This is a genomic window from Yoonia sp. TsM2_T14_4, assembly GCF_049602355.1.
Lineage (GTDB): Bacteria > Pseudomonadota > Alphaproteobacteria > Rhodobacterales > Rhodobacteraceae > Yoonia > Yoonia vestfoldensis_A.
This window is the reverse complement of the sequence record NZ_CP187137.1, coordinates 508,060-565,730: the sequence shown is the minus strand read 5'-3', so window position 1 is coordinate 565,730 and position 57,671 is coordinate 508,060. Positions and strand designations below refer to the sequence as shown.

Here is a 57,671-nt window from a genome sequence, read left to right as displayed (position 1 = left end):
TGATGCCCATCTGATTAATTTCATGCGGCTGGCGACCCAGTATTGATTGTCCGTCAAACGTGACAGAACCGCTATCTGGAATGAGCTTTCCAACCAAGACGTTCAAAAGTGTCGACTTTCCCGCACCGTTCGGACCGATGATTGCGTGGGTAGTATTTTCCGCGATGCTAAGATTCACGTCATCGAGCGCCTTCAAGCCACCGAACCGCTTGTTTACGCCTTTGATCTCAAGGATGCCCATGTTCAGATTTCCTTATTCGGCCGGTTTTGTTGTGCTGTCTTTTGCGACAACATTTTTCTTGCGACGAAGCCAGCTATCAATCTTCTGTCCACCTTGGATAAGGCCTCCGGGCAAAAAGATTACGACCAACATAAACATTATGCCCAGCGTCAGATGCCACCCCTTGCCAATAAAGGGATAGACAACTGCAACCATAAAATCCTGCAGTCCATCCGGCAAAAAGGCAAACCAACCTTGCAGGATTGACTCGTTGATTTTGGAAATGATGTTCTCGAAGTACTTGATAAAGCCCGCGCCGAGAACTGGCCCAAGCAGCGTCCCCGCACCACCAAGTATCACCATGATTACGATTTCACCTGATGCGGTCCAAAACATGCGTTCTGGGCCAACCTGAGTATCCATTGCCACAAGAAGGCCGCCCGCCAAACCGGCATACATGCCGGAGATTACAAACGCAGCGAGTGTATAAGGCTTTGGCGACAGACCAGCGTAATTCATGCGTTGCTGATTCGACTTGACCGCGCGCAGCATCATGCCGAAGGGCGACCGGAAAATCCTGATTGCGAAGTAGAAGGAAATCAACATCACAACGGCAGCCACATAATACCCGAGGTTAAACGTGAACTGCCACCCAGCTAATTCAAGCTGATAGCTAGAGCCCATACCATATCCAAACAGGTTTGCCCGTCCGATTTCGCCGGCCTCGAGCGCCTTATCAAGCAAAGGCGTATCCGTTGATTTGATCTGCAAGCCAGTCTCACCACCGGTGATTGGTGTTAGTACAGAATAGGCCAGCGAATAAGACATCTGCGCGAATGCAAGAGTAAGGATCGAAAAGTAGATTCCTGAACGGCGCAGTGAAATGTATCCAACGACAAGCGAGAACACGCCCGCCACGATGACCGCAAAAATGATCGACGGGATGATGTTCATCGTGACCAGTTTCATCGACCAGATCGCTGCGTAAGAACCCACACCCAAAAATGCCGCATGCCCGAAGGACAAATAGCCAGTCAATCCGAAGAGGATGTTAAACCCAATCGCAAGGATGCCGAAGATAACAAATCTCTGCATCAGGTCCGGATAGCCCGCATTAAACTGCGACATGGCCGAACCTTCGGGGAAAGGGTTCAAAATGACTGGGGCAAGCAATGCAAGCGCAGCGACGAGCAAAAGTAATTTTCCATCTTTCGATTCCAGACCAAACATCTGATTATTCCTCCATAACACCCTTGCGGCCCATCAATCCCCGTGGACGGGTCAGCAGAATGATGATGGCAACAAGGTAAATGATGATTTGGTTGATGCCTGGAAAGCTCTGAACGATCATCGGCATTGACGCAAAACTTTCTAGGATGCCGAGTAGGAATCCAGCGGCTACCGCACCAGGGAGAGAACCCATTCCCCCGACAACAACAACAACGAAGCTGAGGACAAGAAAGTCCATGCCCATGTGATAGTTGGGCGCGACGATTGGTGCGTACATTACCCCTGCGATACCAGCGACCGCGGCCGCCAATCCGAACATGAACGTAAAGCGCTTGTCGATATCGATACCAAGAAGTCCGACTGTTTCGCGGTCGGCCATACCGGCTCTGACCACCATGCCAAAGGTGGTGAATTGCAGAAAGGCAAACACACCGGCGATAATGACCACGGAAAAGAAGAAATAAATCATGCGCCAATACGGATACATGATCGTCACCGGATCAAACCCCAGCCAGATACCAAAATCGAGGCTGCCGTTGAACGCTGGCGGTGCTGGCGTCTGGATCGGGTTGGCTCCGAAGAAATACTTGATGATTTCCTGAAGCACGATCGCAAGGCCAAAGGTTACAAGTATCTGGTCCGCATGGGGACGTTTATAAAAATGCTTGATCAGACCACGCTCGATAATCAGTCCGATAGTGATCATGACTGGTATGGCGAACAGAATTGACAAAGGAACCGACCACTGGATAATCGACGCCGCCAGATCAGGACCAAGCCAATCCTGGATATATGGTACCTGTAGTTTGAGCGGGTTGCCCAAAAAGTCAGTACGCGTTTCGTCAATTACTTCATGGCTGAACGACAGCAACCGAGAGAAGGTCACGGCGCAGAACGAGCCAAGCATAAACAGCGCTCCATGAGCGAAGTTTACCACGCCCAGAGTGCCGAATATCAGCGTCAGTCCAAGCGCGATAAGCGCATAGGCAGAGCCTTTGTCTAATCCGTTGAGTACTTGTACAATGATCTGGTCCATAGATCAGGTGCCTCGCATGGTGAATAGGCTGGGCTTTTTGACAAAGATCAGGACGCGCGCAGTCAGCCCACACGCGTCCCCTTTGTTTTTTTAAGCGCCGTTGTTACAGTTTCCGAGCGCACCGCCCGCGAACTGTGGATGCTCCGGATCGTAGGTGACTTGGTCGACAGGTGTCACCTCGACGATCTCGACTAGGTCGAACTCGTTTTCTGGGTTTTCCTTGCCGCGCACGACAATAACGTCCTTGAAGCACTGATGATCGGCAGACCGGTACAGTGTTGGGCCGTTGCCCATGCCGTCGAACTCAAAATCGGCAAGTGCTTCGTCGACTGCGCATGGCGCAAAGCTTCCGGCCCGTGTGACCGCATCAGCGTACAGCAGCGTCTGGACGTAGCAGGTATGGGCGGCCTGCGACGGTGGGAAGCCATATTTGGCACCAAACGATTGTACGAAAGCATTCGTACCGCTGTACTTTGATCCGAGCTGGTCTTCGAGCTTCCAATCCCAGTTCTGCGAACCCAGAATCCCGGCAATGTTTGCACCGGCACCGCGCGCCATCAGCTCTGAGTACAACGGAACAACAATCTCAAAGTTCTTGCCGTTGGCTTGTGCATCGCGCAGACCGAATTGTACGGCATTGGTCAACGAGTTGACCATGTTTCCGCCGTAATGGTTCAGAACGAGAATATCTGCACCGGAGTTCAAAACAGGCGCGATATACGATGAAAAGTCAGTCTGCGTCAGCGGCGTCAACACCGTGTTAACAGTTTCCCAACCCATCGCTTCGGTAGAAGACCGGATTGCCTCTTCAGTCGTGTAGCCCCAGTTGTAGTCGGCAGTCAGGTGATATGCCTTGCGATCTTTGCCGTATTGAGCGGCTAGGATTGGTGCCAGTGCAGCACCCGACATATATGAGTTAAAGAAGTGACGGAAACCGTTGGCCTTGCGATCCTTGCCAGTCGTATCGTTCGCATGGGTCAAGCCCGCCATGAACACGATGCCAACCTCTTGGCACAGCGCCTGAACGGCAACAGCTGTCCCCGACGACGAACCGCCGGTGATCATGATTGCGCCGTCTTTCTGGATCATCGACTGCGCAGTCGCGCGTGCAACATCAGACTTGGTTTGGTCGTCGCCAGAAACGTATCTTACTTCCCGACCAAGTATGCCTGTTCCGTCCAGAGCTTTGGACGAAAACGTGTTGAGCATCCCGCCGTCGCCTTGGCCATTAAGATGCTCGACTGCAAGCTGAAGCGCGCGAAGCTCATCGGCCCCTTCGTCAGCATAAGCACCCGTTAGCGGCACCGAAAAACCAAGAGTTACATGGTTTGGGCCAGGCGCATTTGTGAAACCTGCTTCCTGCGCACGCAGGTACGTCGGCAACGCGAGCCCAGCACTGGCGAGAAAACCAGTCTTGAGAACGCCACGACGCGAAAATCGCGAATTGGACATTATTATCCTCCCTGTTGATCAACGCCGGTCGAGCCTCCTCGCTCTTGCGGCATACGCTCCTTAACGCTCGTCCAAGGTCATGATAATTACGCAATCTGGCAATAGATTAATTCACGAAAGATGATTGGTGAAAAAATAATTAACAAAATAAGTTTATGTATTGTCAATTATTTTACAAATTTGCAGACAACATATTGAATTGTATATGAATACAATCGTTGCGTTACCTCCGATTTAGCGACCGCTATAACCAGGCAATCCGGCATGAATGGCAGGACCAATACAGCTTCGAAAGCATCGCGGTGGCTCAGGATCAAGCCACGCAATGGCTGTCGATTTACAACAGCGCCGCCCCAACATGTGCAGCGGCGGCATCATACCTGCCATGAGACTGAAAATGGCGGCGTACGCTTTACAGGTGCGCTCTTTCAAAAATGAGGCGATTACCATCACAGTCGCACTTCAATTTCAGACATCAGCCGGTTAGCTTCTGCTTTTGGTCATGTCGCGTATTTGTGCGGCTATCAAAGACATCATCCCGCCCGGTACGATCTGTTGCAACACCGATCAAAGGCCCTAGATCTGCGTTACGAATAGAGGGCTCGGACGCATCCCAAATGCACTGGCCCTCGCAGCCCATACCCCATGCTCAGAGGAGCATACGATTCATATCAAAGCCGCAAAAAAGCTGTTTATCCTGAGCAAACTCATATGCGTGGGCATCATCGTCGCTTTTCTGGTCGTTACGGGCAGTGCCAGCATGGCACTTGACCGCGATACGCCGTTTGAATCGATCTACGGTGGCACATTAACTTTGTCACAGTGGGAGGGTCAGCCGGTGCTTGTTGTTAATACCGCGTCTTTATGCGCCTTCACCGATCAATATCGCGACCTGCAGGCGCTTTATGACCGCTATCGTGACGCAGGTCTGGTGGTTCTGGCGGTGCCATCGGACGATTTCAATCAAGAACTGGCCAGCAACGCAGAAGTGAAAGAGTTTTGTGAGCTGATCTATGGCCTGGATATGCCCATGACCATAATTACCAGCGTCAAAGGACGCGATGCCCATCCTTTTTATCAGTCGCTGCGCAAGGAGACAGGTTTCACGCCGCGCTGGAATTTCAACAAGGTATTACTTGATGGTGAAGGCAATGTTGTTGACACCTTCCCATCGCAAACAAGTCCTTTGTCAGATGAGATTACAACGCAGATTGATCGCGTTCTGGCTGATTTGTCTGGATAAAGTCAGCACCTACCGGCAGACGGAATTTTGCGGCCTTTATGATTTTCGCGCGATGAAACGAAGCAAGCTATCAAAACATAACGTGTTTGATCGCATCAATGTCGCCATTAGACGACCGCAATCACTATAAAATTTGCAAGCGATATCGCTGCATTCATTTCGCAGGCAGTTCGACCGTAATTTTAATTGATGAATACCACGCTGCAAGACTGCGAATTTCTTCATCGGTCAGCGTTTCAGCAATAATGCTCATCTGCTCGTTTTCACGGCGGCCGTCACGAAAGTCCTGCATTTGTTTAATCAAGTAAAACTCGGTTTGACCGGCAAGGTTCGGATTGTTTGGTGCTGTGCCGATGCCATTTGCGCCGTGACATACTGCGCAGCCACGAGACAAATCACGGCCAGTTGCCGCATCAGCCACTGCCTGATCGGCCAGAGCCAGAAAAACGAGTGTGCCGCAAAGAGCTGCGGAGTAGGGAAATCGCATTTTTGTGTCCTGTTAAATTAGTGGAGTGTACGGGACACCAATGATTGGTGCCCCGTATCGTGGCAGTGCTTTTTAGTTGCTGGCTGCGCCGTCACCTACGTAGGCAATCCGCCAAATTGCACCGGCAAAGTCGTCCGACACCAGCATCGAACCATCGGGCAAAAAGGCGATGTCCATTGGGCGGCCTCTGTATTCACCGGTTTCTTCATTCAACCAGCCATCGGCAAAGACCTCGGTGCCCGCGGCATTGCCGTCTGCATCAAGGCGCGTGAACATGACCGTGGCACCCACCGGATCGGTGCGGTTCCACGAACCGTGCTGCGCAGAGAAAATCCCACCGTGATATGCTTCAGGGAATGAAGACCCTTTGTAGAAGCTCATTCCAAGATCCGCAGCATGAGCCTGCATTTCGACCTGCGGTTCGACAAACTCGACACCCTCTGGCCGCGCGACATTGCGGTAATCGGGGATCTCATAGCGCGCATTTGTCCAAGGGAAGCCAAAGTGTTGACCTGCTTCGGTCTGGCGGTTCAGTTCACCGGGAGGAATATCGTCCCCCAAACCGTCAACCTGGTTGTCAGTCCACCACAAGTCGCCGTTTGCAGGGTTGAAATCATGGCCAACCGAATTGCGGACGCCCCTTGTGAAAACCTCGCGGCCAGTGCCGTCGGTCTTGATCCGGATGATACCACCGATCCCGATCTCATCATACAGCGCTAACTTTTCGACAGGCTGAACATTGTGCGGCTGCCCAAGCGAGATGTAGAGCATACCATCCGGCCCAACACGGCAAACACGGGCGGTGTGGTTAAAGCTTTCCTCTTCAACCGGGATCAGTTCACCTTGTGCTACAACTGTCGACACAGCGACATCAGGACCTTCAAAGAAGAACTCGGCAGCAGGGAATTGGAGAACGCGGTTACGTTCAGCAATGTACAGAAATCCATCAGGCGAAAAGCAAGGCCCGTTTGGAATATCAAAAGCAATTGATGGCGCAAAGTCCATGACCTGATCTGCAACCCGGTCACGGTCACGGTCCACCACCGACCAAACCTTGTCTTTCCGGGTGCCAACAAACACCACGGTTCCTTGAGGCGCCACGGCCATAGACCGCGCGTCAGGCACAACCGCGTAAAGGCTGGCTTCAAATCCGTCGGGCACGTTCACAAAAGGAACAATTTCGTTCAAGGATGCAGCCGTCGCACCACCCTGTTCGATCATTGTAAAGGCTGACGCGGTGCGCTGCATATTTTGCAGAGTGCCCAGATTGTCTTCCTGAGCAGAAGCAGGAATAGCTATTGCAGTTGTCAGCAATAATGCAGCAAAACTTTTCGTATTCATTGATCTCTCTCCCTTTTTTTCGAAATACGGTGACATCGATGCGGTGCAGAAACACGCACGCTGGTTGCTCACAACAGCAATGCATTTTTTATTGAAATCGATTCATGCATTGAAATTGCGTTTCATCCTGAGCATGCCGGGCCCTCCAACCCAAACATGTCCAAATGCATGTCTCTGCACCAATTAGGAGTAAGCTCTGTCGACTCTAGAATCGAACAGGCCCCCTATCGGTAATAAAACCTCACCAATTGCTCAAAGATCAACATATATTTTGAATTTGGTCATTTTTCTTGACCAGAGCTTCGGTAACGCATCCCTGAAAAGGCTGCGGTTCCAGTGTCGCAAAACGCAACAACATGCATCTAGATATATGATTGAACGTCATTTTTTTGCCCATCAGACAGGCAGATCAAGACACAAAATTCATTCGGATGCGGAAAAAAGAATTTGATTATCGTGATCGACAGATGGGCCATGCGATGCCCGTCATTTCCTAGATAGCTGCTTCGTTCAATCAGTGCAGCCCTGCGGCATTGCGTGTCAGGTATGTGCGTCGCGCCATCCATGCGCGTTTCAACTGCTGAAAAACGCATCCTGCGATGGCATTATCGTACAATTGCCGCACCGGTGCTGGCTTGCCGCTCTATCGGTCACGGCGGCACCGGCATAAGACCTGCGCTGACATACCAGTCAGGCAACACGATGTTGGCAACCTCATTGCGCAGATTATCGCTCAGCTTGCGCCTTGCGGTTGGATAACCTGCGCATTGCAAAACGTTTCTGATCTGAAATTAGCAAATATTTCGGTCGTCTCTTTCAGTTCTGGTTTTGATCTTATTCACTGAAAATGGCGGACGTTCCGCGTCCAATTGACGATAAGCTCTCGCGCCTCTTGCGACATCTGAACAGCATTCGGTGGCGGCATTGCATGGCTTACACCGGATTGGAGATATATCTTCTCCGCATGGCGGGCCACATCCTGAGGCGTTTCCAAAAATACGCCTTTGGGTGCCCAACGCATGTTCCCCCACACTGGCTCGCGTGCATGACACATAGAGCAATTGCCGATAACGGCGTTGTAAGCCTCGTCAAAACCGTCGGCCGAGGCAAATCGTTCTTCTTGGGCAGACATTGGCCTTGCCTCTGCATCTTCCCAGCTTTCGTCAATTTTGTAGGTCGATAGCCACGCGATGAGAACCATCAGGATGATTGTTATTGCCCATGTCCAGTGCGGCCCTTTGCCGGTCTTGTGCATGGTGTTGAAGTAATGCCGGATTGTGACCCCAGTCAGAAAAATGAGGCTGGCGATGATCCAGGCATAATGGGTCCCAAACGCAAGCGGGTAATGGTTTGACAGCATCAGGAACACGACCGGAAGGGTCAGGTAATTGTTGTGGGTCGATCGGAGTTTCGCGATTTTTCCATACTTCGCATCCGGCACGCGGCCCGCTTTGAGGTCAGCAACCACGATCCGCTGGTTTGGCATGATCTGGAAAAACACATTGGCTGTCATGATGGTCGCGGTAAAAGCGCCAAGATGTAACAGGGCTGCACGCCCAGTGAATAACTGATTATACCCCCATGACATAAGGACAAGCAGCGCAAACAGAACGAGCATCAATGAGGTTGGTCTGTCACCCAATCTTGACTTGCACATCTGGTCGTAAGCTATCCAGCCAATTGCCAATGAACCGCCCGAAATCAGAATGCCTTGCCACAATGAAAGATTGGCCTTGCTTGGGTCGAGCAGGTACAATTCGCCACCAACCCAATAGATGATCATCAGCAGACCTGCGCCTGATAGCCACGTCGTGTAGCTTTGCCATTTGTGCCAGGTCAAATGTGCAGGCAATTGGGACGGTGCAACCGAATATTTAATGGTGTGATAAAACCCGCCGCCGTGCACTTCCCATTCTTCGCCATACGCGCCGTCCGGCAAATCAGGACTTGGGCAGAGCATCAAATCGAGTGCGATAAAATAGAACGACGCCCCTATCCATGCCATCGCTGTGATGACGTGCAACCAGCGCACAGAAAAACTAATCCAGTCCCACAAGATCAAAAAATCGTACACGCTGCGTCTCCTGCAATTATAGCATGAAGCACGCTAGCCAGATCTGGTTTATTCTGGTATTCCCAGTTAATAGTAAGCAGTATCAAAAAAAACAGAACAATGTCCTACCTTGATAACATCCGCACTTTTGTCCGTGTTTATGAGTTAGGCAGTATGTCTGCCGCGGGACGAGACTTGCGCTTATCCCCTGCAGTGACGTCGTCACGTATTTCCCAATTGGAAGAACATCTTGGCGTACGCTTGTTTCAACGGACAACACGGAATCTGACGCCAACAGAGCAAGGCCAGTCGTTTTATCGCGGCGCGACCGAAATTCTGGAAGCTGTCGAAACCGCTGAGGCAAAAATTGTCAATCTTACCGAAAATCTGAAGGGCTCGCTTTATGTCGCTGCGCCTTTGGGAGTGGGCCGGCGCTTGATCGCGCCGCAGGTGCCAATTTTTCTGAAAGATTACCCCGGCGTTAGCCTGCGACTTCGCCTATCTGACCGAAAGGTTGACCTGACGACGGAAGGGCTCGATTTGGCCTTTTTCCTTGGACAGCCCGTAGACAGCAATCTGCGGATTCGCAAAATTGCTGATGTGCGGCGGATCTTATGCGCATCGCCAGAGTATATTGCACAGCGCGGGATGCCTGAAAATGGCGACGACCTTGTCTCAGGCAGGCATGAATGTCTAAATCTGCGGTTTCCTGGCGCAAAAGAGTTTCAATGGCTATTGTCCACCCCCACCGGGCCACGGCGGTTTCGCGTGTCCGGCAGGTACGAGTCGGATGACGGTGACGTCCTGACAGATTGGGCGATTGCCGGAAACGGGGTTGCAATGAAACCGGTCTTTGAAATTGCAGAGCATTTACAAGCCGGAACCTTAGTGGCGGTTGCCCAACAAAATCCGCCCGAACCCACCCAGATGGCCTGTCTATTTACACATCGCAGGATGCAGGATCCGAAAACACGCTTGTTTATGGAATTTATGATCGGCAGAATCGCGACGTCTATCAAGGCGACAGACCAGCTATATCTGGCAACCTAACTTCCGCGATAAGTGGAATACCCATAGGGCGACAGCAAAAGTGGCACGTGGTAGTGCGAATCTTCGGACATGCCAAAGCGGATTGGAACCGCGTCTAGGAACCGGGGCGCTTCTGGTGCAACGCCAGTGGCGTCAAGATATGCGCCCACGTGAAATACCAGTTCGTATATGCCCGTTGCAAAGTCAGGCGCCGGCAAGATTGGCGCGTCAGTGCGACCATCGTCATTTGTAAAAAGCGTATTGATCAAACTGCGTGTGTTCGCATCCAGGCGGAATAGTTCGATTTTCAAACCCCGTGCTGGGCGCCCAAGTGCGGTATCAAGGACATGGGTGCTAAGATATCCTGCCATCTGGCTGTCTCCTTTGGCGGCTACTGATAATTTGTATGCTGATTAGCGTCACGAACGCAAAGCGCATCAGCAAGACAGTCCTTTTTGCTTTTTTTGAAAATAAAATTTTATTTTATGACTTAGGAATAAGGCATCGATAAGGATTATCCGATGACCCGCTATCCAAGAGACTTGACTGGCTACGGCAACGATTTACCCACCGCGCACTGGCCCGGAGGCGCAAAGATTGCGGTACAGGTTGTGCTGAACTATGAAGAAGGTAGCGAAAACAATATCTTACATGGTAATGACGCATCCGAAGCATTTCTATCAGAGATGACGGGCGCCACACCGTGGCCACGGCAACGCCACTGGAACATGGAATCAATCTATGAATATGGCAGCCGCGCAGGTTTCTGGCGCGTCCATAGCTTGCTCAGGCACCTGCCAATCACGGTTTACGGCGTCGCAACAGCGCTCGCGCGCGCGCCGCAACAGCTCGCTGCCATGCAACAGGCTAGTTGGGAAATCGCAAGCCACGGATTGAAATGGGTTGAGCACAAAGACATGAGTGTCGATGACGAGCGCCTGCAAATCCGCGAAGCGATCCGCCTGCACACCGAAGTAACAGGTCAGCCGCCGCGCGGATGGTACACAGGCCGATGTTCCATGAACACCGTCGCGCTTGCCGCTGAGGAAGGGGATTTCCTCTATATCGCGGATAGTTATGCTGATGATCTGCCGTACTGGATTTCGACAGGCGGAAAAGACCAGCTGATTGTGCCTTATACGATGGATTGCAACGATATGCGTTTCGCAATTCAAGCGGGTTTCACAAATGGAGATCAGTTTGAAAGCTACCTAAAAGACAGTTTCGACATGCTATATGCCGAAGGGCAGACAGGTCAGGCAAAGATGATGTCCATTGGCCTGCATTGTCGGATCATCGGCAGGCCAGGTCGGGCGATGGCTTTGAAGCGGGCGCTTGACTACTTCAAACAACATGACGGCGTTTGGTTCGCCACGCGTGCGCAAATTGCTGATCACTGGATAAAACACCATCCTCCCAAGCGGCACCTGCAACCATCGGCAATGGACAGACAGGTCTTTGTAACAGCTTTTGGCGATGTTTTTGAACATAGTCCGTGGATTGCGGACAAGGCCTATGATCTTGAACTCGGGCCGACGCATGACAACGCTTTGGGCGTTCACAGCGCACTTGCGCGGGTTTTTCGGTCTGCCGGCGAAAAGCAACGTCTTGATGTGTTGATGGCGCACCCTGATCTGGCCGGAAAACTGGCAGCAGCGGGGTCTCTGACCCCTGATAGCACGGCTGAACAGGCTGGGGCCGGGCTTGACATGCTGACCGATGCAGAACGGGCGACTTTCACCATATTAAACGAAACCTATATGTCAAAGTTCGGCTTTCCTTTCATCATTGCCGTGCGTGATAATTCCAAAGCCTCAATCATGGCAGCCTTCCAGCGTCGGATCGACAATGACCGCGCCACTGAATTTGAAGAAGCCTGCCGTCAGGTTGAACGCATCGCCCTTCTGCGCTTGCAACAAAAGTTCGCTCAATGACGGACATCATTTACATTCAACCGTTAACGGCCGCTTCTTTCGCCCCGTTTGGCGATGTCATTGAGGCAAGTGGCCATCCTGACAGAATGATCAATGCCGGGATGTGCAGACGCTTTGATGATTGCGCACAGCTTTCCTTTGCCGATGGCAGGGCGGGTATCAGCGTTTTTGATGCCAAGGTGCGCAAATTGCCCATGACGCTAGACTTGATGGAACGGCATCCAGATGGAAGCCAGGCTTTCTTGCCCATGACCCAGAACCCTTTTCTCGTGGTCGTGGCGCCTGATGAGGATGGCATACCCGGTCGACCAGTCGCATTCGAGACGCAACCAGGACAAGGGGTGAACTATCACCGGAATGTCTGGCACGGGGTGCTTGCGCCGCTGTATGAGCCTGGGCTTTTCGCTGTCGTCGACCGTGTCGGAGCAGGCGCCAACCTCGAGGAACATAGGTTCGCGCATGATATCACAATCATGAAGTGATCAATCATGAAGTGATGATGAAAACGTCGGCGGAGGAGCCGACAGATTGAATTTAGGGGAGGAAACTAAAACAATGTCAAATTCATCCATTGGAACGCCAGAGCAGCTGCGCGATCCGAATTACATGCCACCGCTCACCAAAGCTATCCCGCTTGGCATCCAACATGTCTTGGCGATGTTTGTCGCCAATGTCACACCCGCCATTATCGTCTGCGGTGCTGCTGGGTTCGGCTTTGGGTCCAACAGCCCAGATTTTCCGCAAATGATCTACATGATCCAGATGTGCATGTTCGTTGCAGGCGTGGCCACTTTGTTTCAGACAATTGGCATAGGCCCCGTCGGTGCGCGGTTGCCCATTGTACAAGGGACGTCTTTTGCCTTCATCCCGATCATGGTTCCGCTCGTCGCAGGAAAAGGCGTTGACGCAATCGCCGTTCTGATGGGCGGTATCCTTGTTGGCGGATTGTTTCATGCAGTGCTTGGTCTGTTCATTGGCAGGTTAAGGTTTGCCTTGCCACCGTTGGTCACTGGCCTGGTTGTGACCATGATTGGTCTCGCGCTGGTCAGAGTTGGGATCCAATATGCGGCAGGTGGCGTTCCGGCAATCGGTACGCCTGCTTATGGATCCGGCATTAGCTGGCTGATGGCGGCGACGGTCATCTTCGTGACGTTGGGACTTAAGTTCTTTGCCCGTGGCATGCTATCGGTCTCTGCGGTCTTGCTCGGCCTCTTGGCCGGATATGCATTGGCCTTCGCATTGGGCCAGGTAAACCTTGGCAATATCGGGCGTGCAGCCAATTTTGCCTTCCCAAATCCTTTGCATTTCGGTCTGGAATTTACGTTCGCATCAATCATCGGTTTCTGTGCAATGGCATTCGTGTCGGCGGTTGAAACAGTGGGCGATGTTTCAGGAATTACAAAGGGCGGCGCAGGCCGTGAAGCGACGGATAAAGAAATCCAAGGCGCAACCTATGCAGACGGGCTTGGGACCGCCGTGTCAGGATTGTTTGGCGCTCTCCCCAACACCTCGTTCAGCCAGAATGTCGGCTTGATCGCTATGACAGGCGTGATGAGCCGCGGCGTTGTCACAATCGGTGCGATCTTTTTGATTGCATGCGGGTTGTTGCCAAAAGTTGGTGCGGTCATCTCGTCGATCCCAATTCAGGTTCTGGGCGGTGGCGTGATTGTCATGTTCGGGATGGTGACCGCCGCTGGCATATCGATGCTTTCGGATGTGCATTGGAACCGGCGCAATATGGTTATCTTTGCAGTCGCGATTTCATTGGGCCTTGGCTTGCAGCTAGAGCCGGGCGCTTTGCAACATCTGCCTGAGACGGTATTGGTCCTTGCGACCTCGGGCATTCTGCCTGCTGCAGTGATCGCCATTTTCCTGAACCTTGTGCTGCCACAAACACTCGCAAACGAAGCGACCGAAGAAGTCTCTGGTGGTATGGCCGGCAAAGGCACGGGATCGCTCAAGCAGGAGTGATCCGGCACCTTTCGCAAAAACGGCGTCAGCCAAGATAAGCAAAAGCGGCGTGTCCAAACACGCCGCTTTTCTATTCCAAGGCTGCATTTGACGCGCATCACAACGAGCCAGCATCAAACGCAACACCACAATCCGAAAAAATCTCGCTATCACCTAAATCGTCGCGTCCCAATTCTGTCTTCCGACAAAATCGCCGCCGAACGTCACAAGGTCATATGGCGGTTCACATCCTTGTAAAGCAGATAGCGGAACTGACCCGGCCCACCTGCATAACAGGCCTGAGGACAGAACGCGCGCAACCACATGTAATCGCCTGCCTCGACCTCGACCCAGTCACTGTTCAAACGATACACCGCCTTGCCCTCCAAGACATAAAGCCCGTGCTCCATGACATGCGTCTCAAGGAAAGGAATGACAGCGCCCGGTTCAAATGTCACGATCGTGACGTGCATATCGTGGCGCATGTCCGACGGGTCAACAAACCGCGTTGTCGCCCATTTTCCATCTGTCCCGGCCATTGGCGTTGGCACAATGTCGTTCTCGTTCAATATCAGCACATCTGGCGCATCAAGGCCGCTGACCGCCTCGTAGGCTTTTCTGATCCAATGGAACCGAAGGGTTTGCGAGTGCTGATTGTGCAGACGCCATTTGCGGCCAGCAGGTAGATATGCATAGCCACCGGGCGTTAATTCGTAGATTGCGCCATTTACCTCGAGCGTCGCAGTCCCCTCGACCACGAACAGCACAGTTTCGGCGCGCGGGTCAGTCTCTGGGTTATCTGAACCGCCTCCGTGTTGCACTTCCATGATGTACTGAGAAAACGTTTCCGCGAACCCGCTAAGGGGTCTTGAAAGCACCCACAGACGGGTTTGCGACCAGAATGGCAGAAAGCTCGTTACGATGTCGCGCATCGTCCCCTTGGGGATCACAGCATAGGCGTTTGTGAAAACGGCGCGATCTGTCAGCAGTTGATCCTGCCCAGGTTGACCACCTTGGGGCGCGTAGTATGTTGAAGTCATAATTTTTCCTGAAGGTAAGCGGATAGTGCTGAAATTATGCGCCCCACCACCATCGTAGACCATATACAAAGACGGGACAGGACTGTTCGTACTGATTTGAAAATGCGAAAATATCTTTCCGAGATCGCAGGGTTTGCGCCATTGAAACCTTGGGTTCTTGCGGCGCTGATCCGTCATTAGATGCCGTTTTGCTGCCCCTGCCAAAGTTATGAAACGACAACACTCGTTCGCGGACCAAGCAACGTGTCGCGTTTTGGCAGGCTGCAAAGGTCATGGACGAAGAAGATGATCATTTGTCCACGCAAAAGGCTACCACGATCAGACACGGACAGAGCAGTTCGACGCCTTGTACAAATTCAATCAACGACGGATAAAATGGTTCACGCGCGACCGAGAGATAATAAGGTCTGGAAAGTATGACCAACGAAGGGCCACGAGATGGTTGAACGGGTCGAGATCGCAGTGATCGGCGCAGGCATTATCGGGCTTGGTTGTGCATTCAGACTTGCCCAGGCCGGGCATGAGGTGGCCCTTGTGGACCCACAAGACCCCGGATCGGGTGCCTCTTACGGCAATGCAGGCACAATCGCCGATTACGCCGTGATGCCGGTAGGAAGCCCTGCTGTCCTGCGTGACCTGCCGCGGCTGCTGTTTGATCGCAGCTCGCCACTGGCGATCAGACACGCGGCCATCCTTTCATTGGCGCCTTGGCTGTTGCGGTTCGTCCAGCAAAGTCTGCCTGCCGCGACCGCAAGAAACGCAGCAGCGATCGCACAGCTTGTCATGGATGCCGCAGCTATGTGGCAAGACCTGGCCACCGAGATTGGCGCAGTGGATATTTTGCAGAAACGCGGCGCACTTTATGTCTACGACACCCCAAACGCATTTCGTGCCGCCACACAGGATATGATCCAACGCCGCGCCCTGGGTGTCAGCGTCGATCTTGTCGCGGCCCATGAGATGGCCAGCCTTGAACCCGGCCTGCCGGCCATGCATGGCGGCGCGTTCTTTCCCAAAGCCGTGTTCCTGTCTGATCCGAGCGCCATGGTCCGTCAACTGGCCCGCGCTGTAACCGCACTCGGCGTTGTGCATCAGCGCAGCAGCATCGCGCGGCTGGAGCCACAATCCGACGGAATAAGGCTGACCGGAACCGGCCCTGCCCTTCTCGCCTCGCGCGTGGTGATTGCAGCAGGCGCGCATTCCAAAAATCTGGCGCGGATGGCCGGAGACACTGTCCCACTTGAAACGGAACGCGGCTATCACCTTGAATGGGACATGTCCGCACCACGATTGTCTCGGCCCTGCTGTCCAACGGCACGCGGGTTCTACCTCTGCCCGATGGCAGGGCGTCTGCGGGTCGCAGGGACTGTCGAACTGGGCGGACTGACCGCGCCACCCTCGCCCCACCGCATTAAGCTGTTGGAACAGGGCGCACAGGCGATCTTTCCGGATTTGGGCGCACCCAATCGCAGCTGGATGGGGTTTCGCCCGTCGATACCGGATTCAGTGCCCGTGATCGGAACGGGGCGCGATAGTCGGGTAATCCATGCCTATGGTCATGGCCATATCGGTCTGACGCTTGCGCCTATCACCGCCCAGATGGTCACGGCCTTGGTTCAGGGCGCCCCCCCAGACGCCCGCATTGCGCCCTGCCGACCGGACCGTTTTTAGGCTGTGCATTATCCAATGTGCTGGTCTGAGGTGAAACGCTGATTTGGTTCAGTGCCACCAAACATCTTTTACAAGCGATCTTCGACAAAATGTCCAATTCAGATTGCACGCGCATGCGATCACTCTCATGCGTCACCAAAACTACCGTTTCGCAAGGCGCTGAGAAATACGACAAATGCGTTTTGGTCTGTTTTGGTTATTCTGATTGGCAGATGTGCTTTGCTTTCGGATTTTATGCCGACATGCTAATCACTAAGCCAACAAAGATATTCACGGATAGAAAGCAGATGGAGACCTGCGAATGATTTTAAAAACCACGGCCTTGGCATTCTTGTTGTTAACCCCGGTCATGGCGAACGCTGAACCTGACTTGGACTGCCGGATCAGACTTGAGTTTTCTTCCAATGACACAGGCGCAGTTGCCGATTATATCCTGACATTGCAAATCAAGAATACGCTTGGCCGCGCGATAAGTGGTGTGTCAGTAAACTACTTCGACACTGCGCTAAATCAGCTCGGCAACACTGCATTGGCCTGCCCTGGCGTTTTCGGTGAGGGCATACCGCCAAGCAGCCACGGTGAATGTTGGGCGCAGCTGCAAAAAGTAGACGGCAATCTGCTTGAGAAGTTTGGCACGGAAATGTGGACAGCCATCGTCAACACGCAATTGACCCAGCTGGAAAGCATCCGGAAATGCAAAGTACTGGGCTTCGCCTACTAACGCCGCGATGCTCAAAGCAGCCCCACAGCCTCACTGAGGTGATCCTATTTTTCAATGATCTCTCGTTTTGCAGTCAAACTGCGCGGATGCACCGCTGGCGGGCGTTGTGGGTTATCGCCGCACTGAATATACGTTTGTCCTTTAGTTATTCATTTCGGTTCGCAACCATGATGGCCGTGATGTATAATCTAAGTGGCACAATTGATATTTTGTTTTTTCCAGATAAGAATGTTGGCGCGCTGACCCTCTGTATCCATTGGTATTGCTTTATGCCAACATGATCATAATCGGTGTTTTGGGGGCGATGCGTTTCCTTCATTAGCCAAGGAAAGCGCGTTTAATTCAGGTCAGGACACTGCCACCCCTACCTTCGCATGATACGTCGAAGACCCGTTATTGCGGAAGGCATCAACCGGATCACTCCGCCACAACAGAATGAAAAATCATGGTCTGGGTCGATCAGTATCACAACCACTAGCCATTCAGGCACAGCTGATTGATCCCGACCAAAGACGCAAAAACAAAATCACATTCTCGGATTGCGTCTGACAGCGGGCCTTTGGCGGCGTCACAATCATATTGGGGGCCCCCGAAAGGGCCCCGCAAAGCAGCGCGAAGAGACACTCAGTTTAAGTCGACCGACCAGAAGAACGTTTCGCCAGAACTATCATCGACGCCATCGTTATCGGTTGATACCCAAGCGGTGCCGTCTGGAAAGATTGCCAATCCTTCGACCTTGTCCACGATGTAGCCATTGTAGGTCGCCAGATCAGGGATCAGGTCGCGGACCACCTCTTTGGTAACGACGGGCAGCGTGCCACCCAAGGCGGCGGGAACCAACTCGTTCACAGCAACGCGGGTGATCTGTTTGACTGCCGCCTGCGCACCAATCTGGTTGTCGCGTTCGATCAGGTAGACATAATCACCGTGCGCGGTGATTTCAGACAGCCCGATCCAGCCGTTTTCGGTATCATCTACCGGATAGGTGACCGCGCCCCATTCTTCGGTTTCAAGGTTGTAAGACACCAGTTTTGCGTCGTTACCCATATCATCCTTCCAATTACGCTGAAGCGCGATCCACAGCGTGTTGCCGACTTGTGTAATACCTTCGGCACCAAAACGTGTTTCAACGGCCAAAAGTTCGGCAGGAAATGCAATTTCCTTCTCGATCTCACCATCAGCTTTCACATGATAAAGCCCATGCGGGATCATCCGGTCCGTGCGCCCTTCTGAGGCCAGCCAAAACCCACCTTCGCCATCAGTTGTGATGCCTTCGATGTCCAGTTTCTGTGCCGGGACACCACCGCGTGTAATATCCAGTGCTGCGGTGATCCGTGCAGGTACCTGCGTTGTGTCGATAGTGAAAATCTGTGGCTGAAAGCCATAAAAGCTGTCGTTGACCGCATAAACGATGCCATTTTCGCCAGCGACCATACCCGAAATCGCACCCCAGCCGATCAGTTCATCCGCACCGGCAGACGTCAGCGTCGGATAGGCAGCTGGTGCCGCCTGATATTCGAAAATCATGACATGCGACCGCGCGCCACCGTCTTCGACCAAATCGAGTTCATTCGCTGTGACCAGCAAATTACGCGCAGGTATCGCAACCGCCCCTTCAGGCGAGATCCCCGAAGGCAGCAATTGTGTCAACACCGGGTTTGCAGGCTCGGTCATGTCATAAACACCGACAAGTGACGCGCGCTCTGCTAGCAGGAACATAAAAGGTGTGTCGCCGAATGTCGCGATTTCCATGCCTTCAGGCTCGACACCTTTTGCGTCCGACCTTTTGTCGGGATAGTGGCCCGCCGCGACCGCAGCATATTCGAACGATATGCCACTGTCGTAAACCAGCGTGCCATCTTTGTGGAACACTGTGAAACCGCGTGTGCCGCCGTCCATGTCGCCTTCGTTGGCGATGGCGATGTGGTTGTCATCGATCCACTGCACAGCATCGGGTTCGCGCGGCACATCTTGCACGCTTTGTGTAAATATCAGGGCAGCGCGTTCGTCAGTCGCGTCGATCCCTTCAAGATCAACTGTGCCTGCGCTGAAATGGTTCAGCAGCGTGCCATCAGCGGCGACGATGGCGATATGGTTGTTTTCCTGCAAGGTCACAGCAACCTCGCCAAGGGCGTTGATATCGGTGAATTCCGGTTCTGGATCGGCCGCGCCGATCTCGGCCAGGCCGGTCAGGTCGGTCCGGCGCAAAGTTGCGCAATCCAGCGTGCCATCGACCACATCAATCATGGTCAGAAAGCCCGCTGGCATCTGGCCAACGCGGCCATCGCCGGCGTCTTCGTCACGTTCATTTTCGATCGCAACCGCGATAAAGCTGCCGTCCTTGGCCGCGGCTGTGCTGTCAGGCTGGCCACCCAGATCGCATTCAGCGATAATCGCACCGGTCGCAAGATCCACGGCCTTGAGCACGCCAGACGGCGCAGTATAACTTTCCGAGGTGTTCACGCCAACATAGGCTGTATTGCCAATAACCGACACCGCCGTCGGCTCGCCGCCCATGTCGATATTGCCTTTGGGCTGGGGATTGGCGGGGTCGGCAATGTCGATCAAGCCAATCACGCCTAATGGGCTATCAGAATAGACAATAGTCATGCCATCGTCAGAGGCCGAAATAATCTCGGACGAACTTTCCGCCATGTTGTCGGCATTGTTCAGCATCGTCGCAAAAGAAGCGATGCGATTGAACGCCATATCTTGTGCGCTTGCTGTGCCAGCAGCCAATGCAAGGGCAGATGTGATCAATGAAAGCCTTCTAGACATCTTTATTTTCCTACCTAACAAGTAAATACCACTCAAATTACCTGATTTATGTGAACCCACCGCAACAGGCGGATCACCAATTTATGACGCAGACCATTTCGGCGCGGCGTCTGCGGCAAAAGACTGCTGGCCGTCAAAGCAGTCTTACAGCCTGACCGAGGTGATCAAGCGTCATGGTGGCACGCCGCCCAGTGAAGATGATTGATATGGATCCGGTGTTGAACAATTGCCTGGTGGATTGCACAATCCAATCCTTGCCAGGCTGATTGAAGGCCCGCATCACGCAACGATTTGCAAACACGGTTTGTGCCGGAGTTTCGTTTGCGAATACACTCTGGTGTCTTCACGATTGTTGCGCGCAAACAAATGTTGCGGCAATCACCGCACTTTTCCGTCACGCGGCTCAACGCGATGATGTCAGATCAAACGGATCAAAACAGCCGCGTCAGCAGCTTTTCGTTTCATTGTTCTGTTCTGCAAGGGTCTTTGCGTGTTCGCGCAGCATGTATTTTTGTATCTTGCCGGTCGATGTGCGGGGAATTTCCATGAAAACAACGATGCTTGGCACCTTGTAGGGCGCAAGCCAATCCTTGCACCAGGCCCGCAATGTGGCGGCATCCACGTCGGCCCCTGTCGATAGCTCTACAAAGGCGCAGGGCGTTTCACCCCATTTTTCATGCGGCATTGCAACCACGGCGGCGGTCTTGACCGCAGGATGGCGATAAAGAGCTTCTTCCACCTCGATCGAAGAAATGTTTTCACCGCCTGAAATGATGATGTCCTTGGAGCGGTCCTTGAGCTGGATATAGCCATCGGGATACCGCACGCCCAGATCACCGGAGTGAAACCAGCCGCCTGCAAAGGCTTGCTGCGTGGCTTTTGGATTGCGGAAATATCCCTTCATCACAACATTGCCGCGAAACATCACCTCACCCATAGTCTCGCCATCCCGAGGGACAGGCAGCATCGTTTCAGGGTCCAGCACGTCAAGACCTTCGAGCGGCAGATAGCGCACCCCTTGGCGCGACTTTAGCGTGGCTTGTTCCGCAAGCGGCAGATCGGACCACTCATGGTGCCAGTCGTTCACCACGGCTGGCCCATAGGTTTCTGTCAGCCCATACAGATGCGTCACATCAAAGCCCGCAGTTTTCATATCCGCCAACAGCTTTTCTGGCGGAGGCGCCGCCGCGGTAAAGAACTGCACCTGATGGTCAAATGTCCGTTTTTCCGCCTGATGGGCAGAAATAATCAAAGACATGACAATGGGGGCGCCACACAGATGTGTGACCCCCTCGTCGGCAAGCGCTGCCCAGATCGGTTCCGGCCGGACTTGACGCAGACAAACATGGGTGCCGACGATCGCTGACAGGGTCCACGGAAAGCACCACCCGTTGCAGTGGAACATAGGCAGGGTCCATAGATAGACCGCATGTTTCGCCATTGACGTGGTCAACGCATTGCCCTGCGCCAGCAAATACGCACCACGGTGATGCGACACGACGCCCTTGGGATCGCCCGTCGTGCCTGATGTATAGTTGATGGCAATCGCGTCCCATTCATCAAGCGGCATCAGCCAATCGAAATCGGGGTCACCAGTCGATAGGAAGGCGTTGTAATCCTGCGCCTCTGTCGCAGTCGCTGGTCCCGAAAATTCAGGGTCGTCGTATTGGATCACGCGTGGTGTCACATTGGCCAGCGCCAAGGCTTTTTCAATCAACGGCATAAACTCGCGATCGACGATCACCACCTTGGACATGGCATGGTCAAGCTGGAACGCGATCACTGACGCATCAAGGCGTGTGTTAACAGAATGTAGAACTCCGCCCGACATCGGCACGCCGTAATGGCATTCGAGCATCGCCGGTGTGTTGGCCAGCACAACAGACACCGTATCGCCACGCCCGATCCCATTCTGTGCCAAAGCGGATGCCAACTGCCGGGACCGCGTGTAAAATTCTGCATAATTGCGCCGCAACGCGCCATGCACAATCGCGATGTGGTCAGGGAAAACGGATGCAGCCCGATCTAAAAATGTCAGCGGCGTCAGCGGAAGATGGTTCGCCAGATTACGGTCCAGATCAATATTGTAGGGGTTTGTAGTCATAAATCAGGCGTCCTGCCATTCAGGCTTACGTTTTTCGATAAAGGCGCTAATGCCTTCATGTGCATCTTGGGCCAGCATGTTCTCAACCATCACACCAGACGCATAATCATACGCATCACCCAGCGTCATTTCACGCTGTGCATAATAGGCGCGCTTGCCGGTTGCGAGCGTCATGCTCGACTTTGACGCAATTTTGAGTGCGATCTGCATCGTCGCATCATGCAATGCATCGGGTACCACCACGCGATTGACAAGGCCGATTTCCGCCGCCCGCGTGGCTGACACCATATCACCCGTCAACAACATCTCCATCGCATGTTTGCTGGCAACAGACCGCGACAGGGCGACCATCGGGGTCGAACAGAACAGACCAATATGCACCCCCGGCGTGCTGAATTGCGCCGTGTCTGCAGCGATGGCCAAATCACAACTTGCCACCAGCTGGCATCCTGCCGCCGTGGCCACGCCTCTCACTTCGGCGATCACGGGTTTGGAACAGGTCACAATGCCTTGCATGACGCTGGCACACAGGGACATGACATGTGCAAAATAGGTTTTGCCACCGTCATCGCTTGCACGACCGGCTGTCATTTCTTTCAGATCATGCCCTGCACAAAACGCAGGGCCTGTGGCGGCCAGCACAATGACACGAACCGCTGGGTCAGCACTGGCTTGTTCGAACGCCACGCGTAATGTGGTCAACATCGCCTCGGACAAAGCATTGCGACGGCCCTGATCGTTCAAGGTCAGACGCAAAATACCATGCACGTCTAAATCGGCCAGCAGGATATCAGATGTTAACATGACGCTCATCCTTTTGGGATTTCAATGAATGTTGATTTCGACATTGTCAGCCAATGTATTGGCGATAAAACAGTAGCGATGCGCGCGGTCTTGCATCTGGGCCAAGTCCTCTGCGCTGACGGTAAAGCCGGTGTCAAACCGCACCACAGGGTTGAGGTCGATCCGCACCACGGACATCTGCCCTTTGGCGTTCTTGCCAAGATGTGCTTCGGCGTAATCGTGATAGCTTGCGACAGGCCAGTCTAGTTTTGCCGCCAGCGCCAAAAACGTCATCATGTGACAACTTGACAGCGCCGAGGCGAGGGCTTGTTCGGGGTTGGTATTTGCGGGATCGCCGCCCCAATCAGGGGCCGCGTCCACCGGAAGATCAAAGCGGCTGTTATATTGAACCGTGTGTTCGTTCGAATACACACCGGTGCGCAATACGGGACCCGCGCGGTGCCAATGCAACGTTATCGCAAGATGTGACATTTCGATGTTCTTTCTGACGATACCTTATGCCGCTGCGATCTGTTTTTTGGGGTCGTAGAATGGACGCTCGCAGATCGTTGCAATGGTAGGCCCGGAATGAGTGACGACTTCGACCACCGCCCCAATATTTGCGTGTTCCGCTGACACCATCGCCAAAGCGATGTTCTGCTTCAGACGTGGGGAATAAACGGCCGATGTAACCTTGCCGATCGTGTCGCCCCCAAGGTTGATTGCCCAAAACGTCGTATTGGGGCCGGCAAGGGGATCACCATCAATAATCAGGCCAATCTGTTTGCGGCTGACGCCTTCGTCCTTGATGCGCCGCAGAGCAGCTTTGCCGATGAAGTCAGCCTCCATGTCAAGATTGACCAGCCGATCAAAGCCCAGCTCGAACGGATTGGTCGTCATGTCAGCGTCAGCGTGATACGACAGCATTCCACCTTCGATCCGACGAATGGACGACGTGTGGCCGGGCTTAAGCCCGAATTCCATACCTGCGGCCATGATGGTTTCCCACAAAAGATCGCCCTTGGCGCCATCACGCAGGTAGATTTCATAACCCAACTCGCTCGACCAACCGGTCCGGGACACGACCAGTGGAATACCGTTCAATTCAACCTCGCGCAGCCAATAATAGCGCAGGTCCAGAATGTCTTCGCCGAACAAGGCTTTCATGATTTCACCCGACTTTGGGCCTTGCAGTTGAAGCGGCGAAACGTCTGGTTCGCGGATGGTAACGTTCAGCCCAGAGTGAATGGCAACCCCTTGTGCCCACAATAGGATGTCGCTGTCAGCGAGTGAAATCCAGAAATGGTTTTCCGCGAGGCGCAGCAGGATCGGGTCATTCAGGATGCCGCCGTCAGCGTTTGTGATCAGGATGTATTTACACTGGCCCACCGCCATCTTGGACAAGTCACGACAAGTCAGCATCTGGGTGAATTGCGCCGCATCCGGACCGGTGATTTCGACCTGACGCTCGACAGCGACATCACACAGAATTGCGTCGTTCACGAGGTTCCAAAAATTCTGCTCCGCGTCCCCGAAATCGCGGGGGATATACATGTGGTTATAGACCGAAAAGCCTTTGGCGCCCCAACGCAACGTTGCATCGAAATAGGGTGACTTGCGGATCTGTGTGCCGAAACCGAAATCGTCTGCTTGCATGTGGAACATTCTCCCTTTTTGTTCATGATCCCCCGACCACAAACGACCAAAATTCTGACGTGATCTTGTCTGAGACGCCCAATAAAAGTGGTCTGAAAACTTCAAATGCGCAGTCTGGGCAGGCCGTTTTTACATGCCAAACAGGTCCGATCGGACCGAAACGCCTATTTGCTGTTGCCAGCGGCCAGCTTTGCAATGTTCGGCATGCCGGACTTTACCTGCCGCGTGGCAAAATAGGTCATGTAGCGGTCAATGCCGAGATCTTCGGCCAGGAACTCTTCCATAAGACTTTGAAATGCCGACAGACTTGGGCTGATCACTTCCATGATATAATCGACCCCGCCACCCGTGGCGATGCAATCAATAATCTCATCGCGACTGGTTATGAACGCCTCAAAGCGATCAAAGTCGGCCTTCCTGTGGCGGCTGAGAGAAACAGTCACGATGACCTTTGCGAAATCAGCCAGCTGTCCCAGCGCAATGTCGGCATGATAGCCACGGATGTATCCCGCCGCCTTCAACCGACTTAGCCGCGCCAAGCAAGGCGTCGCCGAAAGGCTGCAAATCTCGGCCAACCGAGCCTTGCTCAATTGTCCGTGTTTTTGAAGCGCACCGAGAATGCGGATGTCTGCTGCATCAAGTGCAAGTCGTTTCATTTCAGGTGTCCATACGTTCTCGGCAAAGGGAAGATTGCGTTTCTTGCGCTATCGTAACCTTGACCATGTTGATAAAAGGCCCGTTTTACGACAAATATCAACGTTTTAACGCCCAACAGACAAGCGTCACTGGAAAATCATTATGATCCGCTGGATCCAGAGGTCAAAGGCGCGCACGGCAGCGCGCCACTAGATACTCTGCGAAGGGGCGATGGTATTATTGCGCGCTCATACTATCGTGATAACTTGTATCAAGAAACTCATCGATGATCACACTCATCAGTTCCGTCTTGGATCCAACCCCGATCTTGCGGAAAATCGAAGTCGACTGTGCCTTGATGGTCCCTTCTGCGGTATTCCGAGCGGCGGCAATGTCCGCGACGCTAAGACCGCGAATGATGAGCAAAGTGACATCACGTTCCGCCGCAGTCAGGCTCCATTCTTTGAATTTGTCGCGCAAGACTTCGTCGAAGTTTCCGCGCAGCATGTGGATCGTTTCCTTGCTCGATTCTGCCTCTCCTTGCAGAAGGCGCAAATACTGCCGGAGCGTGATCACCGCATATCCCAGCCCAAATACCGCAACGGTTTCAAAGATCAGGTGAACCAATTCTACCGATGCAAAAGACGCGCCCGCAAGGCGATGCGTTGCTACATCGGCAACCACATCAAACCCAAAGAACGCCATGCAGGACAGAAGAACTGCCATCCCCAGAAAAACCTCCCGCCGTCTTGCAGCCCGGCGGCCTGACATCGGCGATCTGGGCATTATGTCCAATTTTTTGGGCCTTTTCTGCTTTGTATGACTTTAGTTTATGTTGGCAAAGCAGGCCCAATGCAAGCCTACGTCCAATAGGAACGTATCCTAGCTTCGATCATCTTAGCCCCATCGCCAAGCCTGAGTTGACAGATAGCAGACGGTTCGGCGTGAACAATGAATCCAACATCCGACGTAAAGGGATCGAAAATGACGAAACTGAAAATGACCTCCGCCCTATTTTCATTCGCGATGATGGCAAGCCCAGCGATTGCACAAGACTTTGTGGATGCTAAGATTCAAGAATTGTTTGCCCAAGGCTATACACATTTCGAGGTGTCGCGCGGCTTTCTACGCACTGAAATTGAAGCCTATGGACCGAGTTTCAGCAAGCTGGAAGTTAGACTGTCCAACGCTGACGGTTCTGTTGTCAGCCAACGATCTGAAACTGAAAGCCAGGCCGAATATGAAGACAATATTCGCGAGATTGCTCGGCGAAACAGCAATGTCAGAGAAGATCGCGATGATAACGACGATAATAATCGTGATGATGACCGCGGCGACGACCAGAATGACGACCGCTATGATGGCCGCGATGACGATCGGAATGACGACGGGAATGATGATCATGACGATGACCGGAATGACGATTCTGATGATGACCGGAATGACGATCGTGACGATGACTGATTTCTAAACGGCCAGCGCTTTCCGGTAGCCAAAAACCTTACGGAAGGTGATCGTGGCGAACCCATCCGCGCGGTCATCGCTGCCTGAATCGCTTGCTTCGTGTTTGTCAGAGACCATCACATCAATGAAAAACGTTGGTCTCTGACAGAATACAAATTTCCAAATCACCCGTCACCTGCGATCCGTGCGTAACATGCACGGGCTTTTCACACATCAGGCCGATTGTGAAACGCAGGCGGCGGGTGCGATCATGGCCATCGCAACAGCCATGCTCGATCCAGATGTCTTGGCCCGTTCGATAATATCGGGCTGCTTCAGCTCAGTGGCCAAGACAATGCCGGCACCTGTGAAAATACCGGATGTCTCAGGTCCGAAACTTGTTATGTGGGGTAAAGCCGGATGGCGTGGCGTCACGGGGATTGCGGACCCAGACAGTGCGATGCGGGTGCAAACCCGCCCCGTTGATCGCCGGGACCGCCATATGCCGTGCGCGTTGCAACAACCGTGTGTCAGCGGCAGGCAAACTGGGGTGAAACCCGCCATTGCTTGCGACGGCATCATCCCAAGCGCGCTTGCGCGCAGCGAGAATGTCCGGGTCATTCAATGGCGTGCAGTTGATCTGATTAATATTGAGATCAACCAGAATTTCATCGCCATTCTCGACAAAAGCAATCGGTCCGCCGAGCGCGGCTTCAGGCCCCACATGGCCGATCACCAGACCAATCGAACCGCCAGAAAACCGTGCATCCGTCATCAGTGCGACAACAATACCGCGCTCGCGGCACAATGTTGTAATGCGTGCAGTCGGATCCAGCATTTCAGGCATCCCCGGTGCGCCGCTTGGGCCTTCATATCGGACAATGATCATGTCGTTGTCCTGCAACACCTCGGGGGTCTGGTCCAACAGATCCAACAGGGATTGCTGACCGTCAAACACACGAGCCTTGCCGCGGAACAGGTTGTTTTCCAGTCCACCTTCGACGCCAGCCAGCTTCAGGATAGCTGAAAAGTCAGGTGACAGGTTACCGCCAAGCATCCGTAGACCACCTGTCGGCTTGAAAGGTGCTTTTACGGAATAAATGACATCGCCATCGGCCTGTTTTGCGCCAAGACGGGCGACCTGTTCAGCCAATGTTTCGCCTGTACAGGTCATTGTTTCGCCGTTCAGCAGACCCGCTTCTAGCAATTCGCGCACGATAACCTGCACACCGCCGACCTGATCAATATCGACCATGGAATATTTGCCATAAGGCCGTGCATTGGTCAGGACCGGAACAACATGTTGCGACAGGTGATTAAACTCCTCCGGCGTCATGATGTCTTTCCAAAATTCGGCAAAGCCTGCGGCGCGGGCAATCTCTGGCGCGTGCAACAGCGCGTTCGTTGACCCGCCGATCGCCATCGCGACAATCGTTGCATTGCGCAAGGAATCTCGTCCAACGATATCGCGGGGCCTCAGATCCGTTTCGATCATCTTGGCAAGCAATGTGACCAGTTCATCAGGGAACTCTGTCAACCGGCGTGCATCATCGGACGGTGGTGCCACCATGTGCAAAGGCTGCATCCCAAGCACACCAATAAACGTTTGCATGGTGTTGTATGTGAACATACCGCCACAGCTGCCAAACCCGGGGCACGCATGACAGGCGATGTGATGGCGATATTCAGGGTCTGGATGCCCTGCTGCCTGGAAAGCGGTAACGATATCCAGCTTTTCACCGGTTTTGGGATCAACACCGGGATGAATTGGACCATCAGACATGATGATCGACGGCAGGTTATGTTCAAGCATCGCTGCAAGCGTGCCGACAGGTGGTTTATCGCATGCAACAACCGCAATGGTGCCTGCCAGTCCGGTCGCGCTGAAATGTTCGCACAAAGCGTCTTGGGTGACTTCACGTCCGATCAGCGAGTAGCGCATTTCCGGTGTGCCATTGCGCATGCCATCTGATGTCGCGATGGTGAATTCTGGCTGAACCAACCTGAACCGGAGCTGATCTGGCCCCGTTCCGATCCGTGACCGAAAGGCTTCGTGGATCGCCTCGACCTTGGCCGCAACCCCCAGATAGCATTGGCTATCGCCTTTGGTCCCAACGACGCCTACCGAAGGCTCATGAATAAGAGCTGGATCAGTGCCGATCTCTTTGGCAAGGCCAAGTGTTTGGGTGGATCGCCCGGGGTGACGATCAATCAGAACTGCGTTTGGGTTGGTCAATGCGGCCTCTTTCCAGTTTTTTATGCTGAGGGATTCAACCGTCAGCGCACAATAAGTGAATCAAAGTATAATTTATTTAAACGTAAAGCTTGAAACTGACCACCACCATCAAGTTCTGCTGCGGCATGATGCCCGCTGGCTTTGCACGACGGTCGGCATTGATGCTGCTGCTTGCCCATTGAATGCTCCGAACCTGAGATTGCCAAAGGCGTGTCGAACGGCGACCAATACCCCTGTGCTGCCAAAGTCTTTTCACTCGCTTGACCTTTGCGATGCAAAGCCGCCGATCCAGCGGCCTTGGGAAACATGCCGCATGTTCCGTTGCGCATCGGCTTCATCCTGAAATCACCAGCTCTGCCAATGCAATCCAAAGTGGGATCAACAGGATCGCGGTGGGTGTGCCCAATGCGGTCGATGTGCCGACATAAGCAGAGGAATTTGCTTCTGGTAGGGCTGCACGCAGTGTTGGTGGCCCCGATATATCAGAGCTTGATGACGCCATGACAGCAAGAAGCACAACACCACCTGCAGAAAACCCTGTTAGATGATGAGCGGCCATCCCGACCCCAAAACCGATGAACCCATGGATCAAAGGTGCGGTCAGACCGTAAAAAACATAAACATGGGCAACCTTGCGCAACGCGGACAGGCGGCTCCATGCCTCCATTCCCATGATCATCATCAGGATCGACAACAGCCCCCGGAACAGGGGTTCGTAGAAACTGTGATAGACCACATCAGGCCGCGCCAGAAACCCGATGGCCAGCCCCGCAAGCATTGCCGAAATCGCAGGGCTGCGGCAGGTATCCACAAGGATGTGACGTACCAGCGACCCCTGCTCTACGGCCACCCCGCCTTGGCCCGCGTGCAGCGCCAATGCGCCACCGCCCTGCACCGCCAGACCGCTGTTGCGCGCTGCTGCCAGACGCGCCAGCAGGATCGCCGTCACCAGTGCCGCTATGTCCATGAACGGGTAAAGCGCGCCGATATACGCCTCATATTCCTGGCCGCTGTCATCCAGCATCACCATGCCCGCCGCAAGCGTCGATGCCGATACCGCCCCGAACAACCCCGCCGTTGCAAGACCGTCAACCTGCGACACCCCACGCAACCGCGCCAGTGTCAAACCGCCCAGCCAGACGATCAGCACCCCGACAACGACCGCCCCCAAAGCAGGTACGATCAGCGTCATCGGTTCGGCCTCGCGGATCGCGATCCCCGCGCCCAGCCCAACCTTCAACAAAAGCAGGATCACGATGAACTGATAGACCGGCGCGGGTATTTCAAACTTGCTGCCAAGCGCTGCCAGCACCATCCCTGCGATCAGAAAGGACAGGGTCGGTTTTTGTAATTGTTCCAGAAAGCTGCTGATGATCGTCCAGATAACATCCATGGCGGAATCTCCTTTGTGGCGCTTGGGGCAGAGCTAAAGCCAGAGGATTTGAAATAAAAATATATCTTTGCTATGTATTCATTCTATAATACAGAATGATTAACCGCCTGAACTATCACCACCTGCGCTATTTTCACGAGGTCGCCCGCGAAGGTCACCTCGGGCAGGCTGCCGACCGTCTGAATATCGCGCAATCCGCGCTTTCGGTGCAGATCAAGCAACTTGAGGAACGGCTGGGCTTTGACCTGTTCGACCGGGTCGGCCGCAAACTGGTGCTGACAGAGGCCGGGCGCATCGCACTTGACCATGCCGAACGGATTTTCTCGACCGGCGATGAATTGCTGGCCGCCCTCGCGCAAAGTGGCCCCAGTGATCCACCGTTGCGGATCGGTGCGCTCTCGACCTTGTCGCGCAATTTCCAGCTGCAATTCCTTGCCCCTTTGCTAAAGCCAGGTGCCTGCGCATTTTCGCTCAAATCGGGCAGCTTGCGGCCTTTGCTGGCCGATTTGGAAAACCTTGCGCTTGATGTCGTACTGACAACGCAGGTTCCGCCCACGGGCGAAGGTCTGGTGCTGGCCGCGCAAAAGATTGCTGAACAACCTGTTCGCCTGCATGGTCGGCCAGATCACCTGCACCATGCCAGCCTTGCCGATCTTCTGGCCCAAGAACCGCTAATCCTGCCGACAGAGGATGTGATCCGCACAGGATTTGAAAATCTGGTCACAGCCCTTGGTGTGCAGCCGCGCATCGTTGCCCATGTCGATGATATGGCGATGGTGCGGCTGCTGGCCCGCGCAGGTTTGGGTCTTGCTATCGCCCCCACCGTGGTCGTGGCTGATGAGCTGGCCAGCGGGATGTTGGCCACCGCCCCATTTGATCTTGGCATAACAGAGCCATTTTTCGCCGTCACATTGCCGCGCAAGTTTCCGCACCCCGCGCTGGCCGGACTGTTGCGTGGCCTGGCTGGCGTGGCCTAGGCGTGATGGCTGGCACCGCTGTCAGCGACGCGTGATGCTGACGTGCCAGCTGGTCGTGACGACACTCATCCGCGTTTCGCGAATGCCATCACCAATCGCACTTCCGACTGGACGCATGTGAAACGACATCCTAAGCGTAATGCATGACCGACACTTCCTTATCAACGCCATCCACGGACCGCATCCTTGCCGGTGTCGCCCTCATGTTGGGGTTTTGCGTGACGGCGCCATTATTGGATGTCGCGGCAAAGCTGGCAGCAGATAGCGTCCCGGTCGGACAAATCACCGCTGCGCGCTTTATCGGGCAATGCGCGCTGATGGCGCCGTTTGTCTGGATCATGGGGCTATCGTTGCGGGTTGCACACGGCCTATGGCTCGCGCTGGTATTTCGCGCGGTGCTTTTGCTGGTCTCGACCTTTTGTTTCATCGCTGCCATCAGCGTGATGCCGCTGGCAGATGCGCTGGCGATCGTGTTCGTGGCACCTTTCATCGTACTGCTGGTTGGGAAATATTATTTTGGCGAAGACGTCGGGCCGCGCCGTGTCTGGGCCGCATTGGTCGGATTTATCGGCGTCTTGCTGGTCATTCAGCCAAGCTTTGCGGCATTTGGTGCGGTGGCCTTGTTTCCCCTCGGCACGGCCGTGGGATTTGCGTTCTATATCCTTGTGACGCGCGGACTGTCACGCCGGATGCATCCTGTGACGTTGCAATTCCACACTGGCCTGATCGCCAGCCTGATGTGCCTGCCGGTGATGGTGCTGGCCCAAGGAACAGGATCGTCACTGCTTGATCCGGTCTGGCCCGAAGGGATTGCATGGCTTTGGCTATTCGGGGTCGGGTTCTTTGCGACGATCAGCCATATCATGATGACCTATGCGCTGTCATTGGCACCGTCGGCCACGCTCGCCCCTTTACAATATCTGGAACTGCCGGTCGCCACTTTGCTGGGCTATCTGGTGTTCAGCGATTTCCCCAATGCTCTGACGCTGACCGGCATCACGATCATCATCGGCGCGGGCCTCTATATGATCCATCGTGAAAGGGTCACCGCCAGCCAATTGGTAAGCGCCCGCGCAGCACCACCAATCTGACAAGGCACTGGTCTGTTTGGGGCAAGGCAGGTTGTGGCGATGGGTGATGGGCGCTGTGCATGCTGAACAGCCCCATCAACAGGCAGGCGCCAATCCGTTGACCCTGCTGAAATATCACGACCTACGCGCCGGTCAAACGGAACTGGTCTGGTGATGGTGTTGCAAGTAGTCCAACATCGTTTCTGCCGACGACACTGACATCGGCACGCCGGGTGGATTGTCACGCAGCCCCGGCTCGGCGAATAGTTTTTTGATGTCACCATTTTCGACCAGCATAGAATAGCGCCAGCTGCGCATGCCCATGCCTTGCGCAGACCGATCCACCAGCATGCCCATCTTGCGTGTGAACTCTCCATTGCCATCGGGCAGCATGAACACGCGCTGGATATTCTGCGATTTGGCCCATTGGAACATGACGAAAGCATCGTTGACGGCCATGCAGACGACGCTGTCCACGCCTTGTGCCACGAATGCATCATAGAGCCGTTCATACCCTGGCAGGTGGCTTTCCGAACAGGCTGGCGTAAAGGCACCGGGCAAGGCAAAGACCACAACACGTTTTCCTGCGAACACATCGCTGGTCGAAAGCTGTTTCCATTCAAACGGATTGTCGCCCGCAAGATCGGGGTTGCGCACACGCGTATGAAGTACGGCATCTGGCACTGATTGTGGGGTCATTTTGTATTGCTCCGCATCACGTCATTTGCGCTGATTGATACCGTTGTTAAACAAATAGACAACCCCGCCGCTGCGCCATCTTCGGCCAAGACCAGGTTTGGCCCTGCGCGGTTCGGCCAGCTTTTTTTATCGCGCAAGACGCGACCAAGAAGATGGCCCTTGGCGACTGGACGGATCGTGTGCCTCAGGATCACAGCGTCAAAACAGAGCTTCCGGTTGTTGTGCGCGCCTCCATCTCGCGATGCGCCTGCGCGACGTTTTCAAATGCGAAATCTTGCCCGATGTGGATTTTGACTTTGCCGCTCTCGACCATGTCGAACAGATGCGATGCCATCGACTGACATTTCTCACGTTCCGCGATATGCACGAAAATCGTCGGCCGGGTCAGTTGCAGACAGCCCTTGGCCCCCAGAATACCCAGGTCGAACGGCGGCACCTTGCCCGAGGCATTGCCATAGCTGATCATCATGCCAACCGGCCGCAGACAATCCAACGATCCCTCAAAGGTCGACTTGCCGATTGAATCCATGACAGCGTCAACGCCGCGCCCGTCGGTGATGTCGCGCACACGGGCAACGAAATCCTCTGTCTCGTAATTGATGACCTCTGATGCGCCATATTCGCGGGCCAGTGCGCATTTTTCATCGCTGCCAGCGGTGCCGATCAGCCTGATCCCAAGCGCGCGCGCCCATTGGCAGGCGATCAGGCCAACACCCCCTGCCGCAGCGTGAAACAGGACAGTATCGCCCGCCTTCAGCGGCACGGTGCGGTGGAACAAATATTCAACCGTCAGCCCTTGTAACATCATCGCCGCGCCGGTGCGAAAATCGATACTGTCGGGCAAACGGCACACTTGTGCGGCTTTCATCACCCGCACATCGCAATAGGCACCCGGCGGGGCCGCTGCATAGGCCACGCGATCGCCCGTTGCCAGATGCGTGACGTCAGCGCCAACAGCCTCGACCACGCCGGCCCCTTCCATCCCAAGGGCGTGCGGCAGCGCAAGTGGATACACACCGGATCGCTGGTAGATATCGATAAAGTTCAAACCGCAGGCATGATGCCTGATGCGCACCTCGCCTGGTCCCGGATCGCCCACCGGACGTTCGACGATCTTCATCACCTCGGGGCCGCCGGGTGCATCAAAGATGACGGTTCTTGTGGTATTCATAACGCAGCCTCTTTGAATTTGGTTTCATATTGTTTGCGCAGCGCAGCCTTCTGGACCTTGCCCATGTTGTTGCGCGGAAGTTCAGCCACGACGATATAGGCTTTGGGTTGCTTGTATCGCGCCAATTTATTTTGCAGCGCGTTTTCGATCTCAGCAATGTCAGGTGCCTGACCGGTGGCAACGAGCACCGCAACAACCGCTTCGCCGAAATCCGCATGCGGCAGGCCGATCACGGCGCTTTCCAGCACTTGGGGCATGTCATCCAGCACCAGCTCGACTTCTTTGGGATAGATGTTATAGCCGCCCGAAATGATCAGGTCCTTGGCGCGCCCGACGATGTTGACATAGCCCTTGTCGTCGATCAGCCCAAGATCGCCTGTCATGAAGAACCCGTCAGACCGGAATTCGGCGGCGGTTTTCTCGGGCATCTGCCAATACCCCTGAAAGACATTGGGGCCGCGGACTTCGATCATGCCAGTCTCGCCCTGCGGCAAGGCTGCGCCCGTTTCGGGATCGGCAATGCGCAATTCCACCCCCGCAAGGGGCAGGCCCACGGTCCCTGCCCGCCGTTCGCCATCATAGGGGTTCGAGGTCAGCATGTTCGTTTCGGTCATGCCATACCGTTCAAGAATACGGTGGCCCGTCCGCTTTTCGAATTGCACGTGGGTTTCTGCCAAAAGCGGGGCAGAGCCAGAGATGAACAGCCGCATATGCCCGGTCAGACTGGCCGTGAAACGCGGATCATCCAACAGCCGCGTATAGAATGTCGGCACGCCCATCATTGTCGTGGCCTGCGGCATCAGCCGGATCATGTCATCCATATTCAGGCCGGGCAGAAAGATCATCGCCCCCCCCGACATCAGCGACACATTGGTGGCCACGAACAATCCATGGGTATGAAAGATCGGCAAGGCATGCAGCAGCACATCCTTGTCGGTAAACTGCCATTCACGGGTCAGCACCTGTGCATTCGACAAAAGATTGCCATGGGTCAGCATCGCGCCCTTGGATCGCCCCGTGGTGCCAGAGGTATATAAAAACGCCGCCAGATCATCGACACCGCGTGCAACAGGTGTGAAATCGGCACTTTGCGCCGCGACCAGATCGGCAAAGCTGCCGGACCCATCAACGTTCAGAACCATCAGTTGTGCATCATGGGCCTGCGCCACAGGTGTCAACGCCCCGGCACGGCGGCCATCGGCCACCAACATCTTGGGCATCGCATTGCCGACGAAATAGTCGATCTCGGCCGGTGGATACGCCGTGTTCAAGGGCAGAAAAACCACCCCCGCCGCGACCGCCCCGCCATAGATCGCCAGCGCCATAGGCGATTTTTCGATCTGGACAGCAATACGGTCTCCGGGCTGCAATCCGCAGGCCACCAATGCATTGGCAACGCGGTGGACCATATACAAGAATTCACCGCCGCTGATCTGTGCGCCATCAGGCAAGATCAAGAAGGGGCGCGAGCGCCCGGCCTGTGAGGCAAAGAATACGTCATATAGCAGGTTGCTCATCGGTCTTTTCGTCCTTTTACTTCTGGTCCTTTGCCGCGACGGCCAGCGCTTTCACACCGCGTGCCGCTGCGATGGTGTTCTTGCTCGCGAATGCCTCGTGGTTTCGTTCGACATTTGCGGGATCGTAAAGGTAATTCACCATGGCACCGCAGGATTGGTTTTGACCCTTGCTGGACAGATCGGCAGCGGCATGGATTTCATGCAATTCCGCCCCGTTGCCCAGATGAAACCGCGCCACAGGATCAAGCGGCTGTCCATCGGCGGCCTTTGCTTGCAACAAATAGCGCGCCGCGACACGCCGCAGCGCCTCGGCATCGGAGGCTACGTCTGGCAAAAGCTGCACGCTATCATGTTGGGTATCCATCCAGCGGCACAGGCCGGGGATCGGTGACAGGGTGACAAAGGTTTTCAGGCCCGGTTCTTCGCGGCCCAGCACATCCACCACCTGTTTGATCAGTGAATTGCCAAATGAAATCCCCCGCAGCCCCGCCTGACAATTTGAAATCGAATAGAACACGGCTGTATTGACGTCGGACGGGGTCAAGGCGTCGCGGTCTTCGGCCAGCAAGGGGCCGATGGCGCCCGGTATCCCTTGGGTCAGCGCCACTTCGACAAAGATCAGCGGATCATCCGGCATGGACGGATGGAAAAAGGCAAAACAGCGCCGGTCCGGTGGCTCCAGCCTGCGGCGCAGATCGTCCCAGCTGTGGATCTCGTGGACAGCTTCATAGGCGATGATCTTTTCAAGGATATTCGCCGGGCTTTCCCAGCCGATCCTGCGCAGCACGAGAAAACCACGGTTGAACCATGACGCAAACAGGTGCTGGAAATCCAGATCGACACGCGCCAGATCCGGCTGTGCCTTGATCGCCTCCATCAGATCGACCCGCATTGCCACCAGATCGGCTGTGCCGCGTGGTGCCTGGTTGAGCCTGCGCAACAACTCCTGGCGCGGCGGCTCGGCCACATCCAGCAAGGCGGCCATGGTACCGGCGTCGCCCTTGTCGGCATAGGCTTGGGCCGCGGCGATCACGGCAGCAGGGTCAAGATCCATATCATCCGCCAGAAACCGGAAGAATGCAGCCTTTTCCTCCATGCTGGCCTGACGATAGCGCATCAGCACCTCGACCGCGCATTTCATCCCCGATACTTCACCCTGCCCCGACAGCAGCGCCCAACACAATGTGGTCAGTGGTTTGCCACTGGCCGTCACATCAGCCGCCGCTCGCCGTTCGAACAGGGTGCCCAGCAGATCCCCCAATGCCCAGCTGCCAAGACCCCAGGAGCGTGCCATCAGACCGGCCCCATCACCAGGTCAGGCAGCCAGGTCACAATTCCCGGGAAAAAGCACAAGATCACAATCGCCAACACCATGCACCCGACATAGGGCAGCGATCCCATCAGGATTTTCTTCAATGGAATATCCGGCGCAATCGAATTGATGACATAAAGGTTCAGACCCACCGGCGGTGATATCAGCCCGATCTCCATGTTGATGGTCAAGATCACGGCGAACCAATAAGGATCGAAATCAGCGGCAAGGATGATCGGCAGCAAAATGGGTGCCGCCATCAAGATCACGGCAACCGGCGGCAAAAAGAAACCGGCAACCAACAAGAACAGGTTCACGATCCCCATCAAAACCCAACGGTTTACATCCAGATCGGAAATCCATGCTGCGATAGACTGGGTGATATAAAGCGATGACAACATATAGCTGAACACACCCGCGGCCCCGATGATGAACAGGATCATCACGGATTCCCGCGTGCTGTCGCTCAGGATGGTCCACAGCTTCTTGGGCGACCACAGCTTGTAGATGACCATCGCAATCACCAGACAAAGCAGCGCGCCAACCGCCGCCGTTTCAGATGGTGTCGAGATCCCACCATACATCGCATAAAGCACGCCGATAATGATGATGATAAACGGAATGACGCGCGGTAGGATCTCCAGCTTTTGCTTGAGCGTATAGCTGCGCTGCGCCAGCACCTCGGGAGAGCCAAAGCGCCATGTGTGGAAAATTGACCACGCCATGAACAGCGCGACCAGCATCAGCCCCGGCACCACACCGGCAAGAAAAAGTCGCCCGATGGATGTTTCAGTTGCGATGCCATAGACGATCATCGTCACGGATGGCGGGATTAAGATACCCAGCGTTCCGCCTGCCGCGATTGACCCGGCCGCCACCTCGTCGGGGTAGCCGCGCTTGCGCATCTCGGGGATGCCCATTTTTCCGATCGCCGCGCAGGTCGCGGGGCTGGACCCGGACATCGCCGAGAACAACGCACAAGCACCCAGGTTCGACATCACCAACCCGCCCGGCACGCGCGTCAGCCAGCGTTCAAGCGCCTCGTAAAGATCGGCACCCGCACGGGTCGACGAAATTGCAGCGCCCATGATGATGAACATCGGAATAGACAAAAGCGCAAAGGAGTTCAGCTTGCCGAAAAATATCTCGGGCATCAATTCCAGCGATCGCATCCCGTCAAAGACAAGCAGGAACCCCGCCGACACGATCAACAGCCCCGAGGCGACAGACACGCCCGAGAACAACACGACAATCGTCATGACAGCGACCAAAAGGCCTAGCGACAGCGGGTCCATTAATTGTCCTCCAGACCAAAGGGGCGATCAACACCCAGCACAAGTGCTGCGAAATCCGCCAGCAATTGCAAAAGATAAATGCCAAAGCCCAGCGGCAGCGCGAGATAGGGTATCCAAAGCGGCGGTGCCCAGACAGTTTCAGACCGCCACCCGCGTTCCCAGGCAAAATGCCAGTTTTCTATCGAGAAAAACAAAATGACACCGACCACGGACATGGTCATCAACAAGACGAAACCCGCCAGATATTTGCGCGCCCGGCCCTTGACCAAGATCGGTATCAGGTCAACGTTGACGTGTCCGCGCAGGCTCTGGACATAGGGCAGCCCCAAAAGGGTAGCACCGACCATCAGATAGATCACAGCTTCGGTCTGCCAGATCGTGGAGCTTTCCAACACGAAACGTATAAAGATCATCTGACAGGTGATCAGGACAGAGGCGAGGATCATCAGCGCCGAAATCCAGCCGCAGACCGTCGATAATTTGTGGATCAGGCGCAAAATTGTATAGTCACCCGTGTTAATGGCACGGGTATTGGGCATGGTTGCCATGGCACAGGCTCCGGTGCTTGGGGTTTGAAGGGTGTGGGTAGGCCGACCGGCATTGCGGTTGGCCCACCCGTTAGCCTTGGGGTTGCGAGATCACTCGACCGCCAGCGCCATATCAAGCAGCGCCTGCCCGTTTGGCACATTGTCGACGAAGGACTTGTAAGAACTGGTTTTAGCCAGTTCCAGCCAGGCGTTGAAATCATCCTGTGTCATTTGCGCAATCTCGACACCGGCAGCTTCGAATACGGCGACGGATGCCGCATCTTCGGCCTTGGCTTCGGCAAGATAGAATGCCTCGGCCCGCGCCGCCGCTTCTGTCAGCGCTGCTTTTTGCGCGTCATTCAACCCGTCAAAGGTCGACTTGTTCATCAGGACAGGCTGGTACATGAACCACAACGCGACATCGCCGGCGGGGGTATAACAGCTGACCTGCTCTTGCAGACGGAACGATGCAAAAGACGAAGACGACGTATTCACAGCCTGCAGAACGCCTGTCTGCATCGCATTGTAAATCTCGGACGATGCCATCGACGAAATCGACGCGCCCGCGGCAGCCAGCATCTCCTCGAATGACTTGCCCGCAGCGCGGGTGCTGAGCCCGTTGACATGTTCGGGGCGGGTAATGCATGCGCCGGTACTGGCAAAGCCACCAGCAAGATAGCCATGCACCAGAACCATGATGTCATCTTCGGCAAGCAGGTTTTCAATCTCTGCCATAAAGGGGCTTTCGTTCAGCCGCGCCGCATGGTCGTGATTTTTTACCATGCCCGGCATCAGGGTCAGGTTGTATTCGCCACGCTGGCCGCCGGAATATGACAGCGGATAAACGATCATATCCACCTGACCGCGCGAAAGAGGGTTGTACTGCTCGCGCGCTTTCAACAACGATTCGGACGGAAAAATCCTGATGTCCAGATCAACGCCGGCAGCGGCGACATCGGTCGCAATCATTTCAGCTACTTTGTGGCGTACATCGCCAACGGACCATTGATGCGACAGGCGTAGTTCCACGGCGCTAGCTGCAGAAATGCCCATCCCGAAAACGGCGATTGCCGCAGCAGCGGCATACGTTCGAATTGTCATTATATCCTCCCAGATAACTGCGCTGCGGGCTTTTTAACCGCAACAGCCACAATGCTGCGCGGCTATGCATTCAATGTCAAACGTTTTGCATACAAAAACTCATTGCCCAGACTCTGATCTAAGGATACCTATGGCGGCATGAACACCCGATTGGCCGACCACGTCCGCGAAGCGCTGGAACAGATGATCGTGACAGGCGATTTCGCCGATGGCGAACGCCTTGATGAAATACGTCTGGCAGAACGATTTAACGTGTCGCGCACCCCGCTGCGCGAAGCGTTCCAGGCGCTGGCCGCGTCAGGGCTGGTGCAATTATTACCGCGCCGCGGCGCTTTTGTGCGCCACCCTGCCTTTCACGAAATCATCGAGATGTTCGAAGTGATGGCAGAATTGGAAGCCGTCTGTGGACGCCTCGCCGCGCGCCGCGTCACGCCACAGACGCTCGAACAGATCAAGGCCACCGTGATCGCCTGTGAATGCGCCGCCCATGCAGGTGACAGCGACGGATACTACCGCGAGAATGAACATTTTCATCAGTTGGTTTACATCGCCTCGGGCAACGATTTCCTGGCGAACGAAGCGCAGCGTCTGCACAAGCGCCTGCAACCCTTCCGGCGGATGCAATTGCGGGTGCGCGGCCGCATGATACAGTCGCTTTCCGAACACCGCCTGATTTTGACAGCATTGGAAACCGGCGACAGCACAACCGCAGAAGCAGGGCTTCGCGAACATGTCGCCGTGCAGGGCAGCAAGTTCAATGACCTGATGGCAAGCTATAAACAATCAAACTTGCGCGCGCATTCTCAGCTTGTCAGCATGCGAGAGTAGTTGCCCGATCATTCCCGCCATCTGCGCAAAAACTGACTGACCGACGGCTCGTCCGTCGTGAATGATGTCTTGTCCAGCCTGATCATTGACTTACTGCTAAAGAATGTACCCCGCCGGCCGTTTCTAGCTGAACAACCAAGTCGTTCAGTTTTGTTCGCGCGTGAGGTCCAACATGCTACCCGTACAACTGCGACTGCTGCAGATACTTGAAAAGACCAAAGACGGCGATCGCCTTAGCAGGCAATGTGACATGCTGATCGTGACAATGGTCATTTTGAATATCTCGGCTGTGATCCTCGAAAGCTTTTCGGCGCTGTATGAGGCGTACAGCGCCTGGTTTCATGGATTTGAAATATTCAGCATTGCGTTCTTCAGTATTGAATATCTACTCCGCCTTTGGGCCAACGGGGCGCGGTATCCTGACAGCCCCTCGCGCGGGCGGCGCAAATATGCATTCAGCTTTTATGGGCTGGTTGATCTGCTCGCGATCCTGCCGTTTTATCTGCAACTATTGATGCCCGGGCTAGACCTGCGCATCTTGCGGGTCCTGCGTCTTTTGCGGCTCTTGAAACTATCGCATTATTCCTCTGCGGTAGAGGATCTGATGCAGGCCATCTATGACGAACGACGCGCCTTCGGGGCGGTCGGATACATTCTGGCCATCGTCATCATCGCGAGCTCGGCGCTCATGTATTATGCTGAAGGGGATGCACAGCCTGACAAGCTGTCATCCATTCCTGCCGCGATGTACTGGTCCGTGATTTCATTGACCACCGTCGGCTATGGCGATGTGTCGCCTGTAACCGCTGCGGGCAAGGTCATTTCGATGCTGACCGCATTCATGGGTGTCGCCACCGTCGCGCTTTTTACCGGGATTATGGCAAGCTCGTTCAACAAGCAGCTGGTGCGCAGGAAAGTCATCTTTGAACAAGAACTGCGCAAAGCTTTTGCAGATGGCGTGGTTACGGAACACGAAGAAGTGCTGCTGCAAGCGCTCAAAACGCGGTTTGATTTGACGGATGAACTCACCTCATCCCTGCGAGAACGGATCAAATCCGAAACAGACCGCACAAAGGCCAACATCGACTGAGCCGGGTTTGGGCAGGTCTTAGACACCGAATTGCAGACCGATAAAACCCGACAGCACATCTTGGCCCGTGATGTTGCCATCATTCCGGCTGTACATCATGCCAAGGCTCAGATCGCCAGACCTGAACACAGGGACGCGGTATTCAAAGCCAAGGTCGCGTTGACGCGCAGACGGCGCAAGACCGATGTCATAGCTCGCAAAGCCAATCTCGTTGCCCGACATCTGGACCGGCAGATCCAGCCTTGCCGAACCGTGGGTGATCGCGATCGGCTGACGAACGAAAACAGACAGCACGTCGCCCTTGGCACCGACATCGGCCCGCGCGACCGACATGCCAACGCGGTCATAGACAAGCGTGCTGATAGCGCCCAAGACCCCAGCCCCTTGCCCCGCAGCCACCCCGATTTCGGCACTAAGCCGCAGCGCGGTATCCACCGCAAGCGGGGTAGCGACATCCAGATGCAGCGCATGTGTGACAGATCTGATGTTGCCCACGCCAGGCGGCGCGCCGATGCCCAGGATCGACCCGTCGGCCTGCATTGTCATGACACCGACCTGGGCCTGCGCCTGCCCCAAATCAAAGCTCTGATGCAGCGCAACCCCAGCCATCGCGTCCCCGATCAGGACCGCGGCGCCAAAATCGCCACCGGGTGCTGTTAACGCCACGGCGTCGCCTCCCAACAGATCGACGCCGCTTGCGTCTTGCCAGCCGGTCCCGTCGCCCGCCCATGTGTCCCCGCCCCGGATCGCCGCGTGCCTTGCAAGGCGGCCCGCACCCATGTCGCTGCGCAATCCCGCCATCAATGCCGACGCGGCAGGGTCTGAACGGATCGCAGCCGCCGCAAGAACCGAGCCAGCAACCATGAAGCTGCCATGCATCTGGTCTGTCGTCAGGATGTTCACAGCCGCCAGCGATTGCGCCAGACTGTCGCCGACAGCAGAACCCGCCATGATCGCAGCACTGCCGAGATCGACGCTGCCGCCATCCACCAGCGGCACCACCGCCTGCCCGATCGGCAACAAGGCCGCCCTAAGGTCAAGAAACCCATGCCCGAATTCCGCGTTATATCCATGCGTGATACCGGGCGCAAAAGTGACCACGCCATCATGGGCAAAGAACCCGTTGTCAGCGGTGACCAGCAGCCGGTCGCGCAATTGCGCGGCGGTCAGGTCGGGGAACGCCTCGGCCAACAGCGCGATAGATCCGGCGACCTGTGGCGCGGCAAAGGACGCACCCACACCGATGGCATAGCCGCTATCGTGCCATTGCGTGGCAACCTTGATCTGGCCGTTCGCCGCCATGCAGAACCGCGCTGTTTCAAGACAGGCCGTCGAGATGCGCACAGCACTGGTAACGCCATCGTCGTTGAAGCTGGGGATTGCATTGATGACACTGATCCAGCTGCTTTCAAGATCAGCCGCGCCCAGCGGAAGGGCCGCCATCAGGCTTGCGCTATCAGCATGGTAATCGTTTTGCAGCGCAAAGACGATGACACCGTCAGCCGCAAATGTCCGCAGGCCGCTGATATAGGTTTGCGTGTTGCGCACGAATGCTCTGACATCGGTGTTCTGGACGGTTGCGTCTCTGATGCCCCATGAATTATTCGAGGCAATCGCACCGATACTGGCTGCATCACGCATATGGTTGCCAAGCGCGTGCCAGTTCAGGGCGGCGTTGTAATTCAGATGCCCCTGGTGCAGATCCGCCCCCGGCGCGAACCCAATCATGCCACCGTTCTGCCCGTTGCCCACCAGGACAGAGGCGACCGCAGTACCATGGAATTCACCCCCAGTCGGGGGCTGGCCGGAACTATAGATCGTCTTTGCTTTAAATTGATCATGCGACAACCGCACGCCGCTGTCGATCAGCGACACAATCTGCCCTGCTCCGGTCAGCCCAGTGGACAGCGCATAGTCAAGCCGCGCCGCAGCAAGCGGGGTCGCTGTGACCAGTGCACCGAACCCACCATAGACAGGGTGATCCCTGACGCTGAGGTTGAAACGGAACGTATTCGCAACGTAGCCCGGCAGCGCACGGATGGCGCCCAGCGCGGCTTGATCGAACTCTGTCACGAAATAGCGGTTCCACGGAAACGGATCCCCGCCCACCGTCGGGCCGATATCATCGAACGGGCGACTGACAGGCGGGGTGATCGTGACCCCCAGATGATTGTCGGCTGACCTGTCTTCTGGATTGCAGGCCGCAAAGACCAGCAGCGACACAAAGCAAAGCGCCTTTTTCATGTTCCTGAACCCCCGTTCCACCACGCGAAGATCAAAGGGCCAGAATGTTAAGTTTCGCCTTCGCGCGTTTAACTTTTCGTTTAAAATTGTTAATTAATAATGGCTTAAGATTTCATCAGGGCGAGCCTTGCCTTGATGGATAACGCAGACGATGCCCCGCCAGCCCGCGAATGACGCATGCATCCAAAGCCCGCAGGCCAGCCAAGGCGCATGTGAATTGGGTGTTAAAAACAGTTGCGAACGCTTCTCATTTGCATATAAATGATCGTAACAAGGGACGAATCAAAGGCAACCCAATGTCCACCCAAAGCGTGAAAGCACGGATTTGCGGCGCTGCTGCTGCAATGGCGATCATGACGCCGGCCTTTGCGCAGGACGCACCGCTGAACGTCCTGACCACCGTGACCATGATCGCGGATGTCGCGGCGAATGTGGCGGGCGATTGTGCCACGGTCACATCGCTATTGGGTGCCGGCAGTGACCCACATCTGTACCGCCCGACGGCGGCGGATGTGCAAAAGCTGTCTGGTGCCGACCTGATCCTTTATGTCGATCCCGCGCTCGAAGCGCGGCTGGCCGAGGTCTTGGCAGGTTTCACCAACCGCACACCGACCATCGGCCTTGCACGCGCGAGCTTTGACGACAGCACCTTGCTAGGCGGTGCCGAGGATGCCACACAGATCGACCCGCATCTGTGGATGGATGTCAGCCTTTGGGCGCAAATCGCCCCCGTGATCGCAGATGCCATCGCTGCCCAGCGCCCTGATTGCGCGGATGATCTGACCGCCAATGTCGCCAATTACACGGCCCAGCTGGACGCGCTGCACATGTGGGTAACACAGGCGATCACCTCGATCCCCCAGGATCAGCGCCTGTTGGTCACCGCGCATGACGCCTTTGAATATTTCGCCTCCGGCTATGGCATCACGGCGTCCGAGGCCATCGAAGGCATCAGCACCGAATCCGAGGCCAGCATCGGCGATATCCGCGATGTCGCGGCCTTTGTCGCTGCCAGCGGCGTGCCCGCGGTCTTTGTCGAAACGACGATCAGCCCCCGCACCATCGAGGCGCTGGTGGCAGAGGTTCAAAGCCAGGGGCATGATGTGGTCATCGGTGGCGCGTTGTTTTCGGATGCTATGGGTGATGACGCAACCCCCGAAGGCACCTATATCGGCATGATCCGCGCCAATACGGTGACCGTGACCGAAGCGCTCGGTGGCACATTACCGGATTGGCCAGAGGCGTTGGACGGCTGGGCGCGCGACTGGAGTATCGAGTGAGCGCGCCACAGCGCCATCCACAGAAAAGAGGCGATGATGCGTGACGATACCCTGCACGAGCCTGAACAGGCGCTGCATGTCGAGGATCTGACGGTCACCTACGGCGCGAACCCGGTGTTGTGGGATATCGACCTTGATATCCCCCCCGGGGTAATGTGCGCCATCGTCGGCCCGAACGGCGCGGGCAAATCCACGCTGATCAAGACAGCCTTGGGCCTTGTGCGCCCCGTCGCGGGGCATGTGCGGTTTCTGGGACGGCCCATCGGGCAGATGCGCGGGCAGATCGGCTATGTCCCGCAGCGCCACAGCGTCGATTGGGATTTCCCGACAACCGCGCGCGATGTGGTGGAAATGGGCCTTTACCGCGATCTGGGCTGGCTGCGCCGACCGGGCAAGGCCGAACATGCCCGCGCCTTGGCCGCCTTGGCCGAGGTCGGGATGCAGGATTACGCCGATCGCCAAATCAGCCAATTGTCGGGCGGCCAGCAACAACGCGTCTTTATCGCCCGCGCCTTGGTACAGGACGCCCCCATCCTGATCCTTGACGAACCAATGGCAGGGGTCGATGCCAGCACCGAGGCCATCATCATCGCCTTGCTGAAAAAGCTGCGCGATGCAGGCCGCACGGTGATTGTGGTGCATCACGACCTGACGACGGTGCAAAGCTATTTTGACTGGTTGGTCATGTTGAACGTGCGCATCATCGCGCAGGGCCCCGTCGCGCAGACCTATTCGGCCGACAACCTGCGCGCGGCCTATGGCCGCCATCTGGCAATGATCGCTGTTCCAGCCGCAGAGGCCGCATCTTGACGGCCATCATCGACCTTTTGTCCAGCGATATCGTCCAGACCGTGCTGATCGGCGCTGCGCTGCTGGGCGCGATTTCGGGGATGCTGGGGGCCTTTGCCGTGCTGCGCCGCCAAAGCCTGCTGGGTGACGCGCTCAGCCATGCTGCCCTGCCGGGGGTCTGCCTTGGCTTTTTGATCGCAGGTGGGCGTGATCTGGGCAGCGTCATGGCGGGGGCATTTGGCACAGGGGCGCTCGCTGCACTGATCATGATGCTGATCGTGCGGCGCACGACGTTGAAAACCGACGCCGCGCTTGGCATCGTGCTGAGCGTGTTTTTCGCCGTGGGCATCGTGCTGTTGACCGTGATCCAGACGCAGGGCGGATCGGGCAGCCTGGGTCTGATGACCTTTCTGTTCGGGCAGGCAGCGGCCATCTTGCGCAGCGATCTGTGGGTCATGGGCGGGATCGGTCTGGCCGCAATATTGCTGGTGCTGGCCTTCTGGAAGGAATTCAAGCTGGTCAGTTTCGATACAGCCTTTGCCCGCGCCCAAGGCTTTCCGGTGACCGCGTTAGAGGCAGTGCTGACCGTCATGGTCGCCCTTGCCATCGTGGTCGGCTTGCAGCTGGTCGGGGTGGTACTGATGGTGGCCTTGCTGATCGCACCAGCAGCGGCGGCGCGGCAATGGACCAAGTCGCTGGGCGGAATGGTTGTGGTTTCGGCGGCTATCGGGGCCACATCAGGTGCGGGCGGCGCGCTGGTCAGTGCCACGACACGCGGGCTGGCCACCGGACCTGTCGTCGTGCTGATCGCCACAGGGATCGTGATGGTGTCATTACTGATCGCCCCCGGACGCGGGCTGATCTGGCAGGCCGCCGCCACCCAGCGCGCGCGTGCGCGGATCAGCGACGGGCGGGTGCTGGCCACCTTGCAAGGCTTTGCGCAGATGCATGACGATGCGGGCTATCCATCCGAGCGCGGCATGTTGCAGATCGCCTTGGGTGCGAAACCGCCCGCAGCAACGCTGGCATCGCTGGAAAGCCGCGGGTTGATCCGGTCGGTCACGCATCCGCCCGAAACCACGCCACATTGGGAATTGACCAAAGCAGGCCATACCGAGGCGGCCGCCTTATCGGGCGAGCCTGAAACAAGGCAGCATACCAAATGATCACCGCCTTTTTTCAGTCTATCCCGCTGATGATCGTGCTGACAGGCGTGCTGACGGGCATTTCGGCGGCACTGTTGGGGTCGTTCCTGATCCTGCGCGGCAATGCGATGCTAACCGATGCGATCAGCCATTCTATCGTTTTCGGGATCATCGTCGTGTGGTTGCTGACAGGGCATACATCGGGGCCGGTGCAGGTGCTGGGGGCGGCGATTACCGGTGTTCTGACGGTGGTGCTATCGGAACTTTTGGCGCGATCAAGGCTGGTCAAAATGGACGCAGCCATCGGGCTGGTGTTTCCCGCGCTCTTTGCCGCCGGTGTGATCCTGATCTCGATCAACGCGCGCAACGTGCATTTGGATGTGGACAGCGTGCTGTTGGGCGAGATCGGGTTTGTCTGGCTGAACACCGTGGCCCTGTTCGGGGTCGATGTGCCGGTCGCGGTGGCGACGCTGGGCGCTGTGCTGGTGGTCAACCTCGTCTTCGTGCTGGTGTTGTGGAAGGAACTCAAGCTCGCGACCTTCGACGCAGGGTTGGCCGCCGCCTTGGGGTTTCTGCCCGGCGTGCTGCATTACGCGATCCTGACCCTGACCAGCGTGACGGCGGTCGCGGCATTCGACGCGGTCGGCGCGATCCTGTTCATCGCCTTCGTCGTGGTCCCGCCTGCAACAGCCTATCTGCTGACCCGCAGGCTGTGGTTGATGGTCGTGCTGGCGGTGGGCTTTTCGGTGGCGGCCTGTATCAGCGGGTATTTTCTGGCGTTGCACTGGAATGTATCCATCGGCGGGATGATGGCCAGCATGACGGGCGTCTGGTTTACGCTGGCGCTGCTGTTCGCACCGGCGCAGGGGCTGGTCGCGCAGGCGCTGCGCGCAAGGACCGACCGGCTGGACCATGATTGCCGCGCCTTGGTGGCGCATCTATTCACCCACCAAGATACCCCCGCCATGGCCGAGGAAAACACCCTGCGTGCGCTGGTCAGTCACCTGCGCTGGACCGCGCCGCGCGCCCGCGCCGCTGTGCTGCGCGCGCATGACCGCGACCTGATCGAACGCCGCGATGGCCTGTTGTGCCTGCGCCCCAAAGGCACAGCCGAGGTCGAGGCGATCTTTGGGCGCAGCAACGCCTAACCCTGATTGACGACCCTTTGGGTCTGCACGCCCAGCCCGTCGATGCCAAGACGCATGGTTTCACCACCCGCCAGATAGCGTTGTGGCTTTTGCCCCATACCCACCCCCGGCGGTGTGCCTGTCGAGATGATGTCCCCCGGTTGCAGGCTCATGAACTGCGAACAATAGGCCACCAGATGCGGCACCTTGAAAACCATCGTCGCGGTGCTGCCGTCCTGATAGCGGTTGCCATCCACCTCTAACCAGAGGCGCAAGTTATCATGATCAGCAATCTCGTCACGCGTCACCAGCCATGGGCCAATTGGGCCGAAAGTGTCACAGCCTTTGCCCTTGTCCCACGTGCCTGCGCGTTCGATCTGGTATGCGCGTTCCGACACGTCATTGATCACGCAGAACCCCGCGACATGGGCCATGGCATCGGATTCTTCGATATAGGCGCCACCCTGCCCGATCACGATGCCCAGTTCGACTTCCCAATCGGTCTTGACCGATCCGCGCGGGATCAGGATATCGTCGTCAGGACCAATGATGGCCGACGTCCATTTGTTGAAAATCACCGGTTCTGGTGGCACGGCAAGGCCGCTTTCAGCAGCATGATCGGCATAATTCAGCCCGATACACACGAATTTGCCGACCTGCCCGACACAGGGGCCAAGCCGCAGGTCATGCTGCGGGGTGCCTTCGACAATCGGCAGGCTGTCGATATCAAGCGCCTGCAACCGCGCGATATTGTCGGGCAGCAAACCAGCTGCAGCAATGTCAGCCACATGGGCGGACAGGTCGCGCACCCGGCCTTGCGCATCCAGACATCCGGGTTTTTCCTGACCGCGCTGGCCGTAACGCAATAATTTCATCTGTTTGTCTTCTTTCCCGGTCTATGGGGCGCAGCCACGATCTGCGCTGAAAGTTGCACAATGACCGGCCCCGAGTTTGCGGGTCATGTGATATGCGACTGGGCATGAAAGTAAATGGCTGCGGCGCTCATCCCAGAAATCTGGATCGTGCGGCATTGTATTGTGCGGCCTGCCGTTGTGGGCCAAACCGGTGTCCAATGCTGCGGTGATGAACACATCAGCTATTTTTAGCAACAGGTTGCCGCTCGGTAAGCCGCAGATCACCGGCGAGTTCGCGCACGGCAACCTGCGCAGCACCGGTGCTTTGCTTGATCAATGCGACCAGATCGACAAGCGCCGCAGGATCGCTTGTTTTGTACAAGCGCAACGTTTCGCAGTGGTTTCCCGCATGCTGCAACCCCAGCGTCATGGCCGCCCCATTGAGCATATGCAGCGCCTCGTCCAGACGATTGGGGGCAGGACGGTCGGCACCCGCTTTGACCATCCGGGCAACCGCCTCGGCATCCTTGCAAAGCTGGTCCAGCAAATCGCACAACAGATCAGGGCCCAGTTCATCCAGCACCAAGTGCAATTGTGCCATGTCCAACATCGTATCGGACATGGGGGCTGTCGGTTTTTCGATGACCGGTTTGGGCAAGGTCATGCAGCCACGCAGCATAGATCCCAATTTGTCGCGGGTCACGGGCTTGGCCACGAAATCGGTCATGCCGGCGTCCAGACAGCGCTGCCGGTCCTCGGCATAGGCATTAGCGGTCAGGCCGATGATCGGCAGATCAATGCCAAGGGCGCGGATCGCGCGGGTCGCTGCCAGACCGTCCATCACCGGCATCTGCAAATCCATCAACACGATGTCAAAGGCAGCCAGCTGCACAAGATCAAGCGCGATGCTGCCGTCATTGGCAGTAACGACCCGCGCGCCGAAACTTTGAAGCAACGCCGCGGCCACCTCGCGGTTGATGGCGTTATCCTCGACCAGCAGCACCCGGATATCGCGGGGCACATCCGGCTGGACCGGGATGGCGCGCACTGCCACAGGCGCCGCCGGTCCCAGGACCGTGACCGGCAGTTCAACCCAGAACACGCTGCCCCGGCCTATCGCGCTTTCGACGCCGATCCGCCCCCCCATTCCGGTGACGACCCGCCGACAGATCGCAAGCCCCAGCCCAGTCCCGCCAAACGGGCGCGATTCCGATCCTTCAATCTGGCTGAAATCGCGGAACAGCTTGCTGTGATCTTCGGACGCAATGCCGATACCGCTGTCTTGCACCTCAATGCGCAAACCGTCCTGCGCCAAAAGCATCCCACGCACGCTAACGCTACCCGCGGGCGTGAACTTGATCGCATTGGACACAAGGTTCAAAAGGATCTGCCGCAGGCGGATTTCATCGGTCATGATTGTTATGGCGGGCAGATCAATATCGAACGAAAGACCGGCATCCGCAATGCGCGCTTGAAACACATCATGGACAAGACCAGCCACATCAGGCAGCGAGACAGGCGCATTATTGAAGGTGACGCCGTTGGCATCAAGATTCGAATAATCAAGAATATCGTTGATGATATCGAGCAAAACATGACCTGACCGCCAGATTGTGAGAACGCGGCGCGATTGCGCAGGGTCCAGATCTTCGGTCCGCAAAAGATCGGCTGCCCCGATGATGCCGTTCAGCGGGGTGCGGATTTCATGGCTCATCGTGGCCAAAAACATCGATTTGGCCGCACTTGCAGCCTCGGCGGCGGCGGCACTGCGCGAATTTCGGACCGAAAGCTCGCGCAATTGTTTCTGGGTCTGGGAAATAATGCGCAGATCAAGAAATTGCAGCAGGATCGTGCAGATGAAAACCAGCGCTGCAACCCCCGCAGCCACGGCAAGCCGCTGGTACAAGGCAAATGCCTGCTGCCTGCTTGCAACACGGGCCTCGTTCAGCGTCGCATTGGTCGCGATCACAAGATCGTTGCTGGTCGTATTGACCTTTTGAGCCTCGGCAAGGATGAGCGGCAAGGCGTCTTCGACTGCCGTCCGGTCACCAGCAATCGTATCAATCATCTGCGCCAGTTCATATATTTCCTGACTGACGGCGGCCTCTATGATCCGCAATTCGCTTGAGGATTGAAAAGAATCCGAAAAAACACCCCGATCAAGCAAGGCGATCCGGCTATACAACAGGTCAAAGCCGAGCAAGACCGCGTCAATCGCATCGGGCGTCGGGTTGTTCTGCGCCTCCAGCACGAGCTGGGTCAGCCGCGACGCTTGGCGGTTAGTCTGGAAAACCGCCCACATCGCATCTTCGCGCACGCTTTGCAGCATAACCTGCCGGCGATCCTGTAAACTGGCGAAAAGATAGGCTGTCGCTGCGATCATTGCCAGACCCAGCACCATCAATGCGAAGGTAACCCAGCGAACGGACACGGTCCAACCCAATATCTTGGGATAGACCACCTTAGTCCCCGACGTCAATCTTTGCGATCTGCCAGACAGATCGGCCAAAATAAACCTCGTCGAACAGGTCGGGGTTGTCATCAAAAGGGTAAATCAAAAATAACGGGCCTTTGTCACGCACCGACATCAAATGCCCATCCAGATGGGTTGCAAGCACGACATTCAGATCGCGCAGGTCGCTGGCCGGAACGGTGGCGGCGTAATCGTTCAGCGCGACGACGCGCAATGTCGCACCCTGCGCGCCCACCGCATCCAAAAGTGCGGCACCCAGCGGACCACTGAAATCATGGGTACCCTCGAACCAAGGGGTCGCGGTTGTAATGGTGCCCTGCTGCAAATCTTGTAGCATCGCGCGGTCAAATCGCGCCACGCCATTCCCGTTGGTATGAGCGATATTTCCCGAAACCGTCAGGATCACCTCACCTTGCGGGGCGGGCAATTCAGCCGCCTGTAACAAAGAGGCGGACATGGACAGGACAAAAAACAGCAGATATTTCATCTCGTTCCCCTGTTTTGTAGCATTTCAAGCAACGTGGGTGGTGACAGCAGGGTCTGTATAATAATTTTTTATTTCGGTTAAGCCCGCAGTGAAGGCGAGCACGCAGCGCGGATCAAAGTGACGCCCTGACTGGCGAAGGATTTCGGCGTAGGCTTTCTCGAAAGACCAAGCTTCCTTATAAGGCCGTTCTGAAAAAAGTGCATCAAAAACATCTGCAACTGCCGTAATTCGGGCAGGCAGCGGAATATCCGTGCCGGCAAGACCCTTTCCATAGCCGCTGCCATCCCATTTTTCGTGATGATACAGCGCGATGTCATAGGCCATGCGGATCAGGTCGCTGTCGCCGTCTTTGAGGATTTCCGCCCCGATTTCGATGTGACGCTGGATTTCCAGCCGCTCGTCATCGGTCAGGGCTGCGGGCTTGTTCAACACAGCGTCGCTGATGCCGATCTTGCCGGTATCATGCAGCGGTGCCGCCAGATAGATCGTCCTGCAAAAGGCCTTACTTTGCCCCAATGTGCGGGCGATGATTTCGGCCACAGCCGCCACGCGAGAGATATGTTGCTGGGTCGTGCCGTCACGCAATTCGATGGCGCGCGCCAGTCGCCAGATCAGTTCTTCCTCGCGTTCGGCCAGTTTGCGGGTGGCCTGCCGCACTTCGGCATCAAGGTGCAAGGCCCGATCCATCAGCGCCAACTGAGCCTTGCGCAATGACAAAAGGTTTTGGGCGCGCACGCGCAATTCATCAGGGTCAAAGGGTTTATTCAGAAAATCCGTCGCCCCCGAACGCACAGCCGACAGGCGCAATTCGCGGTCATGATCAGCCGTCAGCATGATGACGGGAATGAACTGGTAATCGGCCAGGGCGCGCAGATGCGTGATACAGGTGATCCCGTCCATGTCTGGCATGCGATAATCGACAAGCACCAGATCGAACATCACGTCACGGCACCGCGCCAGTGCCGATATCGCGTCAGAGAAACATTCGACCTCGTATTCCTCGGAACGGGACAGAACGGCGCGGATCACACTCCGGCTGATCGGTTCGTCGTCGACAATACATACACGCATTGTTTTGATGGCCCCTCACTTTTCACTGCGTTTCCTGCCGGGTCCCCGCAAGAGACAAGGATAGCGGTCGAATATTCGTCACCAGTTCTTAATTATACGTAAACTCATGTTTCAGGTCCGTCGAAAAGACGACGGGCCGCCGCACAACACCATATCGTTCATTCTTGCGGCGCGCGCAAAATTTCCCATATGGACATGATGCCATGGAATAATCCGGCAAGGTGCAAAATGGGCTATTTAAAAACAGCGATATTGATGGCGGCGATGACCGCGCTTTTCATGGGGATCGGCTATCTGCTGGGCGGTGCCGGCGGTGCTGTGATCGCGCTGGTCGTCGCGGCGGTGATGAATGTCGTGACCTGGTGGAACTCCGACAAGCTGGTCTTGCGGATGCATGGCGCCGAACCCGTCACGCGCGGCGACCCGATGGGCCTGCATGCGATGACCGCCGAACTGGCGCGCAATGCGGGCCTGCCAGAACCCAAGCTTTACCTGATCGACACTCCACAGCCGAATGCCTTTGCAACAGGGCGCAATCCGGCCAATGCGGCCGTGGCGGTGACGACCGGTCTTTTGCGTGACCTGACCCGCGAGGAACTGGCAGGGGTGATCGCGCATGAGCTGGCGCATATCCGCAACCACGACACCGCGATCATGACCGTGACCGCCACCTTTGCCGGTGCAATCTCGATGCTGGCGAATTTCGCGCTGTTCTTTGGCGGATCGCGCGAACGGATGGGGCTGATCGGCACGCTGGCGCTGATGTTTCTCGCACCCTTTGCCGCCACCATTGTGCAGATGGCGATCAGCCGGACCCGCGAATATGCCGCCGACAAGGCCGGGGCCGAGATTTGCGGCAACCCGCTGTGGTTAGCCGCGGCGCTGGAAAAGATCGCTGTCGGGGCGGCACGGATCGACAATCATGCCGCAGAGCGAAACCCTGCCACCGCGCATCTGTTCATCATCAACCCGCTGCATGCCCACAAGCATGACAATCTGTTCGCAACCCACCCCGCAACGCAGAACCGCATCGCCGCCCTGCGCGCCATGGCGCGTCAAGACCGGCCAGCACCAGCAGCACAGCACGTCCGCAGGGGTGTTCCCTCAACACGCAGGCGCAGCGGGCCTTGGGGCTGATCAGGCCATCGTCGCGCCCTGCTGGCCTGCGACCGTGACAGCGGTGTGCCAGCCACGACACGCATCTGCCAGTCTGGGGGGCAGCGGCGCATCGGTATAAAACCCGTCCATCTGCGCCAGCGAGCCGATCCGTGCAGGCGCACGGCGCGCAAATTTGGAATGATCGGCCACAAGAAAGCTGCGCCGCGCCTGCCGCAGGATCGCTTGGCTAACCCCGACTTCCTGAATGTCATAATCGAGCATGTCGCCATCTTCATCCAGCGCCGAACAGCTGATGATCGCCAGATCGAACTTGAACTGCCCAATCGCCTGCGTTGTCACAGTACCGACCAGCCCCGCATCGGTGCGCCGCAACAGGCCACCGACCACGATGATTTCGCAATGGGGATTGTCGATCAGGATATTGGCGACGTTCAGATTATTGGTCAGCACCATGATATCGCGGTGTTTCAGCAAGGCCCGCGCCACAGCCTCGGTGGTGGTGCCGATGTTCAAAAACAGCGAACAGCCATTGGGAATATCGCGCGCGCAGGCCAGGGCAATCGCAGCCTTGCCCACCTCGTTCAAATCGCGGCGGTCCTGATAGCCGATATTAGCCACGGTGGACGGCAGGATCGCGCCGCCATGCACGCGCTGCAACTTGCCCTGATCGGCCAGATCGGCCAGATCGCGCCGGATCGTTTGCATCGTAACCGCAAAATGCGCGGCCAGATCTTCAACCACAACACGTCCGTCACGGCGGGCAATGACCTGAATATCGCGTAAACGTTCGGCCTGTGACATGAAACGGACCTTTCCGGGGTTGGGTGTATCAATCTGCGCGGGCGGATCGAATCGCGCGCCTTGCAGCCCATGTTCGTTTTAGCCGGCTTTCTGCACCACCGCGAACAGGAAATCGGGAACAAATGCGGAATATAGGCGCTAAAAATGTTCGTTTATAGAAAAACGAGCATTTTTTATCTTTAAAACGAAAGAACTTGCGCATCGGCTTTGGCGGTGTTTAGGTTTGCGACAGCTGTATACACGCCGCATGCCAAAGGGGGTCGCATGGCACAATCCGCGCAAAAATCCGCCACGATCCATGATCTTCTGGTGATCGGCGGCGGCATTAACGGCTGCGGCATCGCGCGCGACGCGGCCGGGCGCGGCCTGTCTGTCGTGCTGGCCGAAAAAGGCGATCTGGCGGGGGCTACGTCTTCCGCCTCGACCAAGCTGTTTCATGGCGGGCTGCGCTATCTGGAATATTTCGAATTCCGGCTGGTCCGCGAGGCGCTGATCGAACGCGAAACGCTGCTGCGCGCGATGCCGCATATTTCATGGCCGATGCGGTTCGTGCTGCCCTATCACAAGGACATGCGCTTCGACAGCGACACGCCGACATCGCGGCTGTTGAGCCTGATACTGCCATGGATGAAAGGGCGAAGACCCGCTTGGCTGATCCGGCTGGGGCTGTTTTTGTATGACAATCTTGGCGGCCGCAAGATCCTGCCCGGCACGACGACGATCAGCCTGACAGACACGCCCGAGGGCGCGCCGCTGGATGACCGTTTCGCCAAGGCCTATGAATATTCCGACGCATGGGTCGAGGATTCGCGCCTTGTCGTGCTGAATGCCCGTGATGCCGCCGCGCGCGGTGCCACGATCATGACCCACGCCGAGGTGGTTTCCGCCCAAGCGACCAACGGCATCTGGCAGGTCACGGTCAGGACGGCGCAGGGTGACCAGGTCATCGCCGCGCGGATGCTGGTCAATGCCTCTGGTCCTTGGGCGGGCGATGTGATCCATGGCACGCTGAGGCTGAACAGCCGCGAAAACGTGCGTCTTGTGCGCGGCAGCCATATCGTGACGCGCAAGCTCTTCGATCATGACAAATGCTATTTCTTTCAAGGCACCGACGGGCGGATCATCTTTGCGATCCCCTATGAGCAGGATTTCACCCTGATCGGCACCACGGACGCTGACCATGACGACCCGGCACGCGCGCCTGTTTGTACCGACGCAGAACGCGATTACCTGTGCGATTTCGCCAGCCAGTATTTCAAACGCCCCGTGACCAAGGACGATATTGTCTGGACCTATTCGGGCGTCCGCCCGCTTTATGATGACGGGGCCAGTTCGGCCAGCGCCGCGACCCGCGATTACACGCTCAAGGTTGACACATCAGCAGGTGCGCCGGTGCTGAACATCTTTGGCGGCAAGATCACGACCTACCGGCGGCTGGCGGAATCCGCGCTGGACAAGATCGGCGCAACCCTGCCCTTGTCGCGGGGCAACTGGACGGCGGGCGTACCCTTGCCAGGCGGTGATTTCCCATATGATGGGGTCGGGGCGCTGATCGCAGACCTGCAGCGCGACTATCCGTTCCTGACCGATGGCTGGGCGCGCCGGCTGGTGCGCGCCTATGGCACCGAAGCGCGCGACGTGCTGGGCAAGGCTGCGAATACGACTGATCTGGGCCGCGATTTCGGCGCGACCCTGACCGAGGCCGAGGTTCGCTGGCTGATGACGCAAGAATATGCCCAGAGCGCCGAAGATGTGCTGTGGCGCCGGTCGAAACTGGGCCTGCGGTTAAATCAAAATCAGGTGGCGGTTCTGGAAGAGTGGATCGCCAGCCATTCAATTGAAATGATGCGCGCTGCAGAATAACGCCGGCGCATTCTGGGTGGAAATAACATGTCGCTAGTCTTGGACAGCGTCAGCAAGGTCGTTGATGGGCAGAACCATATCTAACCCGACAGACCTGAGACTGCAACGCGGCACGCTGATGCGCCTGATGGCGGGACTTGATGTGCCAGCAACAGGGCGCGTCATCTGGGGAGGCCGTGATGTGACCGGCATGCGAGTGCAGGACCGCAAGCCGCTGGACGGAATAAGCCAAATGCCGGGGCGCCCTTTACGCCCCCGCTCCCCGTGGCAAAGCGGCCCACTGGCTGCTTTGCCACAATCATGACAAGCTGCCAAGCAAGCAGAGGACCGACTCAATGGGATATATTCTGGCACTCGATCAGGGCACCACATCCAGCCGTGGAATCGTATTCGGC

General features: G+C 56.1%; 50 protein-coding genes and 2 pseudogenes (2 of these 52 only partly in view). 20 read left to right on the top strand and 32 right to left on the bottom strand.

Features of this window, described 5'->3' with window-relative positions; translation table 11 throughout:
* From ACPF9B_RS02640 to ACPF9B_RS02625, 4 genes and pseudogenes are all read right to left on the bottom strand, one after another.
* Window positions 1–139 (bottom strand): annotated as a pseudogene (locus tag ACPF9B_RS02640) (ATP-binding cassette domain-containing protein); its annotated part reaches 230 nt to the left of the window's first position; the annotation flags it as partial.
* Window positions 140–253: 114 nt separating this feature from the next.
* Window positions 254–1,450 carry a branched-chain amino acid ABC transporter permease gene (locus ACPF9B_RS02635; protein ID WP_424179036.1) on the bottom strand — a complete coding sequence of 399 codons (1,197 nt, stop codon included), beginning with the start codon at window positions 1,448–1,450 and terminating at the stop codon, window positions 254–256.
* Between the two features lie 4 nt (window positions 1,451–1,454).
* Window positions 1,455–2,486: a branched-chain amino acid ABC transporter permease gene (locus ACPF9B_RS02630; RefSeq protein ID WP_424179034.1), complete on the bottom strand. Its 1,032-nt coding sequence runs from the start codon at window positions 2,484–2,486 to the stop codon at window positions 1,455–1,457.
* Window positions 2,487–2,576: 90 nt separating this feature from the next.
* Window positions 2,577–3,938 carry a substrate-binding protein gene (locus ACPF9B_RS02625; protein ID WP_040482849.1) on the bottom strand — a complete coding sequence of 454 codons (1,362 nt, stop codon included), beginning with the start codon at window positions 3,936–3,938 and terminating at the stop codon, window positions 2,577–2,579.
* 760 nt (window positions 3,939–4,698) lie between these two features.
* Here ACPF9B_RS02625 and ACPF9B_RS02620 point away from each other — a divergent pair.
* Window positions 4,699–5,181 carry a glutathione peroxidase gene (locus ACPF9B_RS02620; RefSeq protein ID WP_424180324.1) on the top strand — a complete coding sequence of 161 codons (483 nt, stop codon included), beginning with the start codon at window positions 4,699–4,701 and terminating at the stop codon, window positions 5,179–5,181.
* A 154-nt stretch (window positions 5,182–5,335) separates the two neighbouring features.
* Here ACPF9B_RS02620 and ACPF9B_RS02615 read toward each other — a convergent pair whose 3' ends face one another.
* The 3 genes from ACPF9B_RS02615 to ACPF9B_RS02605 form a co-directional block, all read right to left on the bottom strand.
* Complete coding sequence (locus ACPF9B_RS02615) at window positions 5,336–5,668, bottom strand: c-type cytochrome (protein WP_007205536.1); 333 nt, start codon at window positions 5,666–5,668, stop codon at window positions 5,336–5,338.
* Window positions 5,669–5,740: 72 nt separating this feature from the next.
* Entirely contained in the window at window positions 5,741–7,009 is a 1,269-nt protein-coding gene (locus ACPF9B_RS02610) for a PQQ-dependent sugar dehydrogenase (protein ID WP_424179031.1), read from the bottom strand.
* An 838-nt stretch (window positions 7,010–7,847) separates the two neighbouring features.
* Complete coding sequence (locus ACPF9B_RS02605) at window positions 7,848–9,083, bottom strand: urate hydroxylase PuuD (RefSeq protein ID WP_424179029.1); 1,236 nt, start codon at window positions 9,081–9,083, stop codon at window positions 7,848–7,850.
* Window positions 9,084–9,182: 99 nt separating this feature from the next.
* On the opposite strand from ACPF9B_RS02605, the gene ACPF9B_RS02600 reads away from it, so the two are divergent.
* Complete coding sequence (locus ACPF9B_RS02600; RefSeq protein WP_040482853.1) at window positions 9,183–10,112, top strand: LysR family transcriptional regulator; 930 nt, start codon at window positions 9,183–9,185, stop codon at window positions 10,110–10,112.
* On the opposite strand, the gene uraH is transcribed toward ACPF9B_RS02600, so the two are convergent.
* Window positions 10,109–10,462, bottom strand: a complete 354-nt coding sequence (uraH, locus tag ACPF9B_RS02595) for a hydroxyisourate hydrolase (RefSeq protein WP_424179026.1) — start codon at window positions 10,460–10,462, stop codon at window positions 10,109–10,111. The genes ACPF9B_RS02600 and uraH overlap by 4 nt on opposite strands.
* A 150-nt stretch (window positions 10,463–10,612) precedes the next feature.
* Between uraH and puuE the strand changes: the two genes are divergently transcribed.
* The 3 genes from puuE (at window position 10,613) to ACPF9B_RS02580 (ending at window position 13,996) form a co-directional block, all read left to right on the top strand.
* Entirely contained in the window at window positions 10,613–12,025 is a 1,413-nt protein-coding gene (gene puuE / locus ACPF9B_RS02590; protein ID WP_424179024.1) for an allantoinase PuuE, read from the top strand.
* Window positions 12,022–12,507 (top strand): ureidoglycolate lyase, encoded by a 486-nt coding sequence (locus ACPF9B_RS02585; RefSeq protein ID WP_007205543.1) that lies wholly within the window; start codon window positions 12,022–12,024, stop codon window positions 12,505–12,507. Before puuE ends, ACPF9B_RS02585 begins: the two co-directional genes overlap by 4 nt.
* Before the next feature lie 73 nt (window positions 12,508–12,580).
* Window positions 12,581–13,996: a uracil-xanthine permease family protein gene (locus tag ACPF9B_RS02580; RefSeq protein WP_040482854.1), complete on the top strand. Its 1,416-nt coding sequence runs from the start codon at window positions 12,581–12,583 to the stop codon at window positions 13,994–13,996.
* 203 nt (window positions 13,997–14,199) lie between these two features.
* Here the strand turns inward: ACPF9B_RS02580 and ACPF9B_RS02575 are convergent, their stop codons facing one another.
* Window positions 14,200–15,015 carry a bifunctional allantoicase/(S)-ureidoglycine aminohydrolase gene (locus ACPF9B_RS02575; protein ID WP_424180322.1) on the bottom strand — a complete coding sequence of 272 codons (816 nt, stop codon included), beginning with the start codon at window positions 15,013–15,015 and terminating at the stop codon, window positions 14,200–14,202.
* 438 nt (window positions 15,016–15,453) lie between these two features.
* On the opposite strand from ACPF9B_RS02575, the gene ACPF9B_RS02570 reads away from it, so the two are divergent.
* Together ACPF9B_RS02570 and ACPF9B_RS02565 are read left to right on the top strand one after the other, a co-directional pair.
* Window positions 15,454–16,686 carry an NAD(P)/FAD-dependent oxidoreductase gene (locus ACPF9B_RS02570; RefSeq protein WP_424179022.1) on the top strand — a complete coding sequence of 411 codons (1,233 nt, stop codon included), beginning with the start codon at window positions 15,454–15,456 and terminating at the stop codon, window positions 16,684–16,686.
* A gap of 301 nt (window positions 16,687–16,987) precedes the next feature.
* Window positions 16,988–17,407: a hypothetical protein gene (locus tag ACPF9B_RS02565; protein ID WP_007205548.1), complete on the top strand. Its 420-nt coding sequence runs from the start codon at window positions 16,988–16,990 to the stop codon at window positions 17,405–17,407.
* A 624-nt stretch (window positions 17,408–18,031) separates the two neighbouring features.
* Here ACPF9B_RS02565 and ACPF9B_RS02560 read toward each other — a convergent pair.
* The 7 genes from ACPF9B_RS02560 to ACPF9B_RS02530 form a co-directional block, all read right to left on the bottom strand.
* The gene (locus ACPF9B_RS02560; RefSeq protein ID WP_424179020.1) at window positions 18,032–20,185 is read right to left on the bottom strand and encodes an esterase-like activity of phytase family protein; all 2,154 of its coding nucleotides are present in this window, start codon (window positions 20,183–20,185) and stop codon (window positions 18,032–18,034) included.
* A 445-nt stretch (window positions 20,186–20,630) separates the two neighbouring features.
* Window positions 20,631–22,289, bottom strand: a complete 1,659-nt coding sequence (locus tag ACPF9B_RS02555) for an acyl-CoA synthetase (RefSeq protein ID WP_424179018.1) — start codon at window positions 22,287–22,289, stop codon at window positions 20,631–20,633.
* Window positions 22,290–22,292: 3 nt separating this feature from the next.
* On the bottom strand, window positions 22,293–23,093 hold the full coding sequence (locus tag ACPF9B_RS02550) for an enoyl-CoA hydratase (protein ID WP_424179016.1): 801 nt from the start codon (window positions 23,091–23,093) through the stop codon (window positions 22,293–22,295).
* A 21-nt stretch (window positions 23,094–23,114) separates the two neighbouring features.
* Complete coding sequence (locus ACPF9B_RS02545) at window positions 23,115–23,564, bottom strand: OsmC family protein (RefSeq protein WP_424179014.1); 450 nt, start codon at window positions 23,562–23,564, stop codon at window positions 23,115–23,117.
* 24 nt (window positions 23,565–23,588) lie between these two features.
* Window positions 23,589–24,728, bottom strand: coding sequence for a glycine cleavage T C-terminal barrel domain-containing protein (locus ACPF9B_RS02540; protein WP_007205555.1), 1,140 nt, complete (start codon window positions 24,726–24,728; stop codon window positions 23,589–23,591).
* A 164-nt stretch (window positions 24,729–24,892) separates the two neighbouring features.
* Window positions 24,893–25,384 (bottom strand): Lrp/AsnC family transcriptional regulator, encoded by a 492-nt coding sequence (locus ACPF9B_RS02535; protein WP_213394381.1) that lies wholly within the window; start codon window positions 25,382–25,384, stop codon window positions 24,893–24,895.
* Between the two features lie 217 nt (window positions 25,385–25,601).
* Window positions 25,602–26,090: a helix-turn-helix transcriptional regulator gene (locus ACPF9B_RS02530; RefSeq protein WP_424179012.1), complete on the bottom strand. Its 489-nt coding sequence runs from the start codon at window positions 26,088–26,090 to the stop codon at window positions 25,602–25,604.
* A 258-nt stretch (window positions 26,091–26,348) separates the two neighbouring features.
* On the opposite strand from ACPF9B_RS02530, the gene ACPF9B_RS02525 reads away from it, so the two are divergent.
* Window positions 26,349–26,828, top strand: a complete 480-nt coding sequence (locus ACPF9B_RS02525) for a hypothetical protein (protein WP_424179010.1) — start codon at window positions 26,349–26,351, stop codon at window positions 26,826–26,828.
* Between the two features lie 364 nt (window positions 26,829–27,192).
* On the opposite strand, the gene ACPF9B_RS02520 is transcribed toward ACPF9B_RS02525, so the two are convergent.
* From ACPF9B_RS02520 to ACPF9B_RS02510, 3 genes are read right to left on the bottom strand one after another with little or no spacing between them, the layout of a single operon-like run.
* A complete protein-coding gene (locus tag ACPF9B_RS02520) occupies window positions 27,193–29,043 on the bottom strand; it encodes a dihydroxy-acid dehydratase (protein ID WP_424179008.1) in 1,851 nt (616 codons plus the stop codon).
* A gap of 41 nt (window positions 29,044–29,084) precedes the next feature.
* Entirely contained in the window at window positions 29,085–29,372 is a 288-nt protein-coding gene (locus ACPF9B_RS02515; RefSeq protein ID WP_424179006.1) for a hypothetical protein, read from the bottom strand.
* 5 nt (window positions 29,373–29,377) lie between these two features.
* A complete protein-coding gene (locus tag ACPF9B_RS02510; protein ID WP_007205561.1) occupies window positions 29,378–30,436 on the bottom strand; it encodes a sodium-dependent bicarbonate transport family permease in 1,059 nt (352 codons plus the stop codon).
* A 95-nt stretch (window positions 30,437–30,531) separates the two neighbouring features.
* On the opposite strand from ACPF9B_RS02510, the gene ACPF9B_RS02505 reads away from it, so the two are divergent.
* Window positions 30,532–31,413, top strand: coding sequence for a LysR family transcriptional regulator (locus ACPF9B_RS02505; protein WP_007205562.1), 882 nt, complete (start codon window positions 30,532–30,534; stop codon window positions 31,411–31,413).
* Window positions 31,414–31,556: 143 nt separating this feature from the next.
* A complete protein-coding gene (locus tag ACPF9B_RS02500; RefSeq protein ID WP_040482859.1) occupies window positions 31,557–32,504 on the top strand; it encodes a DMT family transporter in 948 nt (315 codons plus the stop codon).
* A gap of 132 nt (window positions 32,505–32,636) precedes the next feature.
* Here the strand turns inward: ACPF9B_RS02500 and ACPF9B_RS02495 are convergent, their stop codons facing one another.
* The 7 genes from ACPF9B_RS02495 to dctP all read right to left on the bottom strand — a co-directional run bounded on the left by ACPF9B_RS02495 (window position 32,637) and on the right by dctP (window position 40,105).
* Window positions 32,637–33,182 (bottom strand): peroxiredoxin, encoded by a 546-nt coding sequence (locus tag ACPF9B_RS02495; RefSeq protein WP_424179003.1) that lies wholly within the window; start codon window positions 33,180–33,182, stop codon window positions 32,637–32,639.
* 190 nt (window positions 33,183–33,372) lie between these two features.
* Complete coding sequence (locus ACPF9B_RS02490) at window positions 33,373–34,353, bottom strand: quinone oxidoreductase family protein (RefSeq protein ID WP_424179001.1); 981 nt, start codon at window positions 34,351–34,353, stop codon at window positions 33,373–33,375.
* The gene (locus tag ACPF9B_RS02485) at window positions 34,350–35,870 is read right to left on the bottom strand and encodes a malonate--CoA ligase (protein WP_424178999.1); all 1,521 of its coding nucleotides are present in this window, start codon (window positions 35,868–35,870) and stop codon (window positions 34,350–34,352) included. The genes ACPF9B_RS02490 and ACPF9B_RS02485 overlap by 4 nt, the downstream gene beginning before the upstream one ends.
* Window positions 35,871–35,886: 16 nt before the next feature.
* Complete coding sequence (locus ACPF9B_RS02480) at window positions 35,887–37,164, bottom strand: malonyl-CoA decarboxylase (protein WP_007205568.1); 1,278 nt, start codon at window positions 37,162–37,164, stop codon at window positions 35,887–35,889.
* Window positions 37,164–38,477, bottom strand: coding sequence for a TRAP transporter large permease (locus tag ACPF9B_RS02475; protein WP_424178997.1), 1,314 nt, complete (start codon window positions 38,475–38,477; stop codon window positions 37,164–37,166). Before ACPF9B_RS02475 ends, ACPF9B_RS02480 begins: the two co-directional genes overlap by 1 nt.
* A complete protein-coding gene (locus ACPF9B_RS02470; protein ID WP_007205570.1) occupies window positions 38,477–39,025 on the bottom strand; it encodes a TRAP transporter small permease subunit in 549 nt (182 codons plus the stop codon). The genes ACPF9B_RS02475 and ACPF9B_RS02470 overlap by 1 nt, the downstream gene beginning before the upstream one ends.
* 90 nt (window positions 39,026–39,115) lie before the next feature.
* On the bottom strand, window positions 39,116–40,105 hold the full coding sequence (dctP, locus tag ACPF9B_RS02465; RefSeq protein ID WP_040482860.1) for a TRAP transporter substrate-binding protein DctP: 990 nt from the start codon (window positions 40,103–40,105) through the stop codon (window positions 39,116–39,118).
* Between the two features lie 138 nt (window positions 40,106–40,243).
* On the opposite strand from dctP, the gene ACPF9B_RS02460 reads away from it, so the two are divergent.
* Together ACPF9B_RS02460 and ACPF9B_RS02455 are read left to right on the top strand one after the other, a co-directional pair.
* Complete coding sequence (locus ACPF9B_RS02460; RefSeq protein WP_424178994.1) at window positions 40,244–40,933, top strand: GntR family transcriptional regulator; 690 nt, start codon at window positions 40,244–40,246, stop codon at window positions 40,931–40,933.
* A 250-nt stretch (window positions 40,934–41,183) separates the two neighbouring features.
* Entirely contained in the window at window positions 41,184–42,023 is an 840-nt protein-coding gene (locus ACPF9B_RS02455) for an ion transporter (protein ID WP_424178992.1), read from the top strand.
* Between the two features lie 18 nt (window positions 42,024–42,041).
* On the opposite strand, the gene ACPF9B_RS02450 is transcribed toward ACPF9B_RS02455, so the two are convergent.
* Window positions 42,042–44,267: a S8 family peptidase gene (locus ACPF9B_RS02450; RefSeq protein WP_424178990.1), complete on the bottom strand. Its 2,226-nt coding sequence runs from the start codon at window positions 44,265–44,267 to the stop codon at window positions 42,042–42,044.
* 296 nt (window positions 44,268–44,563) lie between these two features.
* On the opposite strand from ACPF9B_RS02450, the gene ACPF9B_RS02445 reads away from it, so the two are divergent.
* The 4 genes from ACPF9B_RS02445 to ACPF9B_RS02430 are packed head-to-tail and all read left to right on the top strand — an operon-like array spanning window position 44,564 to window position 48,629.
* Entirely contained in the window at window positions 44,564–45,547 is a 984-nt protein-coding gene (locus ACPF9B_RS02445) for a metal ABC transporter solute-binding protein, Zn/Mn family (protein WP_007205575.1), read from the top strand.
* A gap of 33 nt (window positions 45,548–45,580) precedes the next feature.
* Entirely contained in the window at window positions 45,581–46,357 is a 777-nt protein-coding gene (locus ACPF9B_RS02440) for a metal ABC transporter ATP-binding protein (RefSeq protein WP_007205576.1), read from the top strand.
* A complete protein-coding gene (locus ACPF9B_RS02435) occupies window positions 46,354–47,502 on the top strand; it encodes a metal ABC transporter permease (RefSeq protein ID WP_424178987.1) in 1,149 nt (382 codons plus the stop codon). The genes ACPF9B_RS02440 and ACPF9B_RS02435 overlap by 4 nt, the downstream gene beginning before the upstream one ends.
* On the top strand, window positions 47,499–48,629 hold the full coding sequence (locus ACPF9B_RS02430; protein ID WP_007205578.1) for a metal ABC transporter permease: 1,131 nt from the start codon (window positions 47,499–47,501) through the stop codon (window positions 48,627–48,629). Before ACPF9B_RS02435 ends, ACPF9B_RS02430 begins: the two co-directional genes overlap by 4 nt.
* On the opposite strand, the gene ACPF9B_RS02425 is transcribed toward ACPF9B_RS02430, so the two are convergent.
* From ACPF9B_RS02425 to ACPF9B_RS02410, 4 genes are all read right to left on the bottom strand, one after another.
* Window positions 48,626–49,483 carry a fumarylacetoacetate hydrolase family protein gene (locus ACPF9B_RS02425; RefSeq protein WP_007205579.1) on the bottom strand — a complete coding sequence of 286 codons (858 nt, stop codon included), beginning with the start codon at window positions 49,481–49,483 and terminating at the stop codon, window positions 48,626–48,628. The two genes, ACPF9B_RS02430 and ACPF9B_RS02425, sit on opposite strands and share 4 nt — an antisense overlap.
* 217 nt (window positions 49,484–49,700) lie before the next feature.
* Window positions 49,701–51,893 carry an ATP-binding protein gene (locus tag ACPF9B_RS02420; protein ID WP_424178984.1) on the bottom strand — a complete coding sequence of 731 codons (2,193 nt, stop codon included), beginning with the start codon at window positions 51,891–51,893 and terminating at the stop codon, window positions 49,701–49,703.
* A 31-nt stretch (window positions 51,894–51,924) separates the two neighbouring features.
* Entirely contained in the window at window positions 51,925–52,422 is a 498-nt protein-coding gene (locus ACPF9B_RS02415) for a hypothetical protein (RefSeq protein WP_424178982.1), read from the bottom strand.
* Between the two features lie 24 nt (window positions 52,423–52,446).
* The gene (locus tag ACPF9B_RS02410; RefSeq protein ID WP_424178980.1) at window positions 52,447–53,493 is read right to left on the bottom strand and encodes an HD-GYP domain-containing protein; all 1,047 of its coding nucleotides are present in this window, start codon (window positions 53,491–53,493) and stop codon (window positions 52,447–52,449) included.
* Between the two features lie 228 nt (window positions 53,494–53,721).
* On the opposite strand from ACPF9B_RS02410, the gene htpX reads away from it, so the two are divergent.
* Window positions 53,722–54,630 (top strand): zinc metalloprotease HtpX, encoded by a 909-nt coding sequence (gene htpX / locus ACPF9B_RS02405; protein ID WP_424178978.1) that lies wholly within the window; start codon window positions 53,722–53,724, stop codon window positions 54,628–54,630.
* Here htpX and ACPF9B_RS02400 read toward each other — a convergent pair whose 3' ends face one another.
* Window positions 54,631–55,413 carry a DeoR/GlpR family DNA-binding transcription regulator gene (locus tag ACPF9B_RS02400; RefSeq protein WP_424178976.1) on the bottom strand — a complete coding sequence of 261 codons (783 nt, stop codon included), beginning with the start codon at window positions 55,411–55,413 and terminating at the stop codon, window positions 54,631–54,633.
* 264 nt (window positions 55,414–55,677) lie between these two features.
* Here ACPF9B_RS02400 and glpD point away from each other — a divergent pair, with 264 nt between their 5' ends.
* From glpD to glpK, 3 genes and pseudogenes are all read left to right on the top strand, one after another.
* Entirely contained in the window at window positions 55,678–57,276 is a 1,599-nt protein-coding gene (gene glpD / locus ACPF9B_RS02395) for a glycerol-3-phosphate dehydrogenase (protein ID WP_424178974.1), read from the top strand.
* Between the two features lie 27 nt (window positions 57,277–57,303).
* Window positions 57,304–57,487, top strand: a pseudogene (locus tag ACPF9B_RS02390) (ABC transporter ATP-binding protein); the annotation flags it as partial.
* 124 nt (window positions 57,488–57,611) lie between these two features.
* Window positions 57,612–57,671: the 5' portion of a glycerol kinase GlpK gene (gene glpK, locus ACPF9B_RS02385; RefSeq protein ID WP_424178972.1), read on the top strand. 1,428 nt of this gene lie beyond the right edge of the window; only the first 60 of its 1,488 coding nucleotides appear in the window; the start codon lies at window positions 57,612–57,614; its stop codon lies off the right edge, out of view.

Excerpts from the sequence above, each read along its gene's own strand:
- ACPF9B_RS02635 (WP_424179036.1), bottom strand. The coding sequence starts at position 1,450 with ATGTTTGGTCTGGAATCGAAAGATGGAAAATTACTTTTGCTCGTCGCT.
- ACPF9B_RS02630 (WP_424179034.1), bottom strand. The coding sequence starts at position 2,486 with ATGGACCAGATCATTGTACAAGTACTCAACGGATTAGACAAAGGCTCT.
- ACPF9B_RS02625 (WP_040482849.1), bottom strand. The coding sequence starts at position 3,938 with ATGTCCAATTCGCGATTTTCGCGTCGTGGCGTTCTCAAGACTGGTTTT.
- ACPF9B_RS02620 (WP_424180324.1), top strand. The coding sequence starts at position 4,699 with ATGGCACTTGACCGCGATACGCCGTTTGAATCGATCTACGGTGGCACA.
- ACPF9B_RS02615 (WP_007205536.1), bottom strand. The coding sequence starts at position 5,668 with ATGCGATTTCCCTACTCCGCAGCTCTTTGCGGCACACTCGTTTTTCTG.
- ACPF9B_RS02610 (WP_424179031.1), bottom strand. The coding sequence starts at position 7,009 with ATGAATACGAAAAGTTTTGCTGCATTATTGCTGACAACTGCAATAGCT.
- ACPF9B_RS02600 (WP_040482853.1), top strand. The coding sequence starts at position 9,183 with ATGTCCTACCTTGATAACATCCGCACTTTTGTCCGTGTTTATGAGTTA.
- uraH (WP_424179026.1), bottom strand. The coding sequence starts at position 10,462 with ATGGCAGGATATCTTAGCACCCATGTCCTTGATACCGCACTTGGGCGC.
- puuE (WP_424179024.1), top strand. The coding sequence starts at position 10,613 with ATGACCCGCTATCCAAGAGACTTGACTGGCTACGGCAACGATTTACCC.
- ACPF9B_RS02585 (WP_007205543.1), top strand. The coding sequence starts at position 12,022 with ATGACGGACATCATTTACATTCAACCGTTAACGGCCGCTTCTTTCGCC.
- ACPF9B_RS02580 (WP_040482854.1), top strand. The coding sequence starts at position 12,581 with ATGTCAAATTCATCCATTGGAACGCCAGAGCAGCTGCGCGATCCGAAT.
- ACPF9B_RS02575 (WP_424180322.1), bottom strand. The coding sequence starts at position 15,015 with ATGACTTCAACATACTACGCGCCCCAAGGTGGTCAACCTGGGCAGGAT.
- ACPF9B_RS02570 (WP_424179022.1), top strand. The coding sequence starts at position 15,454 with ATGGTTGAACGGGTCGAGATCGCAGTGATCGGCGCAGGCATTATCGGG.
- ACPF9B_RS02565 (WP_007205548.1), top strand. The coding sequence starts at position 16,988 with ATGATTTTAAAAACCACGGCCTTGGCATTCTTGTTGTTAACCCCGGTC.
- ACPF9B_RS02560 (WP_424179020.1), bottom strand. The coding sequence starts at position 20,185 with ATGTCTAGAAGGCTTTCATTGATCACATCTGCCCTTGCATTGGCTGCT.
- ACPF9B_RS02555 (WP_424179018.1), bottom strand. The coding sequence starts at position 22,289 with ATGACTACAAACCCCTACAATATTGATCTGGACCGTAATCTGGCGAAC.
- ACPF9B_RS02550 (WP_424179016.1), bottom strand. The coding sequence starts at position 23,093 with ATGTTAACATCTGATATCCTGCTGGCCGATTTAGACGTGCATGGTATT.
- ACPF9B_RS02545 (WP_424179014.1), bottom strand. The coding sequence starts at position 23,564 with ATGTCACATCTTGCGATAACGTTGCATTGGCACCGCGCGGGTCCCGTA.
- ACPF9B_RS02540 (WP_007205555.1), bottom strand. The coding sequence starts at position 24,728 with ATGCAAGCAGACGATTTCGGTTTCGGCACACAGATCCGCAAGTCACCC.
- ACPF9B_RS02535 (WP_213394381.1), bottom strand. The coding sequence starts at position 25,384 with ATGAAACGACTTGCACTTGATGCAGCAGACATCCGCATTCTCGGTGCG.
- ACPF9B_RS02530 (WP_424179012.1), bottom strand. The coding sequence starts at position 26,090 with ATGGCAGTTCTTCTGTCCTGCATGGCGTTCTTTGGGTTTGATGTGGTT.
- ACPF9B_RS02525 (WP_424179010.1), top strand. The coding sequence starts at position 26,349 with ATGACGAAACTGAAAATGACCTCCGCCCTATTTTCATTCGCGATGATG.
- ACPF9B_RS02515 (WP_424179006.1), bottom strand. The coding sequence starts at position 29,372 with ATGCGCAACGGAACATGCGGCATGTTTCCCAAGGCCGCTGGATCGGCG.
- ACPF9B_RS02510 (WP_007205561.1), bottom strand. The coding sequence starts at position 30,436 with ATGGATGTTATCTGGACGATCATCAGCAGCTTTCTGGAACAATTACAA.
- ACPF9B_RS02505 (WP_007205562.1), top strand. The coding sequence starts at position 30,532 with ATGATTAACCGCCTGAACTATCACCACCTGCGCTATTTTCACGAGGTC.
- ACPF9B_RS02500 (WP_040482859.1), top strand. The coding sequence starts at position 31,557 with ATGACCGACACTTCCTTATCAACGCCATCCACGGACCGCATCCTTGCC.
- ACPF9B_RS02495 (WP_424179003.1), bottom strand. The coding sequence starts at position 33,182 with ATGACCCCACAATCAGTGCCAGATGCCGTACTTCATACGCGTGTGCGC.
- ACPF9B_RS02490 (WP_424179001.1), bottom strand. The coding sequence starts at position 34,353 with ATGAATACCACAAGAACCGTCATCTTTGATGCACCCGGCGGCCCCGAG.
- ACPF9B_RS02485 (WP_424178999.1), bottom strand. The coding sequence starts at position 35,870 with ATGAGCAACCTGCTATATGACGTATTCTTTGCCTCACAGGCCGGGCGC.
- ACPF9B_RS02480 (WP_007205568.1), bottom strand. The coding sequence starts at position 37,164 with ATGGCACGCTCCTGGGGTCTTGGCAGCTGGGCATTGGGGGATCTGCTG.
- ACPF9B_RS02475 (WP_424178997.1), bottom strand. The coding sequence starts at position 38,477 with ATGGACCCGCTGTCGCTAGGCCTTTTGGTCGCTGTCATGACGATTGTC.
- ACPF9B_RS02470 (WP_007205570.1), bottom strand. The coding sequence starts at position 39,025 with ATGGCAACCATGCCCAATACCCGTGCCATTAACACGGGTGACTATACA.
- dctP (WP_040482860.1), bottom strand. The coding sequence starts at position 40,105 with ATGACAATTCGAACGTATGCCGCTGCTGCGGCAATCGCCGTTTTCGGG.
- ACPF9B_RS02460 (WP_424178994.1), top strand. The coding sequence starts at position 40,244 with ATGAACACCCGATTGGCCGACCACGTCCGCGAAGCGCTGGAACAGATG.
- ACPF9B_RS02455 (WP_424178992.1), top strand. The coding sequence starts at position 41,184 with ATGCTGATCGTGACAATGGTCATTTTGAATATCTCGGCTGTGATCCTC.
- ACPF9B_RS02450 (WP_424178990.1), bottom strand. The coding sequence starts at position 44,267 with ATGAAAAAGGCGCTTTGCTTTGTGTCGCTGCTGGTCTTTGCGGCCTGC.
- ACPF9B_RS02445 (WP_007205575.1), top strand. The coding sequence starts at position 44,564 with ATGTCCACCCAAAGCGTGAAAGCACGGATTTGCGGCGCTGCTGCTGCA.
- ACPF9B_RS02440 (WP_007205576.1), top strand. The coding sequence starts at position 45,581 with ATGATGCGTGACGATACCCTGCACGAGCCTGAACAGGCGCTGCATGTC.
- ACPF9B_RS02430 (WP_007205578.1), top strand. The coding sequence starts at position 47,499 with ATGATCACCGCCTTTTTTCAGTCTATCCCGCTGATGATCGTGCTGACA.
- ACPF9B_RS02425 (WP_007205579.1), bottom strand. The coding sequence starts at position 49,483 with ATGAAATTATTGCGTTACGGCCAGCGCGGTCAGGAAAAACCCGGATGT.
- ACPF9B_RS02415 (WP_424178982.1), bottom strand. The coding sequence starts at position 52,422 with ATGAAATATCTGCTGTTTTTTGTCCTGTCCATGTCCGCCTCTTTGTTA.
- ACPF9B_RS02410 (WP_424178980.1), bottom strand. The coding sequence starts at position 53,493 with ATGCGTGTATGTATTGTCGACGACGAACCGATCAGCCGGAGTGTGATC.
- htpX (WP_424178978.1), top strand. The coding sequence starts at position 53,722 with ATGGGCTATTTAAAAACAGCGATATTGATGGCGGCGATGACCGCGCTT.
- ACPF9B_RS02400 (WP_424178976.1), bottom strand. The coding sequence starts at position 55,413 with ATGTCACAGGCCGAACGTTTACGCGATATTCAGGTCATTGCCCGCCGT.
- glpD (WP_424178974.1), top strand. The coding sequence starts at position 55,678 with ATGGCACAATCCGCGCAAAAATCCGCCACGATCCATGATCTTCTGGTG.